Annotated in this window: 39 protein-coding genes; 17 read left to right on the forward strand and 22 right to left on the reverse strand. The window is 70.7% G+C overall.

Annotated elements, in window-relative coordinates; all coding sequences use genetic code 11:
* Window positions 1-1356, reverse strand: a 1356-nt coding sequence (locus ITX44_RS29370) for an MFS transporter (protein ID WP_205360777.1), incomplete at its 3' end; no start/stop codon positions are given.
* Between the two features lie 216 nt (window positions 1357-1572).
* Here ITX44_RS29370 and ITX44_RS29375 point away from each other — a divergent pair.
* Together ITX44_RS29375 and ITX44_RS29380 are read left to right on the forward strand one after the other, a co-directional pair.
* A complete protein-coding gene (locus ITX44_RS29375) occupies window positions 1573-2553 on the forward strand; it encodes a DUF1702 family protein (RefSeq protein WP_205360778.1) in 981 nt (326 codons plus the stop codon).
* On the forward strand, window positions 2550-3926 hold the full coding sequence (locus ITX44_RS29380) for a cytochrome P450 (RefSeq protein WP_205360779.1): 1377 nt from the start codon (window positions 2550-2552) through the stop codon (window positions 3924-3926). Before ITX44_RS29375 ends, ITX44_RS29380 begins: the two co-directional genes overlap by 4 nt.
* A gap of 581 nt (window positions 3927-4507) precedes the next feature.
* Here the strand turns inward: ITX44_RS29380 and ITX44_RS29385 are convergent.
* Window positions 4508-5611, reverse strand: coding sequence for a sigma-70 family RNA polymerase sigma factor (locus ITX44_RS29385; protein ID WP_307795540.1), 1104 nt, complete (start codon window positions 5609-5611; stop codon window positions 4508-4510).
* Window positions 5612-6161: 550 nt separating this feature from the next.
* On the opposite strand from ITX44_RS29385, the gene ITX44_RS29390 reads away from it, so the two are divergent.
* The 5 genes from ITX44_RS29390 to ITX44_RS29410 all read left to right on the forward strand — a co-directional run bounded on the left by ITX44_RS29390 (window position 6162) and on the right by ITX44_RS29410 (window position 10938).
* Window positions 6162-7706, forward strand: a complete 1545-nt coding sequence (locus tag ITX44_RS29390; RefSeq protein ID WP_205360780.1) for a GMC family oxidoreductase — start codon at window positions 6162-6164, stop codon at window positions 7704-7706.
* A 46-nt stretch (window positions 7707-7752) separates the two neighbouring features.
* The gene (locus ITX44_RS29395) at window positions 7753-7968 is read left to right on the forward strand and encodes a hypothetical protein (protein ID WP_205360781.1); all 216 of its coding nucleotides are present in this window, start codon (window positions 7753-7755) and stop codon (window positions 7966-7968) included.
* A 282-nt stretch (window positions 7969-8250) separates the two neighbouring features.
* Complete coding sequence (locus tag ITX44_RS29400) at window positions 8251-8871, forward strand: carboxymuconolactone decarboxylase family protein (protein WP_205360783.1); 621 nt, start codon at window positions 8251-8253, stop codon at window positions 8869-8871.
* A complete protein-coding gene (locus ITX44_RS29405) occupies window positions 8871-9746 on the forward strand; it encodes an SDR family NAD(P)-dependent oxidoreductase (RefSeq protein ID WP_236061955.1) in 876 nt (291 codons plus the stop codon). The genes ITX44_RS29400 and ITX44_RS29405 overlap by 1 nt, the downstream gene beginning before the upstream one ends.
* 184 nt (window positions 9747-9930) lie before the next feature.
* On the forward strand, window positions 9931-10938 hold the full coding sequence (locus ITX44_RS29410; RefSeq protein ID WP_307795541.1) for a carboxymuconolactone decarboxylase family protein: 1008 nt from the start codon (window positions 9931-9933) through the stop codon (window positions 10936-10938).
* A gap of 347 nt (window positions 10939-11285) precedes the next feature.
* Here the strand turns inward: ITX44_RS29410 and ITX44_RS29415 are convergent, their stop codons facing one another.
* The 6 genes from ITX44_RS29415 to ITX44_RS29440 all read right to left on the reverse strand — a co-directional run bounded on the left by ITX44_RS29415 (window position 11286) and on the right by ITX44_RS29440 (window position 22126).
* Complete coding sequence (locus tag ITX44_RS29415; protein ID WP_205360796.1) at window positions 11286-11852, reverse strand: flavin reductase family protein; 567 nt, start codon at window positions 11850-11852, stop codon at window positions 11286-11288.
* A 5-nt stretch (window positions 11853-11857) separates the two neighbouring features.
* On the reverse strand, window positions 11858-12355 hold the full coding sequence (locus tag ITX44_RS29420) for an acyl-CoA thioesterase (protein ID WP_205360797.1): 498 nt from the start codon (window positions 12353-12355) through the stop codon (window positions 11858-11860).
* Window positions 12355-18171 (reverse strand): type I polyketide synthase, encoded by a 5817-nt coding sequence (locus ITX44_RS29425; protein WP_205360802.1) that lies wholly within the window; start codon window positions 18169-18171, stop codon window positions 12355-12357. The genes ITX44_RS29420 and ITX44_RS29425 overlap by 1 nt, the downstream gene beginning before the upstream one ends.
* On the reverse strand, window positions 18168-19181 hold the full coding sequence (locus tag ITX44_RS29430) for an enediyne biosynthesis protein (RefSeq protein WP_205360804.1): 1014 nt from the start codon (window positions 19179-19181) through the stop codon (window positions 18168-18170). Before ITX44_RS29430 ends, ITX44_RS29425 begins: the two co-directional genes overlap by 4 nt.
* A complete protein-coding gene (locus ITX44_RS29435; protein ID WP_205360806.1) occupies window positions 19178-21163 on the reverse strand; it encodes an ASPIC/UnbV domain-containing protein in 1986 nt (661 codons plus the stop codon). Before ITX44_RS29435 ends, ITX44_RS29430 begins: the two co-directional genes overlap by 4 nt.
* 165 nt (window positions 21164-21328) lie before the next feature.
* Window positions 21329-22126 (reverse strand): TIGR03084 family metal-binding protein, encoded by a 798-nt coding sequence (locus ITX44_RS29440; RefSeq protein WP_205360808.1) that lies wholly within the window; start codon window positions 22124-22126, stop codon window positions 21329-21331.
* Between the two features lie 1829 nt (window positions 22127-23955).
* Between ITX44_RS29440 and ITX44_RS29445 the strand changes: the two genes are divergently transcribed.
* Window positions 23956-24732 (forward strand): helix-turn-helix transcriptional regulator, encoded by a 777-nt coding sequence (locus tag ITX44_RS29445; protein ID WP_205360810.1) that lies wholly within the window; start codon window positions 23956-23958, stop codon window positions 24730-24732.
* Window positions 24733-25567: 835 nt separating this feature from the next.
* On the opposite strand, the gene ITX44_RS29450 is transcribed toward ITX44_RS29445, so the two are convergent.
* From ITX44_RS29450 to ITX44_RS29480, 7 genes are all read right to left on the reverse strand, one after another.
* The gene (locus ITX44_RS29450; RefSeq protein ID WP_205360812.1) at window positions 25568-26590 is read right to left on the reverse strand and encodes an NAD-dependent epimerase/dehydratase family protein; all 1023 of its coding nucleotides are present in this window, start codon (window positions 26588-26590) and stop codon (window positions 25568-25570) included.
* 413 nt (window positions 26591-27003) lie between these two features.
* Complete coding sequence (locus ITX44_RS29455) at window positions 27004-27828, reverse strand: SDR family NAD(P)-dependent oxidoreductase (protein ID WP_307795542.1); 825 nt, start codon at window positions 27826-27828, stop codon at window positions 27004-27006.
* 306 nt (window positions 27829-28134) lie between these two features.
* On the reverse strand, window positions 28135-29580 hold the full coding sequence (locus ITX44_RS29460; protein WP_307795543.1) for an MFS transporter: 1446 nt from the start codon (window positions 29578-29580) through the stop codon (window positions 28135-28137).
* A gap of 452 nt (window positions 29581-30032) precedes the next feature.
* Window positions 30033-30737 carry a DUF899 domain-containing protein gene (locus ITX44_RS29465; protein WP_205360817.1) on the reverse strand — a complete coding sequence of 235 codons (705 nt, stop codon included), beginning with the start codon at window positions 30735-30737 and terminating at the stop codon, window positions 30033-30035.
* A 217-nt stretch (window positions 30738-30954) separates the two neighbouring features.
* Window positions 30955-32502: an AMP-binding protein gene (locus ITX44_RS29470; RefSeq protein WP_205360819.1), complete on the reverse strand. Its 1548-nt coding sequence runs from the start codon at window positions 32500-32502 to the stop codon at window positions 30955-30957.
* Window positions 32499-33323: a p-hydroxycinnamoyl CoA hydratase/lyase gene (locus tag ITX44_RS29475; RefSeq protein WP_205360821.1), complete on the reverse strand. Its 825-nt coding sequence runs from the start codon at window positions 33321-33323 to the stop codon at window positions 32499-32501. The genes ITX44_RS29470 and ITX44_RS29475 overlap by 4 nt, the downstream gene beginning before the upstream one ends.
* A 333-nt stretch (window positions 33324-33656) precedes the next feature.
* Entirely contained in the window at window positions 33657-35015 is a 1359-nt protein-coding gene (locus ITX44_RS29480; RefSeq protein ID WP_205360823.1) for a carotenoid oxygenase family protein, read from the reverse strand.
* A gap of 78 nt (window positions 35016-35093) precedes the next feature.
* Here ITX44_RS29480 and ITX44_RS29485 point away from each other — a divergent pair, with 78 nt between their 5' ends.
* Window positions 35094-35735 (forward strand): TetR/AcrR family transcriptional regulator, encoded by a 642-nt coding sequence (locus ITX44_RS29485; RefSeq protein ID WP_205360825.1) that lies wholly within the window; start codon window positions 35094-35096, stop codon window positions 35733-35735.
* Window positions 35736-35875: 140 nt separating this feature from the next.
* Here ITX44_RS29485 and ITX44_RS29490 read toward each other — a convergent pair whose 3' ends face one another.
* The 4 genes from ITX44_RS29490 to ITX44_RS29505 form a co-directional block, all read right to left on the reverse strand.
* A complete protein-coding gene (locus ITX44_RS29490; RefSeq protein ID WP_307795544.1) occupies window positions 35876-36844 on the reverse strand; it encodes a hypothetical protein in 969 nt (322 codons plus the stop codon).
* Between the two features lie 183 nt (window positions 36845-37027).
* Window positions 37028-38671: an MFS transporter gene (locus ITX44_RS29495; protein WP_205360827.1), complete on the reverse strand. Its 1644-nt coding sequence runs from the start codon at window positions 38669-38671 to the stop codon at window positions 37028-37030.
* A gap of 201 nt (window positions 38672-38872) precedes the next feature.
* Window positions 38873-39454 carry a PGPGW domain-containing protein gene (locus tag ITX44_RS29500; protein WP_307795545.1) on the reverse strand — a complete coding sequence of 194 codons (582 nt, stop codon included), beginning with the start codon at window positions 39452-39454 and terminating at the stop codon, window positions 38873-38875.
* 119 nt (window positions 39455-39573) lie between these two features.
* On the reverse strand, window positions 39574-42912 hold the full coding sequence (locus tag ITX44_RS29505; RefSeq protein WP_307795546.1) for a lectin: 3339 nt from the start codon (window positions 42910-42912) through the stop codon (window positions 39574-39576).
* Between the two features lie 394 nt (window positions 42913-43306).
* Between ITX44_RS29505 and ITX44_RS29510 the strand changes: the two genes are divergently transcribed.
* The 4 genes from ITX44_RS29510 to ITX44_RS29525 all read left to right on the forward strand — a co-directional run bounded on the left by ITX44_RS29510 (window position 43307) and on the right by ITX44_RS29525 (window position 47939).
* Window positions 43307-43780: an NUDIX hydrolase gene (locus ITX44_RS29510; RefSeq protein WP_205360829.1), complete on the forward strand. Its 474-nt coding sequence runs from the start codon at window positions 43307-43309 to the stop codon at window positions 43778-43780.
* Between the two features lie 52 nt (window positions 43781-43832).
* Window positions 43833-44255, forward strand: coding sequence for a hypothetical protein (locus ITX44_RS29515; protein ID WP_205360831.1), 423 nt, complete (start codon window positions 43833-43835; stop codon window positions 44253-44255).
* 365 nt (window positions 44256-44620) lie between these two features.
* Window positions 44621-47080, forward strand: a complete 2460-nt coding sequence (locus ITX44_RS29520; protein WP_307795547.1) for an N-acetylmuramoyl-L-alanine amidase — start codon at window positions 44621-44623, stop codon at window positions 47078-47080.
* Window positions 47081-47279: 199 nt separating this feature from the next.
* Window positions 47280-47939, forward strand: coding sequence for a polysaccharide deacetylase family protein (locus ITX44_RS29525; RefSeq protein WP_205360833.1), 660 nt, complete (start codon window positions 47280-47282; stop codon window positions 47937-47939).
* A 17-nt stretch (window positions 47940-47956) separates the two neighbouring features.
* Here the strand turns inward: ITX44_RS29525 and ITX44_RS29530 are convergent, their stop codons facing one another.
* Window positions 47957-48973 (reverse strand): LacI family DNA-binding transcriptional regulator, encoded by a 1017-nt coding sequence (locus ITX44_RS29530; RefSeq protein WP_205360835.1) that lies wholly within the window; start codon window positions 48971-48973, stop codon window positions 47957-47959.
* A 142-nt stretch (window positions 48974-49115) separates the two neighbouring features.
* Here ITX44_RS29530 and ITX44_RS29535 point away from each other — a divergent pair, with 142 nt between their 5' ends.
* The 4 genes from ITX44_RS29535 to ITX44_RS29550 are packed head-to-tail and all read left to right on the forward strand — an operon-like array spanning window position 49116 to window position 54565.
* Window positions 49116-50417, forward strand: a complete 1302-nt coding sequence (locus tag ITX44_RS29535; RefSeq protein ID WP_205360843.1) for an ABC transporter substrate-binding protein — start codon at window positions 49116-49118, stop codon at window positions 50415-50417.
* A gap of 16 nt (window positions 50418-50433) precedes the next feature.
* On the forward strand, window positions 50434-51372 hold the full coding sequence (locus tag ITX44_RS29540) for a carbohydrate ABC transporter permease (protein ID WP_205360845.1): 939 nt from the start codon (window positions 50434-50436) through the stop codon (window positions 51370-51372).
* Window positions 51372-52190, forward strand: coding sequence for a carbohydrate ABC transporter permease (locus ITX44_RS29545; protein ID WP_205360847.1), 819 nt, complete (start codon window positions 51372-51374; stop codon window positions 52188-52190). Before ITX44_RS29540 ends, ITX44_RS29545 begins: the two co-directional genes overlap by 1 nt.
* A gap of 56 nt (window positions 52191-52246) precedes the next feature.
* On the forward strand, window positions 52247-54565 hold the full coding sequence (locus ITX44_RS29550; RefSeq protein ID WP_504739965.1) for a beta-xylosidase/alpha-l-arabinosidase: 2319 nt from the start codon (window positions 52247-52249) through the stop codon (window positions 54563-54565).
* A 348-nt stretch (window positions 54566-54913) separates the two neighbouring features.
* Here ITX44_RS29550 and ITX44_RS42845 read toward each other — a convergent pair whose 3' ends face one another.
* Window positions 54914-56677 carry an FG-GAP repeat domain-containing protein gene (locus ITX44_RS42845; protein WP_205360848.1) on the reverse strand — a complete coding sequence of 588 codons (1764 nt, stop codon included), beginning with the start codon at window positions 56675-56677 and terminating at the stop codon, window positions 54914-54916.
* A gap of 250 nt (window positions 56678-56927) precedes the next feature.
* Window positions 56928-57641, reverse strand: a complete 714-nt coding sequence (locus tag ITX44_RS43130; RefSeq protein WP_372441034.1) for a polysaccharide lyase family 7 protein — start codon at window positions 57639-57641, stop codon at window positions 56928-56930.
* Window positions 57642-57671 lie beyond the last annotated feature (30 nt).

Genomic DNA, 57671 nt, shown 5'->3' on the forward strand with positions numbered 1-57671 from the left:
GGGACGGGGGAGGGCCAGGGCGAAGACGCCGGCGAAGATGCCGATGGAGCCGAGGACTTGCCAGCCGTGGTGGTAGGCGGTGACGGCGGCGTGGGTGGTGTGGGGGGTGCCGAGGACGCCGACGAAGACGGCGACGCCGAGGACGGCGCCGATTTGGCGGGCCATGTTGATGATGCCGGAGCCGGTGGCGAAGCGTTGGGGTGGGAGGGCGACGGCGCCGGCAGCGGTGAGGGTGGGGAGGGCGAGGCCGACGCCGATGCCGCCGAGGAGGAAGCCGGGGAGCATGCCGGCGGCGTAGTCGGGGGTGCTGGTGGTGTGCAGGGACCAGGAGCCGACGCCGAGGCCGAAGAGGAGGTTGCCGGCGGCGGCGACGGGGCCGGGGCCGAAGCGGCGGGCGAGGCCGCCGGAGAGGACGGCGAGCGGGGGGACCATGAGGGGGCCGGGGGCCAGGGCGAGGCCGGTGCGCAGGGCGGAGTAGCCCCAGACGTTCTGGCACCACAGGGCCGAGGACAGGATCATGCCGGCGAAGGCCATGGCGAAGACCAGGATGGAGACGTTGGCCACGGTGAAGGGGCCGATGCGCAGCAGGGCCATCTCCACCACAGGGGCCGGGTGGCGACGGGACTGGAGGAGGAAGAGGACCAGCAGGACGGCGGCGGCGATCAGGCTGCCGACGACGCGGCCGCTGCTCCAGCCCCATTCGTTGCCCTTGACCAGGCCGAGGGACAGGGCGCCGATGGAGAAGGTGAGCAGGGCGGTGCCGGTCAGGTCGGGGCCGGGGCCGGAGGTGTCGCGGGGCACGTCGGGCAGCACGCGGGCGCCGACGATCAGGCTGGCCACGCCGACGGGCACGTTGATCAGGAAGACCCAGCGCCAACTGGCCTGCACCAGCAGGCCGCCGAGCACCGGGCCGAGGGCGGCGGCGATGCTGCCGACGGCGCTCCAGACCCGGACCGCGGCGGTGCGGCGCTCGGGCGGGACGATGGCGAGCATCAGGGCGAGCGAGGTGGGCAGCAGGATCGCGGCGCCGACCGCCTGGAGCAGCCGGGCGGCCACCAGGTAGCCGATGTCACCGGCGGCGGCGCACAATGCGGAGCCGGCGGTGAACATGGCGAGGCCGAGCAGGAATCCGGGGCGCTGGCCGTGCCGGTCGGCGAGCCGGCCGGCCGGGACGAGCAGGGCGGCGAACACGATCGCGTACGCGTTCAGTACCCACGACAGCGATCCGAGCGATGTCCCGCCGAAGTCGTGGCCGACGTCGGGAAGGGCCACATTCACCACGAAGAGGTCGACATTGGCGACAAAGACGGCGACGTACACAGTGGCCAGAACGGCCACCGCGCGTGGGGATCGCACTGGCTTCTGATTTCCGCTCTTCGGCATACAACTCAGGCTAGCGCCGGGTGATTTGGAATAACACCCCTTCCCGGCCCGGCCGGCCCGGGAGCATTCGATCACTGGCCGAATTCGGGGCCCCGAAGGGGCAGGCAACGTGGGAGTAGGCCGCCCCGGACCGGAACTGGGACACTCGCAGCGGAATTGCGCCCGTTGGCGGCCGAGAAGGAGGCAACGTTGACCAGTGCGCTGCGATCGCTGAGGCGCCGTATTCTGACGCCGAGTGATTCCGAGACCGAACTCTCCGTTCGAGGATTCCACGAGAAGGACCCGGAGTCCCGGGACCTGCTGGAGACCGTCGGCCGAATGTTCCTGCGTGGGTATGCCTTCGCCGCCGAGTGCAGTGACATCCCCGAGGCCGAGGCCAAGCTGGAGACGCTGCCCACCAGGTTCCGCGGCTTCGCGTACGAGGGCGCCGGGATGGGCTTCGCCGTGCGCGACGGACTGCCCTTCGGCCGGCACGACTTCGTCGACCGGTTCCTGCGGGGCAAGGGCGAGCACCACGTCTACATGATCTACGTCGGCGTCGGCTGGGCGATGGCCCGGCTGCCGCGGTTCCGGTGGCCGGCGGTGAACGTCACGGACCCGCTGCTGCGCTGGCTGGTACTCGACGGGTACGGCTTCCACCAGGCGTACTTCAAGACCGACAAGTACGTCCACCAGCAGTACCAGGAGCCCAACTTCCCCTGGCCGGCCGACGGACCGAAGTGGTACGTGCAGTCGGCCACCGACCAGGGCATCGGGCGGGCGATGTGGTTCATCGGGGGCACCGACCCGGAGCTGGTGGCCACGATGATCGACAAGTTCCCCGAGGAGCGGCGGCCCAGCCTGTACAGCGGCGCGGGGCTCGCGGCGACGTACGCGGGCGGCGTGACCGAGGCGGAGCTGCAGAAGTTCGCCGACCGGGCCGGGAAGCACCTGCCGCAGGTCGCGCAGGCCAGCGCGTTCGCGGCGACCGCCCGGGTGCAGTCGGGGCTGCTGGTGCCGCACACCGACCTGGCCACCCTGGCGTTCTGCGGGGTGCCGGCGATCGAAGCACACGAGATCAGCCAGGAGACCAAGCCCGTCCCGCCGTTCTCCGGTGACATCCCGCCGTACGAGGTGTGGCGGCGCCGGCTGGCGGAGCGGTTCGCCGTCACCGAAGGGAGCGGCCGATGACCGTGGTGCAGGAGCGGCCGGCGCGCACAGTGCGCCGGCCGCCCGGGCCCAGCCGTGCCGAGACGCTGTCCATCCTGCGGCGGATGGTGCGCAACCGGCTGGAAGTGATGCAGGACGTCGCCACGCGGTACGGCGACGTGACCCGGCTCCCGCTGGGGCCGAAGACCATGTACTTCTTCAACCATCCCGAGTCCGCCAAGCACATCCTGGCCGACAACCCGGCGAACTTCCACAAGGGCATCGGCCTCGTGCACGCCCGCCGCGCGCTCGGCGACGGGCTGCTCACCAGCGAGGGCGACCTGTGGAAGAAGCAGCGCAAGACGATCCAGCCGGTGTTCCAGGCCAAGCGGATCAACCGTCAGCTCGGCGCGGTGGCCGAGGAGGCCGACAAGCTGGCCGCGCGGCTGCGGGAGCACGCCGGCGGCGGCGTGGTGGACGTGCGCAAGACGATGACCGAGCTCACCCTCGGCGTCCTCGGCCGCACGCTGCTCGACGCCGACCTGAGTGCCTTCAAGACGATCGGTGAGGACTTCGAGGCGGTCCAGGACCAGGCGATGTTCGAAATGATGTCGCTGAACTCGGTCCCGGGCTGGGTGCCGCTGCCGCAGCAGCGCCGCTTCCGGCGGGCACAGGCGAACCTGGACCGCATCGTCGACCAGCTCGCCGCCGACCGGATCGCCCGGCCGAGCATCGACGGGGACGACGTGGTCTCCCAGCTCATCGAGTCCACGAGCAAGGAGTCCGACCCGGCGGCGGCCAGGATCCGGATGCGCGACGAGCTGGTGACCCTGCTGCTGGCCGGGCACGAGACCACCGCGTCCACCCTGAGCTGGGCGTTCCTGCTGGTCGACCAGCACCCGGAGGTGCGCCGGCGGCTGCACGAGGAGGCCGTGGAGGTGCTCGGCACGGGGCAGCCGCTCACGCTGGCGGACATGCACCGGCTGACGTACACCACGCAGGTCCTCGAAGAGGTCATGCGGCTGTACCCGCCGGTGTGGCTGCTGCCGCGACTGGCCGTGGAGGACGACGAGATCGCCGGCTACCACGTCCCGGCCGGCGCCGACGTGCTCATCTGCCCGTACACCCTGCACCGGCACCCGGACTTCTGGGAGGACCCCGAGCGGTTCGACCCGGAGCGGTTCGCGCCGGGCCGGTCCGACCGGCGGTCGCGGTACGCGTACATCCCCTTCGGCGCCGGTCCGCGGTTCTGCGTGGGGAACAGCCTGGGCATGATGGAGGCCACGATCGTGCTGGCCACTGTCATGCGGGACCTGCGGCTGACGCTCGTGCCGGGCTTCCCGACCGTGCCGGAGCCGCAGCTGACCCTGCGTATCCGCGAAGGCCTGCCGATGGCCGTGCATTCCATCGCCTGATCCCGCGTCCGAAGCCCGTACTCCGTCGTCGAGAAGCGCGTCCGTCGCACGAGACAACCCGCAACTCCCCCGTATCGCCGGTGAATCGGGGCGGCGGCCGGATTCGTCCCCGGCTTTCCGCGTCTTCGCCGGCTTTCCGGGGGGCTGTTCGTCAGAGTTCCGCCGTGATCGCTGCCGGGCCGGTGCCGCACCGGCCCGGCAGTCGGCTGCACACTGAATCCATCCGGTCCGGCCCGGCGCCGATGATTTTCGCGCGTACTCCAGGTCTTTATTCCTGAGACTCATGACGTACGCGGTGTGGGTCGGCCGGCCGCCGGGTCCTCCCCTGCCGCCGGGCCGGCTCCACGGGCCACTGTGGAGACCCGATGGCAGGCACTTGGAGGACGGCCGCTGAACCGGTCGCGGGGGCGACGTCCCCCCGGTCGGCCGGCGCGCCGCGGGTGCCGCGGTACGGGTCGGCGGCGGCCCTGGTGCGGGCAGGGCTGCGCGAAGGTGCCGCGGGCACGGACCCGGGCACGACGGACGGAGCCGGCGGGCCGGCCGCGGTGGGGCCGGTCCGGCCGGCGTGCCGACCGCTTCGGTCAGGCCGAACAGGACGGCACGGTCGGCGCCGGGGGCATGGTGGCGGGCAGCCGCATGGGCAGCCCGAAGGTGCGGAACAGCGACGTGTCGCGGAACGCGTGGATCGCCAGGACCTTGTGGTCGCGCAGCGTCAGCACCTGGAGGGCGTCGGCGTGGTAGGAGCCGTCGGGCTCGCGCCAGTACGTGGCCAGGGTCGGCTGGCCGCCGTTGGCGGTGGTGTGGGTCAGGCGCAGCACGCCGGGCGCGGTGAAGATCCTGTTCCGCACGAAGCGGCCGACGTTCGCCGGGCCGAAGAACCAGTTGCGTTCAGGGGGCATCTCCAGCCGGACCTCGTCGTGCAGCAGCCGCAGCAGCCCGTCGATGTCGGCGTTCTCGAACGCCTTGACGTACTGGTCGAGCAGCACGCGGTGATTGGCGTCCAGCGGGGAGTCGGTGATGTCGTCCTCTTCCGGCGCCGTCTGGGCGAGCTGGGCCCGGGCCCGCTGGAGGGCGCTGTTGACCGCGGCGACGCTGGTGTCGAGGAGTTCGGCCACCTCGGAGGCCCGCCAGGCGAGCACGTCCCGCAGGATCAGCACGGCCCGCTGCTTGGGCGGCAGTTGCTGGAGCGCCACGATCATGGCCAGGCGTACGCTGCCGCGTTCGGCGACGATCGCGGCCGGGTCGTGGGCGATGGAGCCCGACGGGGAGTCGGGCAGCGGCTGCACCCAGGAGACCTCGAGGCCGGCCCGGTTCAACGGGGCGTCCGGGTCGTCGCTGGGCATGCCGAGACCGGCGGGGACGAAGCGGCGGCTCTTGTGCTCGAGTGCGGTCAGGCAGGCCGCCGTCGCGATCCGGTAGAGCCAGAACCGCAGGCTGGAGCGGCCCTCGAAGCTCTGGTAACCGCGCCAGGCGCGCAGGTAGGTCTCCTGGACCAGGTCCTCGGCGTCGTGCACGGAGCCGAGCATGCGGTAGCAGTGCGCCACCAGTTCGGTACGGAAGGGCGCGGCCGCTTGGACGAATTCCTCCCGGTCCGCCCGCTCCTCCTCCGCCGCCAGGTCCGGCTCCGCCACCCCGGCCGGCGGCTGGCTGGGCAAGGTGTTCACCACGACTCCCTCGGTCGACACGAAACTGCACCTGGTGGTAGAGACCCGTGAAGGCCGGAAAACTCATCGCTGGTGTCTTCCCCTCTTCCGGACGAATGACGCGCGGTGTCACGGGGTTGACGACACGCCTGGTGGCGGGCCTGCGGACCGGGCCGGACGCGGGGCGCGGGTGCGCGGTGGCAGGTGCCGCAGGGGTGAGCGGGCTGCGGGCAACGGCGGAGTAGCGGTCCGACCCCGCTCGGCAACATGCTCAATGCTGGAAGTTCGGGGCCGGCGCACGCCCGGCGAATTCCCTTTCTCTCCCCGTGGAATCCCGAAATCAATAGGCGACCCGTGGATCGTGCCCGGGTCGGCCCCCCCACTCTCCTGGCCCGGTTTTCGGGGCGACTCCCCGATGCCCCGAAAACGTTCTTCTCGCACGTTGCTCTTTGCCAATCACAAGGGTCAGGCAACCCGGTCAGGGCAATCGAGGAGAAGACAGGGGAACCTTTCGCACCGAAAATTCAATGACAGCTCGTGACCATCCTGGATTCCGCGCGCGTGGAATCCACGACTCCCCCGAGGATGTTCCATGACGCAATCCTATGACGACATTGTCATCGGGTCCGGCTCGGCCGGCGCCACGCTGGCCGCACGACTGACCCAGGACCCGTCGCGCCGCGTGCTGTTGCTCGAGGCCGGACCCGATTTCCCCAACATCGAAGACATCCCGCACGGCGTTGTCAACGGGGCCGCGATGTCCCTGGCCGACGAGGACTGGAAATTCCGGGCGGAAATCATGGATGGCCGCCGGATCCTTTTCCCGCGCGGCAAGATAACCGGCGGCTCCTCGGCCGTGGGTGCCACCATCGCGCTGCGCGGTGTCCCGGAGAACTTCGAGTCGTGGGCCGCGGAAGGAAACCCGGAGTGGACCTGGGACAAGGTCCTGCCGTTCTACAAGAAGCTCGAGGACGACGCCAACTACGACAACGAGTACCACGGCAAGGGCGGCCCGTACTCGATACGCCGGTGGCGGCAGGACGAGCTGACCCCGGTGGCGAAGGCCTTCGTACAGGCGAGCCTGGCGGCCGGGTTCGCCGAGGTCGAGGACCACAACCACCCGGAGGCGACGGGCGTCGGCCCGATCCCGACCAACCGCTGGGACTGGCGCCGGCTGTCCACCGCGATGGCCTACCTCACCCCGGACGTGCGGGCCCGGGAGAACCTGACGATCCAGGCCAACACCCTGGTCCACAAGGTGCTGTTCGAGGGCAACAAGGCCGTCGGCGTGGAGATCTCCGCCGGGTCGGGAGCCACGGAGCAGGTCCGCGGCACCCGCGTCATCGTCTCCGCGGGTGCGGTCAACTCGCCCACGCTGCTCATGCGTTCGGGCATCGGGCCGGCCGAGGACCTCAAGCGGCTGGGCATCGACGTGATCCTGGACCGGCCGGGCGTCGGCGAGAACCTGGGGGACCACCCGCGCACGGGTGTGTTCATGCGGCCCAGGGCCGGTGTCATCAACACCTCCGACGTGTTCATGCAGACCATCCTGCGGACCACCGCCAAGGGGTCCACCAAGTTCAACGACCTCCAGTACTACATGGTCAGCCACTTCGACCTGGGCCTGTTCCCCGACCTGCACGTGCTGGCCGGCAGCAAGGTCGTCCTCGGCGTCATGGTGGTGGACCAGCAGCCCGAGTCGCGCGGGCGGCTGCGGCTGAACAGCCTCGACCCGGCGGCGGGCCCGGACATCGACCTGAACTTCCTGTCCGCCGAGCGTGACATGGACAAGCTGGTCGACTCCGTGCGCGTGTGCTGGGAGCTGACCCAGCACCCGGACATCGCGTCCAAGGGCGAGGGCACCATCGTGCTCAACGACCAGATCGTCAACGACGACGACATGGTCCGCCAGTACATACGCAGGAGCCTGGACAGCGGCTACCACCCGGTCGGCACCGCCAAGCTCGGCCCGGAGAGCGACGAGATGGCCGTGGTGAGCGAGAAGCTCCAGGTGCACGGCTTCGAGAACCTCTACCTGGCCGACGCCTCGGTGATGCCGAGCATCGTCAGCTGCAACACCAACCTCACCTCGATCATGATCGGCGAGCGGATGGCGCACTACCTCCAGGAGGGCTGACCGCCCACCTGGAAGCAGGGTGCCGGCACGAACCCGGGAGACGTGCATGAAGCTGCCCAGGGCGCGGACGCGGGGGGAAGGGCCGCGCTCCCGCCACTGGATCGCCGAACCCCTCCCGCTCGCCGGAGCGGTGCTGCTCACCGCGGCGGGCGCGGGGATCGGCTGGCGGGTGCACCTCCTGCCGGGCGCGGGCACCGGCGCCGCGATCGGGCTCCTGGTCGCGGTGGCCCTGGCCGTGTTCGTCGGTCACGGATGGCGGTGACGGCCGGCATCCGGTATCCCCAGCAGGGCCGTGTGGTCCCATCGGACGATGGGTCGCACGGCCCTCGTCCGTATTCGTCCGAAGTGCGTCCGAATTCATCGGTACCGCCCGGCACAGGGCAATCTCGAAGATAGCCGGTCATCACCTGTCTGCCAAAATTTCCGGGAAGGCGCGCCAGGAATTTCCGCCGCCAAATCATCCCCGGAATGGACCGGCCGCGTTCTTCGACCGACCTTCGACCGACGCAGCCGTCTGCCGTCCATGGAGAATTGGAGTCAGTTCATGGGAGACCAGCAGAACGTCGTCCCGGGTGTCCGCGTACCGATGATCGGCGAGGAGAACGCGGAAGGCCGCACCGCCGAACTCTACGACCGCATCAAGACCGGTACCAAGCTTCCTTTCGTGCCGGACATGTTCCGCCTCGTGTCCTCCCGGCCGGACCTGATGGAGGTCCTGATCACCGGGTACATGGGCGTCTTCAGCGACGGTGTCCTGCCGCGTGCCACGCGGGAGATGATTTCCGCCTGGAGCTCCAAGGTCAACGGCTGCCCCTACTGCGTGGGCACCCACAACTGGTTCCTCTCCCAGTTCGGCGGCAGCGAGGAGCTGACCCACGCGATCTCGCACGCGAACCACCCCGAGGAACTGCCGCTCGACGAGAAGACCCTCGCGCTGATGAAGCTCGTCACCCAGGTGTCCACCGCGGCGTACAAGATCACCGACGCGGACTGGGAGCGGGTCGAGGCCGCCGGCTGGAGCAACGAGGAGATGGTGGAGGCCGTGTTCACCTCGGCCCTGTTCGCCATGATCAACCGGCTGGTGGACGGCTTCGGCCTGGGCACCACGGTGACCCGCAGCCGGATCTCGCAGCAGGACGACGCCGAAGCAGAATCGGTCGCGTGATGGCGCCGTCCCGGGCCATTCTGCTGACCGGCGCCTCGTCGGGCACCGGCAAGTCCTCGGGCACCGGCCAGGCCGTCGCGCTGCGCCTGCACCGCGCGGGCTGGCCGGTGTACGCGACCGGGCGCAACATGGGCGCGCTGGCGCCCCTGGCCGCCGAGGGCATCCAGACCCTGTACCTGGACGTCACCGACGAGCAGTCGATGATCGACGTCGTGGAGAAGGTCACCGCGGAGCACGGCGCGGTGGGCACGCTCATCAACAACGCGGCCTGGAGCCTCAACGGCACCATCGGGGAGACCCCGATGGACGAGGTGCGCAACCAGTTCGAGACGAACGTCTTCGGGCTGAGCCGGCTCACCCAGCTCGTGCTCCCGGGCATGCGCGCCCAGGGGCAGGGCCGGGTGGTCATGATGTCCTCGATGTTCGCGCACTTCGCCACGCCCGGCCGGGGTTACTACCAGGCCACCAAGCACGCCCTCGGGGCGATCAGCGACTCGCTGCGGCACGAGGTCGCGCGGGACAACATCAAGGTGTCCGTCATCGAGCCGTCCCCCGTCCTCGGCGGTTTCGTGCCGACGACGGTGAGCGACCTCGGCATGACCGGCCAGGAAACGGGCGGCCTGTACGACGACTTCTGGAAGTACTTCGTCGAGTGGCACGGCGCCTACCGCGAGACGGCGCACCCCAAGGGGCGCGGCCGCACCGCGGTACGGGCCGAGGACGTCGCCAAGGTCGTCGAAAAGGCCGTCACCAGCGAGAACCCCAGGATCCGGTACCGGATCGGCTTCCCGGCCCGGGCGGTGGCCCGTATGCGCTGGACCATCGGCGACAAGGGATTCGAGCGATTCGTACGGTTCTTCTTCCCCATTCCGTGAGCCACGTGGGCCGGACGGCCGGGCGGCGGCGTACGCGCCCATGTCGAGAGATTCGGGCGACCTGCGCGCCGCCCGCGCCGCCAGGCCCATTGTCGATCAGGAAATGAGGATGCACGTGCGAAAAAGGCTCACTCAGTCCTCGTTGCGGGGGCTGGGTCTGATTCAGGTCCGCCATGTCACGCCGGTGAGTTTCAATGCCGCGCGTGGCGGGGTGGCGAAGGTCTATCAGGAACTCGAACGGGATTTCGGCATTCTCGCGCCTCCCGTCGCACTGCATTCGCCCGCACCCGAGACGCTCGCCGCGACATGGCTCATCCTCCGGGAGACACTGATCGTGCCCGGACTGGTCCCGCGCGCGAGGAAGGAAGCCGTGGCCTCCGCGGTCTCGGTGGCGAACGAATGCCCTTTCTGCATCGGCATGCATACGTCGACCCTGGGCACTCTGCTGCCCGGCCGTCACAGCCTCGTCCCGGCGGCCGAGGCCGGCACCACCGGCCCGGTCACCGATCCCTCGGTGCGTGACGTGGCGGCCTGGGCCAAGGAGAACTCCGCCCGGGCCACCGCCGGGCGCGGCCCGGTGCCGTTCCCGCCGGAGCAGACGCCCGAACTGGTCGGCACCGCGCTGGCGCTGCACTACCTCAACCGCATGGTGAACATCTTCCTGGGCGAGGTGCCGCTGCCGCCGCACGCGCCCGCCAAGTCGCTGGGCGCGGTCATGCGCGTCCTGACCTGGCTGATCACCTCCTCCGCCAAGCCGTCCATGGCACCTGGCACTTCGCTCGACCTGCTGCCGGCCGCAGAGCTGCCCAAGGACCTGTCCTGGGCGGCGACCACGCCGGCGGTGGCGGAGGCGTTCGCCCGCGGCAGCGCGGCCATGGAGGTGGCCGCCGAGCGGTCCGTGCCCGAGCCCGTACGCGAGCTGGTCCGGGCCGAGCTGGACGCGTGGGACGGACAGTCGCCCGGGATCAGCCGGGCCTGGGTCGAGAAGAGCACGGCCGACCTCGCACCCGAGCATCGCGCGGCGGGCCGGCTCGCGCTGCTCACGGCCATAGCCTCGTACCAGGTCGACGAGAAGGTCATCGCGGCCTTCCGGGAGACCGCGCCCGACGACAGCACCCTGATCGAACTCACCGGCTGGGCGAGCCTGACCGCCGCCCGCCGGGTCGGCGCCTGGCTGAACCCGGCGAGCTGACGCCCCGGCACCTCCCCGCACCATCCAGTACCTCCCCGCACCTCCCCCGCACCACCCGTACGCCCCCGGGCGGCGGCCGCGTCCCGTACGCGACCGCCGCCCTTCGGCGTTCCCGGCCCCCGCAAGGCCCTGGAACGGCCCTGGATCGGCCCGGAACGGCCCCGGGAAATCCCCGGGGGGAAGCCCTGAGAATGCCGCCGTACGCCCGCGTGCGGGCCGCCGGTACACCCCGCGGCTCCCCCGTAGGCAGTGCCCGCCACGGCCGCCGTACGGGCCCGCCCAGGACGTCCGTATCCACCGGCCGCGTACGGCCCCAGGTGCTCCTCGTCACCCTCCTCGCCCCGCGGTCATGCCGCGTCGGGGAACAGGCGCTGGAATCGGCCGTGGTGGAAGAGCAGCGCGTCGTCTCCGGTGCCGCGCCCGAGGTCGAGGACCGAGCCAAGGAAGATGGAGTGGTCACCGCCGTCGTACACGGCGGACAGCTTGCACTCCACCCAGGCCAGTGCCTCGCCCAGGATCGGGGCCCCCGTGCTGGGCCCCGGCACCCAGTCGATCAGCGAGAACTCCTCCTCGCCGCGCGGCCGGCTGTGGTCGGCGAAGTACCGGGCCACCTCCTCCTGGGTGGAGGAGAGGACCGATACCGCGAACTGCTCGTCCTCCATGATCGCGTCGTGCAGGGCGGCGTCGCGCTTGACGCACACCAGCGCGAGCGGCGGGCTGAGCGACACCGAGGTGAACGAGTTGGCGGTCATCCCCAGCGGGATCTCGCTGCTCACCGTCACCACCGTGATGCCGGTGGCGAAGGCGCCGAACACCGAGCGCAGCGCGTCGCGGGTGAGCCGGGCCTCGTGGGGCTGGCTGTCCGCGGCGGCGGCGAGGTTCGCCGCAGAGGAGAACTGGTCGGCGCGAGTCATCGGCGTCAGCTCCGGTTCGGGGCTGCGGCCAGGGACTCGGACCGGCCCGCACGGGCCGCCGCCGGGACGGTGGCGGCACCGAACGGGGTGAGCGCGGCGACCAGGGCCTCGGGGACCTTGGACGGACGGGTGTCGGTGTTGGGACCGCGCATGCACGCGACCCGCTGCCGGCCCCGGGCGACCAGTTCCTCGACGCCGCCCTCGCGCAGCCGCACGTAGTCGAAGGCGAAGGCGATCTGCGTCTGGGTCAGGTCCTCGAGCCGCATCCGGATCGACAGCTCGTCGAAGGCGGCCAGTTCCGAGAGGAACTCGCACTCGACCTTCAGCGTGAACAGCTTCAGGTCGTCGCGGATGTCGTCCAGGACATCGGGGGCCAGGTCGCGGAGGAACATCTCCCGGCAACGTCCCTGCCAGCGCAGGTAGTTGACGTAGTACACGTTGCCGACGAGGTTGGTCTCCTCGAAACCGACCAGGTGCCGGTACTCGTAGTAGGGCGTGGGCATCACTCGCTCCCTTCGGTGCTCAGTGCGAACACCACGGGCTCTGCGGTCCCGCGGACCGTGGTGACGAAAGTGGCAACCGTGGCGCGGCCGGAGCGGAGCAGCACCCAACGGTCGGGCCTGGGGGTGCCTGCGGCGAGCTCGATCCGGGCGTGCCCGGTCTTGCGCAGGCATTCCACCGCTCCCCAGACCCGGGTGGCGGCGGTGTGGAAGTCCTCGGAGTTCTCCTCGGCCAGCAGCTGGGCCAGCGCGAACTGTTCCCCGAGCAGGCCCTGCCAGTCCTCTTCGGACCGTTCCACGACGGTCTCCATGTCGACACCGACCGGCAGGTCGGCGCCCACGGCGATGGTCTGGCCGGCCCCGTGCGAGACGGAGATCCGGGCTTCGTCGGTCTCCGGCTTCCCGTCGGGCCGGTAGCGCACGACCGCGTCGGTGCCGAGCGCGGTGCGCACGGCGACGGCGGCGTACGCGCGGCGGGCGGGGACGCCCTCCGCGGGCCCGTCGGTGTCCGGGTGGACGCCGACCCGCAGCTCGACCGGCAGGATCTCCTCGGTACGGCGCTGGAGGTACGGGCCGAGCAGCGACGGGACCCAGGGCCCGGAGCCGTCCAGCTTGCGCACCGCCTGGAGCCGAAGCCCCGTCCACCGCTCGACGAGCCGGCCGTCCTCGGTGCGGACGTCCAGGTCGTACATGTACGTGTCGCCGTCGCGCCACCGCTCGGCGGCGTGCAGGACGACCTTGTCCAGGCCCCGGCTGACGGTCGGGTCGGCGAGCCGCAGCTCCTCGACGCCGGACGGCAGCAGGGTGGCGTCCGGGACGCAGCACTGCAGCGAGTGCATCATCGCGTCACGGGTGCCGGGGTCGGCCAGCACCAGGTCACCGAAGTGGAAGGTGCCGAACCACGGCGCGGTCGAGGTGTTGGAGATGTCCGCGACAGTGCCCTTGGCCTGGAGCATCTGGTAGCCGACCAGCCGCTGGAAGCGGCCGCCCTGGAACAGCACCGGCCCGTACAGGTCGGTGTGCGGGTCCACCGGCAGGGAGACGACCTCGGCCTCGGCGTCCACCGCGATGACGTCCTCCGGTACCGGGGCGTCGTAGCTGAGGGTGGCCGTGAAGTGGTCCGCCTGGAAGCCGGTGTCGCTGCTGCGGATGACCGCGCGCACGGTGTTCTCGTCATCGGCGAGGACGGCGATCCGTATCGTCGTGCTGCCTCCGATGGGGGCCACGATCGGCCGCAGGAACTCCATGTCGCGCAGCGTCGGCGCCTCCTCCCGGCCGGTGAGGGCCCGGGCGGCCTGCGACATCGCCTCCATGCCCAGCACGGCGGGGAAGAGCAGGTCCCCGTCGAGCAGGTGGTCCGACAGGTACGGGTCGGCGTCCGCGGACAGGTCCGCCTCCACCACCAGTTCCACGCCGGGGTAGTGCACCTGCGGGCGCTCGATGAAGCGCAGCAGCGGCAGTTCCTGCTCGGGCATGGCCAGGGTCGGCAGACCCTCGGCGCGGCCCATCACGACCACCGAGGTGGGCGCGTTCGGGTCGGCGAGGAGCTGGTCGAGCACCGCGATGCCGTGCTCCGGGGAGATCGGCGCGATGCCGTCGCGCATCAGCGACTCCAGCACGCCGAGCCGCTCGCCCATGCCGGCGCCGGACCAGACCGACCACTCCAGTGCCAGGCACTTGGTGTCCGGGTACTGCTCCTGAAGGCGCTCGGTCATGTCGGTGAGCCAGGAGTTGGCGGTGGCGTAGTCGCCCTCGCCGCGCAGACCCGCCCGGCCGATGATGCTGGCGAAGGTGATCAGCAGCTTCAGGTCGGTCGGCTCGGTGGCGGCCAGGACCGCCTCCAGACCGCCGATCTTCGGCGCCAGGGTGCGGCGGAAGGAGGACTCGTCCAGGGCCGCCAGGCCCATCGGCTCGTTGCGCCCGGCGCCGTGCAGCACGGCGGTGATCGGGCCGAGCTGCTCGCGGGCCTGGGAGACCGCGGCCTTGACCTCGTCGGCGTTGGTGACGTCGGCCCGCAGGTAGGCGAAGTTCACGCCGGCGGCCCGGATGCGCTCCAGGTTCATCGCCAGCTCAGGGTCCTTCGCCGCCTCGGAGCGGCCCAGCAGGGCCAGCGAAGCGCCGGAGGTCTGGGCCAGCGACAGGGCGCACTCGGCGGTGATGCCCTTGCCGCCACCGGTGACCAGCAGGACGTCCCCAGGACCGAGCGGGCTCTGCCCGGCGGCCGGCGCCGTCGCGGGCGGCAGTGCCCGCAGCACCGGGACGCTGCGCGCGCCCTCCGAGTCGTAGAAGACCTCGCTGAAGCTGGTCGTGCCGGCCACGTCGGCCGAGATCCGCTTCGCCCACTCCTGCGCCTGCTCGGGCGTGAGGTCGCCCGTCGAGGGCAGGGTGACGATCGTGGTGACCGTCGCGGGCGCCTCCAGGTGGAGGGTCTTGGCGATACCCGCCGGGCCGCGGCGGTAGCCCACCGCGACGAACCGCGCCTGCGGGTTGGCCAGTGCCGCGCGGACCGCGGAGAGCATCAGCGCAGTGTGCTCCTCGTCGGTGTCCTCGGGCAGGGCCAGCAGGACGCCGTCGCCGACCGGGGTGCGCTGCAGCTCGGCCAGCAGTTCCTCGGCGACCGGGTGCCGTTCGGTGGAGAACAGCTCCCAGGTGCCCGTCGCCGACTCCGCGGCCGGGGCCGGCTCGGCGGGCACGTGGTCCACCGCGAACGCGCGCACCCAGGGCCCGACACCGGGCGCGGTGAGCGATGGGGCGGCGTCCGCGGCGGTCTCGGTGGCGGCCAGCTCGTCGAGCATGGCCGCCAGTTCCGCCAGCGTGGAGGTGGCCGTGGCCGAGGTGGCCAGCGGCGCCGACACACCGATCTCGCGCGAGGTCTGCGCGAGGATCTGGCCGACCGTGATGGAGCTCAGGTGCAGCTCGTCGATCGCGTTGCTGTCCGGGCTCACCGCCTCGATGGGCAGTTCGGCCCGTTCGGCGGCCAGCCGCAGCAGGATGCTGAGCGTGCTCTCGCCCGTGCCCGCGGCCGGGAGCGCCGCGGCGGCCGCGGTCTCGGCGGCCGGGAGCGCGACCGACAGGAACTCGCCCTCGGGCGCCTGCTCGGCCGGGCTCTCCAGGAACTTGAACACCTTGTCCAGGCTCAGCGGCTTGACGAACCGCTCGGCGAACAGCTCCTCGGTGCGCACCGGGGCGCCCATGGCGTACGCCGCCGCCACCGTGTGGAGGGTGCCGGCCAGCGAATTGCTGTCCGTCTCCATGGCGACCGCCGGCAGGTCGGGCGCGATCTCCGCGGCCAGGCCGCGCAGGATGTGCCCGGGGCCGACCTCGACGAGCAGGTCCACCTCGTTGGCCAGCTCGGTCAGTGCCTCGGTGAAGCGCACCGGCTGGACCACCTGGCGCTCCAGCAGGTCGCGGACGTCGGTGTCCGCGGCCAGGGCGGTGCCGGTGACGGTGGAGGACACCGTCCGCTCCAGCGGGGTGAACTCCTCGCCGTCCAGGTACGTGCGCAGCTCCGCGGACGCGGGGGCCACGCCCTCGGAGTGGAAGGCGTGCGAGACCGCGATCTGGGAGACCGTCAGGCCCTTGTCGGTCGCCTTGCGGGAGACCCGCGCGACGGCCGCCACCGGACCGGAGATCACCGTCTGCCGGGGGCCGTTGAAGCCGGCGATGACCACCGGCTCGTCGGTCAGCAGCGGCTCGACCTGCTCGGGACCGGCGGCGACGCCGGCCATGGTGCCGCCGCCCTCGCTCGCCGAGCCCATGATCCGGCCCCGCGCCGCGGCGGTGCGCAGCAGCGTGTCCTCGTCCATGGCGCCCGCCCAGTGCAGGGCGGAGATCTCGCCGAGGCTGTGGCCGACGGCGCCGGTGCCCTCGATGCCGAGCCGGCTCAGCACGCGCAGGCCGGCGGCGGAGCCGGTGGCGATGCGCGGCTGGGCGTTGGTGGTGTCCACCATGTCGCCCTCGGGCTGCGGGTGGCTCCGGTACAGCTCCTCGACCTCGGTGAAGCGGCGCCGGATCGCTCCGCCGTCGGCGCTGCGCCCGGCACCCTGACCCGGGAAGAGGAAGCCGATGCGGGGCGCCGCGGCACCGGTGATGCCGAAGTAGACGCCGTTGCGGGTGTCGGCGGCCGAACGGGCGCCGCCGTCGAGCAGGTCGAGCAGCTTGGTGAAGCGCTGGACCGCCTGCTCGGGGCTGCGCGCCACAACCGCGGCGCGCACCCGACCGCCGCCGAGCTCCTTCTGCAGGGTCGCGGCCAGGTCGGTCAGCTCCGCGTAGGAGATCTGCGCGGTGAACTCGGCCAGCGTGGCGGCCTTGCCGCGCAGCTCGTCGATGCTGGCGGCGTCGACGAACAGGACCTCGTTGTCCTGACGACCGCGCACCAGCCGCTGGGTGACCTTGCCGATCTTCTCGCGGCGGGCGCCGTCGGCGTGCTCCACCACGATGTGGGCGTTGATGCCGCCGAAGCCCATGGAGGAGACCGCGGCCCGGATCGGGGCGCCCTCCGGCCACAGCTCGGCCTGGTTCAGCACCCGCAGCGCCGGGCGCTCGCCGGAGAGCACCGGGTGGGTCTCGAAGTGGCCGGTGGCCGGCGGGATGACCTGGTGGCGGACGGCGAGCACGGCCTTGATCAGGCCCGCCACGCCGGCGGCACCCTTGGTGTGGCCGATGTTGCCCTTGATGGTGCTGATCGCCGCCGGGGAGTTGACCTCCGGGTCCACCGAGTTGCGCTCGGCGGTGAAGGCCTTCAGCTCGGTGGCGTCGCCGACCTCGGTACCGGTGCCGTGACCCTCGATGTAGCGGACGGTGTCGAAGCTGAAGCCGGCCCGCTCGTACGCGCGGCGGATGGCCAGCCGGTGACCGTCGGCCTCGGGCCGGGTGATGCCGCCCTTGCCGTCGGAGGAGTAACCCCAGCCGGCGATGGTGGCGTACCGGAACAGGCCCCGCTCGACGGCGTCCTCGTCCCGCATCAGGACGAGCATGCCGCAGCCCTCGCCGGGCCAGAAACCGTTGGAGCCCTTGTCGTAGACCTTCATCTCGCCGGTGGCCAGCGCGCCGGTCTTGGCGAAGCCGATGACCTCGAAGGGGTCGATGCTCAGGTCGACACCGCCGGCGATCGCCGCGTCGATCTGGCCGTTGGCCAGGGCGTTGGACGCGGTGATGACCGACAGCAGGGACGAGGAGCAGGCACCGTCGACGGTGAAGCCGCCGCCCTTGAAGTCGAAGTAGTTGCAGACCCGGCCGGCGATGGTGTTGGCCAGGCCGCCGGCGAGGGTGTCCTCGTCGATGGGCGGGAAGGGGCTCTTGTAGCGCTGCTCCAGCTCGCCGAGGAACAGGCCGAGTTTGTCGTCGTCCCAGCCGGCCTCGCGCAGCGCGGCGCCGACGGTGCGCTTGACGTACGGCCACCGCAGCCGCATCAGGTTGGCGCGGCTGAACTCACCGGTCAGCGTGTTGCCGATGACGACACCGGTCTTCTCGCCGTCCAGGCCCTGGCCCTCGGGGAAGCCGGCGTCGGCCAGCGCCCGCGAGGCGGTCTCCAGGGCGAGCCAGTGGGTCATGTCGGTGGACCGGAAGGTGCTGCCGGCGATCTTGTACTTCACCCGGTCGAACTCGAAGCCCTCCAGGACGGCGGCCTTCTCCGAGTAGAAGCGGTCGGGCGCCGTCGGGTCCGGGTCCCAGTAGTCCTCGCGCCGCATCCGGACATCGGGCAGCCGGCGGAAGGCCCGGCGGCCGGCCAGGGCGTTGCGCCACAGTTCCTCGTGGTCGTTGGCGTCGGGGTACTTGGCCGCGACACCGACGATCGCGATGCGCACGGGCTCGGTCATGCCGCCACCCCCGCGACGCCGGACTCGTCGGTGGCCGTGGCCACCGCTGCCTGGCGCGCCTTCATGCGCTGGTACAGGCCCGCGGCCCACCAGCCCATGCCGCGGATGCCGCAGACGATGGTGGTGGCGAAGAACAGGGTGTAGACCACGTTGAACTCCATGAGCGCCGCGTACACCAGGGCCACCGAGGAGCCGAACATGAACTGGTTCATCGGCTTGGACGGACTGGTGCCCGGGTCGGTGATCATGTAGTTGGTGAACAGCACGAAGGCGACACCGGTGGCGGGGCCGAAGGCGGAGAACAGGGCCACGTGCCAGATGCCGTGCCGGATCAGCGCCTGGATGAAGAACGTGCCGACCCAGCCGACGATCAGCGGGACGCGCTTGGTCAGCACACCGTTGATGACGGTACCGGCGGTGGCGATGATCAGCGGGATCATGACGCGGAACAGGGTGTCCGCCTTCTCCGTGAACTCGTACGGCGGCGCGATGCTGATCCAGGAGCCGAAGCAGACCAGCGACATCGTGATGCCGAAGTTCGACGGGTTCATGAAGTGCCGCCACCGGCCGTTGATCTTGGCCTGCAGCGCGTGCTTGCCGGCCACACCGACGAAGACGCCGAAGATCACCGGGAGGATCTGGTTGTTCGCGTACAGCAGCATGTTCACGGCGAGCGAGGTGATGTGCGACGGGAGCAGGAACTCGTACAGGCCGCGGCCGCCGCGGCCCATGAAGCGCGGCTGGCGCCGCTGGGCCCACGCACTGAGCAACTCGAAGATGATCTCGGTGCTGTAACCGGTGGCCAGGGCGATGAAGGGCCACAGCCAGGGCTGTTCGAAGCCCAGGACGGTGTAACCGAGGATGTTGAAGATGGACATCGAGATGGCGAAGTTGCGCAGCGCCAGGTAGCGCGGGTCGGGCTTCGCCTTGCCCGGGGCGGCGGGCCGAGCGGGGACCGGGGGTCCTGCCGAGGCGCCGCTCGCGGACTGGTGGACGACGGTGTCGGTCATCGGCTCGGAACCTCCTGGGCCTGGTTGGTGAGCTGGATCGTGTGGCTGCCGGGCATGAGCTTCAGCGTCTGCTCGTGCAGGGCGCCGGTCGTGTCGTGCCACTGGATCTTGACGTTGCTCTGGCCCATGTAGTCGCCGAGGCCGAAGCGCACGTCGAAGCTGCGGAAGCCGCCGTGGCCGCCGCCGCCGTCGAGCTCGGCGACCTGGGTGCCCTGCGAGTTGGTGATCGTGGCGGTGGCGCCGTAGACCGGGCTGCCGGTGGCGGCCAGGCCCATGTTCGGGTCGGCTCCCGTGCCGGTGGCCGGACGGTAGAGGCTCAGGTTGATGTAGTCGCCCAGCTTGGGCGCCTTGTTGGCGTAGAAGACCGGCGGACCCCACTGGCGGGCGATGGCCATGTCCAGCGCGCCGGTACCGGTGGTGTCGGCGGTGGCGATGCCGCGGGTCGGGATCGGCACCGCGAGGCCGAGCTGCTTGCTGATGTTGGCGTACTTGCCGTTGGAGGCCTTGGCGTAGAAGGCGAGCTTGTCGTTGCCGGCGACGTCGTCACCGGGGCCGATGTTCGGCCACATGGCCGGGTTGGACAGCAGGTCGTCGTTGGTCATGGCCATCTCCTGCAGCCACGCCCAGCGGTCGATCTTGCCCTTGACGAAGCCGTCGGCCTGGACGATCGCCATGTTGCCGTCGTTCAGGAAGTCGCCCATCTTGACGTCCCAGCACCAGCCGGTCCACGCCACGCCGAGCTGCTGTGCCTCCTGCGAGAAGGGGGCGTCGCCGTTGGCGAGCTTCTTCTGCATGTCGGCGGTGCTCTTCGCCTTGTTGACCCAGACGAAGTTGCTCTCCTCCAGGCCCCACGCGGCGTCGATGTTGCTGACGGTCATGTCGAAGCTGCCGTTGTGGTTGATGTCACCGAAGTCGACACCCATGCCCTTGAAGGAGTCCTTGCCGAGCACGAAGGACTTGGGCGTGGTGGCACCGCGGCTGCCGACCGCCTCCTTGAAGGAGATGTGGCCGGGGGTGGATGTGTTGTAGAGCAGGTGGTCGTGGCCGAAGTCGTTGGCGATGTAGATCTCCGGCTTCCCGTCGCCGGTCATGTCGGCTCCGGAGATCGCCAGGGTCCAGCCGGAGGAGGCCTGGAAGTCGATGGCTTCCTTCTCCTCGACGTAGTTGGCCGTGGGCTGGTCGCCGGACGAGGCGCCGTACCAGCGCAGCACGTGGTCACCGCCGGCGTTCTTCGCGCTGGACAGCGAGTTGTTCATCGACACGTTCGCGAAGGCCTTGGGGTCCAGCACGTCCGAGTCGGGGAAGTAGTTGCCGATGATGATCGACGGGTGGCCGCTGGCGTCCAGGTCGCCCACGTAGGCCGCGTCGGTGTTCCAGCGCGGGCCGTGGTACCTGCCGTCGGGCGAGGCCGTCGGGACGACCTCACGCGGGACGTACGAGGACAGGGCCGGCGTCGTCGCACCGGCCTTGGCCATGAACAGCACCGGGGTGCGGCCCCAGTACGTGATCAGGAAGTCCATCCGGCCGTCGCCGTTGAAGTCACCCGGGGTGCAACCGGTCGGCGCCATACCGGCGTCCATCGGCAGCGGGGCCTCCTTGAGCACGAACGGGGTGAACCGGTCGGCGGCGGGGGCGGTCGGGGTGTACGTCACGACGACGTCGTTGGTGCGGGTGTCGACGATGCACATGCCGTCGGGGCGCCCGTGCCCGGTGACGTCGTTCATCGCGATGCTCGCGCCGACCGACGAGATCCAGCCACGCAGCTTCTGGTAAGCGCGGTTGACCGGACGGATCGTGTTCATCTTCTGGTTGTTGTAGCCGGGCGGAAGCGCGATCGGCATTTCCTGGAAGTTGTAGTTCTTGGCGACCTTGTCGCCGTTCGGGGTGGCAACGGCGCTGTTGACTCCGAAGAACAGGGCGGTGGCGACGAGCAGTGTCGCGACGCCTGGCACCAGCCTGCGGAGGCGTTCACGTAGGTCCATCACGTTCTCCCTCTGACGCGGGTACGGACAGGCTCTGGTGTACGGATTCGTTCCGTCGGGGCTGGGCGACCGGGGAGCGTGCTGGGCCGGTGCCCGGAAGTACCAGGAGTTCGCGTACGGGCCCCGTGACCGTCGCTGCCAACTGTTCCTCCTGGCCGGCGGGACTCACGCGGAGGCGAACTGCGCGGCGGTACGGCCGTTGCCGGCCGGCCCCCCGTACGCCTGCGCGATGTCCAGCCAGCGGTCCGCCTCACTGCCGATGGCGGTCAGGGCGAGGTCGTCGCGGTGCCTGCGCCGCGTGACGAGCAGGCAGAAGTCGACGGCCGGACCGGTGATCCGCTGTTCGGCGTCCTTCGGGCCGAAGGCCCACTGAATGCCGGACGGGGCGGTGAGTTCGAATCGGAACTCCTCGGCCGGGGGCTGCTCGCCCCGGACGAGATAGCCGAAGTCGCGGGTGCGGGTGCCGAAAAAGGCCACATGGCCGATGCGGTCGGTGAAGGTCCGGGTGATGCCCAGGCCGTCGCGGACGTCCTGTCCGTGCGCGAGGGTCTCCATCATCGCGGCGGCGGCCAGCACGCTGGCCGGGATCCACTGGGTCAGCCACGGCACGGTCTCGCCCTTGGGCACGGCCGCCATGGCCTCCGCCGCGCCGGTCCGCTCGTCGCGCCAGCGCTGGAGCAGCTCGGGCACGTCAGCGGCCACGTACTCGGCCAGCTTGGCGTCGACCGAACCCTGGAAGTCCACCTTGGCGGGCGCCGTCTCGGTCTCGAACGCGGCCGCGTCGGTCGCCGAGACCCGGCACAAATGGAGGATGAACGCCAGGTGTGCGATCTGGTGTTTCACCGTCCAACCGGGGGCAGGCGTAGGGGTGTTCCACTGCTCCGGCGTCAGCCCGGCCACGATGGCGTCGAGTTCATCTCCCTCCGCCACCAGGTCGGTGAATACGTCCTGCATTGCGGTCACGTTCCCATTCCTTTCGACGTGCCGGGGCATGCGGGAATTCGACGTGCTCATACGAGATGCATGTATGGGGTCGTCACATGGAATCCTGACGCCTGACACCTGTCATTCGAGATGGTGTGCCGCATTTGCAAATGCGGTCGTGGCGGCACCCCCGGACTGAGCCGATCTGGTCGTTGATTCTCCGGGTGCCTGTTCCAGGTGACTTCTCTGTACTTGCTTTCGTCCCTGGCCCCGGAGGCGATCACAGGGCAACACCCAGAATTTAACGCGCGAGTAATCTGATCTTGCCCGCGCGGCGCCGGCTGCGGCCGCCGGCGCCGACGGATCGTGATCTTGCCTACAAAACCGCAGGTCAGATGGGTACCATCGAGACATCGATTCGGTCATTCGTCGACAAAACCACCGCAGTCCGTCATGGCCGGACCGCTGCCGAAACGATCACAAGTAAACTGAGCAGCCCTGACAAGGGTTTTCCCGTGCGCTGTCCAGAGACCGCAATCTAGAAGATGCGGCGCTTGTCGCACAGCCGAACGATGTCTCTACATGAAGCGCCGACAGTGGATCATTCGACCGGGCCCGGCCACCGCCGGGAAGTCGATGCGGATCATGACCGAAGTGCACCGCGCGACGCAGCAGCGGCGGGCGGGCACCTGGGCCTCATGAGCACCGAAGGCGCGGGGACCGTGCCCGTCGCCTTGCAGCGCCACCCGTGAACGATCGAAGTCGACTCGCAGACGAGGAGAACCTCCGTGCACCGGGACGTTCGGACAGGTGACGAGGCACGAAGCGCGATTGTGGAGGCAGTTGCACACACCGTGACCCCCCGGGCAGCGCTCCCCGGAGGGCCGTCCGGCCCCGCGCGGCCGGCTGTCCGCCGCCATCCGCGCGGCGCGGCCCGGCACACTGCCGCATCGGCCGCACGGCGCGACGAGGCCCCTGCCGCGCGGCCCGGTCGCCGCACCGCGGCGGCTCGTGCGAACCGCCCGGCCCCGGCCCGCGCGGTCCCGCCACGGACCCGCGCCGGCCTGCGGAACGCCCCCGCCCGAGCCCCCCGGTCCACCCGCTCCCGGCAACGGATCGCCGGCGCAAGGTCCCTCCCGCACCGGCCGGTTCTCGCCGGTCCCGCCGCACCCCGGCACTTCGGCCCCAGGGCCGCCCGCACGACGCCGTCCGCGCCCACCGGCGCACCGACCGGCCGTCAGTTCGCCCTCCGGCGCTCGCCCTTGTCGGCCCACCGGCCGGCCGCGTACGCGCACGGCGCAACGATCCGCCACCTCGCCGCGGTTGCCCCGCGGGCACCTCGACCCGCCGCGCAGGCCCTCGCGCCGCGCGGCCGCCAGGAGGTGCCGGGCAGCGCACCGCGGCCGCAACGGCGGTCCCGCCGCTCGCACCGAACCCCGGCGAGGTGACCGCGATCCAGGTGGTGCTCACGAAGCCGCTGGTGGAGCCCGGTTCGCTCGGGTCTCGGAAAAAAGAGGCCGCGACAGCGATGACTTTCCGGGCCGAGATGAGTCCTTGTTCTGTGATGACGCACGTGCCGACACGTGGTCGCACCGACCGTGAGGCCAGAGCGTCGGACGCAGGCGGCCAGGAGCCACCCGCCGCCGGCGCCACGACCAGGGCCCGCGCCGATCAGACCACTGTGCCCGCCACTTCGTTGCGAATCAGCAAGTGAGCCGCCGGGGTGATCCGACGGATCGACCGCCCCGTTCCACGAAGAACAGGTACGGCCTTGTACCCGAAACAGTCCGATCGGGAAATTTTTGATGGGCCATTCCGTTCCGCGCACACGTCACGCACTCGCCACATCCACGGTTGGGGGAAGCCGGATGCCTGTTGCAGCAGAGGTAGCGATCGAGCGGACAATCAACATCATGTGGAACCGCCACGCCGAACCGCTCTCGCTGGAGGAGCTGGCGGAGGAGGCCATATTCAGCAAGTTCTACTACTCGCGGGTCTTCCGTGACATCACCGGCACGTCACCGGGGCGGTTCCTGAGCGCGATCAGGCTCTTCATGGCCAAGCGGCACCTGCTGGAGACCGCCTCCAGCGTCACCGACATCTCCTACCGGGTGGGCTACAACAGCCTGGGCACGTTCACCAGCCGGTTCACCCGCAGCGTCGGCATCTCGCCGGCCAAGTACCGCTTCCTGGCCCGCTGCGGCATGCCGCAGCTGACCCTGCCGGCGGCCTGTACGGACCAGAAGACCTCCACGGTGACCGGCAGGATCCACATCCCGGAGACCGCGGGCCCGGTCCGCGTCTACGTGGCCGCGTTCAACACCCCGATCGTGGAGGGCCTTCCCCAGTCCTGCGACATCCTGGAGGACTCCGGACCGTTTCATCTCACCGTCCCCGACGGGCTGTGGTTCGTCCGGGCCGCGGCCGTCGCCCCGCACGAGGACGAGGATCCCGGGCCGAAGATCCGTATGCCCCGGCTGATCGGCTCGGGCTGGCCGGTGAAGGTCCGCGGCGGGCGCGTGTACACCTCGGACGTGCAATTGCGTGCGGTCACTCCGTTCGATCTCCCGATCCTGCTTGCGCTCCCGGAACTGGACGGCCCGCGGGCGGTGGACGAGGATGCCCCGCTTGCCGTCGCCAAGTAGGACGGCCGGCCGGCGGGTGCTGCCCGCGACCGACGAGGTCACACCGCGGGGACCGGCCATGACGTGGCGGAACCCCGGTGGACGAGGACGACGGGGGGCCAGGGCGTACGGTCCTGGCTCCGCGCGGGTACGGCGGTCCGGCCGGTGCGACAGCGCCCGGCCGGCGATCGCGGCATGTCGTACCACGGCCCGCCGACGGCCACCGGCGGGCCGTTTCCGGCTGTCCGGCGTCGTCCCTGCGCCGCGGGGGCCGGCGGTGGCATGCCGTGGCCGCGCGGCGGTTCCGCGAAGCCGGACGTCCTCGTGTGTCGCGCCGCCGTACGGCCGGTCGGGCCGTGCGGCGGCGGCAGCGTTCGCGCCCGGCGCGTCGCGGGCGGGTGGACCGGGTGACCCGGGCGACCGGGTACGTCCGTCACCACCAGGACGCCGGCCGGATCGCCGGCCAGGACCTCGGCCACGTCGTCCGCCAGGGCGTCCCGGGCCGCCGGAGCCTCGATGCCGGCCGCGGTGCGGCAGACGCTCAGCAGGCGTGCCACAGCGGTCCGTACGGCCCGTACGGACCGCCCCGGCAGCGCCGGAGCGGACGGTTCCGGACGGCCGTAGAAGGGCTGTTCGGGGCGGTGGAGAGAGTGCGATCCGGAATCGCCCGCAGGAGGCCGCGGAGGGGTCGTTGCGGGGTTACCGGGACGGCCCGGCACCAGCGGCCGGGCCATCGGCTGAAGTGCCGTCAGCGGGCCGCGGGCGGCCGGCCGCGGGGTCCGGCGGGCAAAGGGATGCGGTACGAAGTGCCAGGTGTGTGAGGACACGGGCCCCCCTCGGTGTCTATCCGGGTCCGTCACACGAGGGCGGCCGTGCCGGCCCGCCGCCGCGAGATCTGCCCGCTGGCCTGGAGCCAGCGCACGGTGTCGGCCATGGTCCGGTCGACCGGACGGGCCTCGATGCCGTGAGTGGGCGCGCCGGCGGCGACCGCGGTGGCGTGCACGGTGGTGTAGACGGCGCCGTACTCGGCGGGGATGTGCCAGGGCCAGAACCGCTGCAGGATGTCCGCCATCCGGCCCATCGGCAGCATCGGCCGGGCCGGCATGAACATCGCCGGCAGCCGGCGCCCCGTAGCCTGGCGGACCGCGTCCAGGTACTGACGTGTCGTCAGGTAGCGGCCGGGACCGAAGAACCGGTTCTCGCCCTCCAACGGCCGGGTCAGCACGGACGCGTGCAGCGCGGCGGTGTCGCGGACGTCGCCGACCGGGAAGCCGCCCAGCGGCCAGATCGGCATCAGCCCGCGCAGGGTGTCGCGCAGCCGGGCGGCCTGGTCGCCGGTGTGCGGGTCGAAGGGACCCAGCAGCGCCGGCGGGTAGGTGATCACCACAGGCGCGCCCTCGGTCTGGTGGCGCCGCGCGACCTCCTCGGCGGCCGCCTTGGTCGCCATGTAGGTCTCGCGCGGTCGGCCGACCGGCGAATTCACGTCTATGGTGCGGCCGTTGGCGGGCCACATGGCCGCCACGGTGGAGACGTAGACGGTCCGCTCGACGTCGGCGCGGCGGGCGGCGCCCAGGACGTTCTCGGTGCCCTGGAGGTTCACCCGGCGCATCGCGTCGGCCTTGCGCGCGTCGAAGGAGTACACCGAGGCCGCGTGCAGGACCGCGTCGGCGCCACTGACGAAGGAGGCCACACCCGCCGGGTCCAGCACGTCCCCGACGCGGACCTCGACCTCGTCCGGTTCCACGCCCAGCGGGCCCAGCGCCCGGCCGACCGCGTCCTTGTCGCGGACCAGAAGTCGCACGTGACAGCCGGCTCGCACGAGCGCGGCCACCGAGTGCGAGCCGACAAAGCCGGTCCCGCCCGTTACGGACACCAACATCGCAACTCCCCTCCCCCAGCGACCGCCGGCGGTTCCCGGTCTTGTCACGATTGTCCTGGGCGAGGCCTGCCTTGGGCTTCTCATGGAATGCCCGTTGTTCACTAACCTCTGCCCGGTCGTCACCGGCCACGGAAGTCGCCGTCGGCATCACCGGCATCACCGGCCACTTCGGTGCCGTGCGGCACGGGTGCACCGGGAGGACGGGCGCGACCGTACCTTCCCCTACCCGGATATCGGCCACGGGATGCCCGCGGTGTGCCGGGCCCCGGTGGTGGCGGCGCGGGAGCGGCGTGCCCGGAGCTGCCCGGGTACGGCCGCCGGTGCCGCCGTGCCGCCGTGCCGCCGTAATGCACGAAGCACCGGTGACGGGCCCTCGGCCCGGTCCCGGTGCTCGCGGTGCGGTGCGGTGCGGGTCAGCGCAGCTTCTGCAGCCCGGCGCTGGTCAGCAGGTAGCCGGGGGCCACGGTGTTGGCCTGCGCCCGGACCAGCTCGACCACGGCGGCGCCGGCGGCCTCCGCGGTGAGCGGCTCCCCCATCTGCTTGCTGTACTGCTCCTCGGTGATCCCGCTGCGGGCCGCGTACGCGCGGGACGCCGAGCGGCCCAGCTCGGTCACCGGGGTGATCCGGGGCAGCACCGCGGTGAAGGTGATGTCCAGGCCCGCCAGGTGGGCCTCGTCCTGGGCGTAGCCGGTGATGAAGCGCTGAGTCGCCTTGGAACCGGCGTAGCCGCCGCTCAGCGGCGATCCGGCCAGGGCCGCGCCGCTGCTCACCACGACCACCCGGCTGCCCGGGCGCAGCGGCTTGAGCAGGATCTCGCGCAGCCAGTGGAACGCGATCTTGACGTCGGTGTTCCAGTTGGCCGAGAACGACTCCCAGGTGTGGTGCTGCAGCGGGCGCATCAGCGGGTTTGCGCCGGCCACCACGATCACGTTCGCGGGCTCGTGACGGTCGATCAGGGCGCCGGCCACCGGCGCCTCGCTGGCGTCGGCGATCTCCTGCTGAATGGTTCCTGCACCGTTGGCGGGTTCGCGGAACTCACTCGGGGTGCGGGAGACGGCGATCACCGGGGCGCCGGCCTCCGCGAAGGCGGTGGCGATCCCGTGGCCGAGGCCGCGGCTGGCTCCGACGACGATGGTGGTCCGGCCGGACAGGTCGCTCATGATGTCCTCCAGTTCAAGGAACGGGTCGGGGAGCGGGTGAAGGGGCACGTCGATGGGCTGGTCATGGAGTTCGGTCACGGGGGCGGTCGCAAGGGATGCCCCGGGGGATGTTCCATGACAAACCGGCCGTCCCAGGACGACATACGTCGTCCCGGGTACGACAGTCATGGGGTCGGCCGGCGTTCTCCGCGCTGTCACAGCGCTCGGGGAGCGTCGCCTTGCCGAGAAGAAGGAGCGAGGAGGGGCCAGAAGGACGGGGGCACGGGAGGCACGGAGCCGCTGGGTAGACCGGCTCCGGCCCGGCGCGGGGGACACCAGGCCGGAGCCGATTGCGGCGCAGCCCGTCCGGTGGCTGGCCGAGTGAGGTGGTTCAGCCGGCGAGGATCAGCCGGCTTCCCCAGTGGCCGAAGCGGCGAAGGCCGGCTTCTGCTGGTGGACGGCCGCGCGGGTGACCGCGACGGCCGACTTGGACGGAGCGGCCAGGGCCCAGATCCAGCCGAGCGCGCACATGACGGCGGCGACGTAGATCGCGGGCTTGAAGCCGTGGATGAACGCGGCGTGGCTGGTGTACGCGCCGTGGTTGTGGGCGAACACCGCGGACAGGATGGCGACGCCGAAGACACCGCCGAGCTCGCGCAGCGCGTTGTTGGTACCGGCCGCCACACCCGTGTCCTCGACCGGGACCGCGCTGGTCACGGCGTTGGCCACGGTCGGGAAGCACATGGCGGTACCGACGCCGGACCACACCAGCGGGCCGACCAGGGTCGGGAAGCCGACGCCGGCCTTGGTGACCGCCGCCAGCCAGATCAGGCCGGTGCCCTGCATGAACAGGCCCAGCACCATGAACGGCTTGTTGCCGATCTTGTCGGCGAGCAGACCGGCGGCGGGCGCGATGACCACCGGGGTGCCGGCCCAGACCAGGATGCGGACGCCGGCGCCCAGGGCGCCGTAGCCCATGCCGACCTGGAGGAGCTGGGTGAGCATGAACAGGGTCCCGATCAGGGACATGAACTGGAAGAAGATCACGAAGTTGGCCGTGGTGAACTCACGGATGCGGAAGTAGTGCAGCGGCACCATCGCGTGCGGGGCGCGCCGCTCCCAGGCCAGGAAGGCGCCGACGAAGGCCGCGCCGACCAGGAGGGAGGTGATGACCTCCGCGTTGCCCCAGCCGATGCTCGGCGCACGGACGGGGGCCCAGGTCAGGCCGAACATACCGGCGACGATCAGCACCAGACCGACCAGGTCGAGCTGCGGCCGGGGGCCGTAGCTCTCGCGGACCTTGGACATGGTCAGCGCCGCGACGGCCAGGCCGATCGGCACGTTGATCCAGAAGATCCACTGCCAGGAGGCGCCCTGGATGAGCGCGCCGCCGACGAGCGGGCCGCAGGAGACGCCCATACCGGTCACGCCGCCCCAGATGCCGATCGCGGCACCGCGCTTCTCCACCGGGAAGGCGTCACTGATCAGGGCCAGGGTGAGCGGCAGCACGGCCGCGCCGCCGAGGCCCTCCAGGGCCCGGAAGGTGATCAGCGTGCCGACGTTGCCGGACAGCGCCGCGCCGACCGAGGCCGCGGAGAAGACCACCAGACCGCCGGCGTAGACCCGGCGCCGGCCGAACCGGTCACCGAGGGCCGCGCCGGTCAGCATGAGACAGGCGAAGGCCAGGTTGTAGCCGTTGATGGTCCATTCGAGGTCGGACAGACTGGCGTGCAGGTGCGACTGCAGAGTGGGCAGCGCCGTGGAGACGACGACCACGTCGAGCGCGGCGATGAAGCTTCCGATGGACGCCAGGATGAGGGTCCACGTGGTGTTAGCGGGCTTTTGGGTCACGCTGGCATTGCCGGCCGGGGAGCCCTTCGCCGTGCCCTGGCCTCGGGCCGGCGGCATGGCAGACGCAGCGTCAGCCCTGCCCTTGGCTTGTGACATATCGCGTCTTTCTCCGTTTCTGTTCCGCCCTGACCGGGCATCCGGACGCCGCGCCAAGCCGACGCCTTTGCCACCGACCTGGCGTGGATTGGTTGGCTGCGAGGGGACGGGACATGCTGCTGATGTCCTCCTGCATGTAAAGACCTGGCCCGTTCGGGAAACTCATCGCCCGTGTCGCCATCCGGTTCCCCAGTCGTACGTGACGCGCGTCACACATGGGTGCGGCCGGCGCCTGGAGGGCGCCGGCCGCAGGTCACCGGCGCGGGCTGCGCGCCGGTTGCTTCGATCGGGTTGTGACGAGTGGGTTGTGACCAGTGGTGCCGTGACCTCCCGCCCCCGTGGCGGGAGCGTGGCCGTTACGGCTTGAAGCGGGTGCCGTTCCAGAAGTTGTCCCCGGCCGTGGTGGCCGACGCGTTGTCGTACTCGTCCTTGAACCGCCACCAGTCCCAGGGGTGCTCGAGCTGGTCCTCCTGGCGGCCGAGGCGGGTGATGTCGAGGTAGTTGTAGAAGTTCTTGAAGATCTCGCCACCACGGTCGTAGATCGAGTACGTGTGGAAGACCTCGTCGCCCTCGCGGATGAAGGAGCTCACCCCGGGCGACTCACCGTTCTCGGACGAGACCTCGTAGTCGTAGTTGAAGTCGCTGCCGAAGGACGAGTACCAGGGGTACGTCCAGCCCATGCGGGCCTTGAACGGCTGGTAGTTCTCGTAGGGCGCGCGCGAGACCAGCACGAAGGTGGTGTCCCGGGCCCACATGTGGTGCAGGTCGCCGATGCTGTCGGTCTGCATCGAGCAGCCGACGCAGCCCACTTCGTCGTCCGGGCCGAACATGAAGTGCCGCACGACGAGCTGGCGGCGGCCTTCGAACAGGTCGAGGAGGGAGAGCCGGCTGCCGTCGGGGCCACCGAAGACGTAGTCCTTCTCCACCTTCACCATCGGGAGCTTGCGGCGTTCCTCCGCAATCATGTCCCGTGCGCGGGTGACCTCTTTCTCCTTCTCCAGCAGGGCCTTGCGCGCCTCCAGCCACTCCTGCCTGGAGACAATGTTCGGAAGGTCTTCCATCAGATCTCCTCACGGGGCGTTCGGCGGAGTCGAACCGCCGAGACCCGACATCCTGGATGACGTGTGGTCCCACGCGCTCCCCCGGTCAGGGACCAATCCCAATCAGACTGCCAGAACGGAATGTGGCCTGCTTCTTCCGTATTGACGCTTCCTTGACCGAACGCGACCGCGCCCCGACAACAACGGAACATTGTCGGGGCGCGGTCGCGGAAGGCGGTCAGGCGGCCTGATCGCGCTGTTTCAGGGTGCGGCGCTGAATCTTGCCGACCGGGGTGCGGGGAATCTCGTCGATGAACTCCAGCCGCCGTATCTTCTTGTACGGCGCGACGCGCTCGGCGACGTAGGTGAGGATCTCCTCCACGGTGGCCGGTTCCCTGGCCACCACGAAGCCCTTGGGGATCTCGCTGGCCTCCTCGTCGGGCACGCCGACGACCGCGGCGTCCGCGACCTTCGGGTGCGTCATGAGGACGGCTTCCAGCTCGACCGGGGACACCTGCTGTCCCTTGTACTTGATGAGCTCCTTGATGCGGTCGACGAGGAACAGCTCGCCGCCGTCGTCCACGTAGCCCAGGTCACCGGTGTGCAGGAAGCCGTCGGGCTCCAGCACCTTGCGGGTGGCTTCCTCGGCGTTGAGGTAGCCCTTCATCACGTGCGGGCCACGGATCAGGACCTCGCCGTTCTGGTTGCGGTCGAGTTCCTCGCCGGAGGAGACGTCGATGATCTTGACCTCGATGTTGGGCGTGTTCTGGCCCACCGAGGCCGGCTGCACCGGCGTCTCGAGCTGCATGAAGGACACCAGCGCCTCGGTGAGGCCGTAGCCCTGGGCCACGTTGCAGCCGAGCCGGTCGCGGCACATCTGGGCGATGGCCGGGTCCAGCGCGGCGCCGCCGGAGACGATCATGCGCAGCGTCGACATGTCGAACTGGTCCACCTGCGGGCTGCGGGCCAGCAGGGTGGCGATGGTCGGCACCACCAGCAGGCGGGTGATTTCGTGGTCCTCGACGGCCTTGAGATACGCCCCGGGGTCGAAGCGCGGCATCGTGACCAGCGTCGCGCCCTGCAGCAGGCTGGCGTTCATCACCATGATCAGGCCGAACGCGTGGTGGAAGGGCGGCACTGCCAGCACCTTCTCGTCCTCGGCGGTCGGCGCGCAGGTGCTGGTCTGCAGCACGTTGGCGATCATGTTGCGATGGGTGAGCAGGACGCCCTTGGGGTAGCCGGTACTGCCGCTGGAGTGGAGGATCGCCACCACGTCCTCGTCCGGCTGGATCCCCGGGTCGGCCAGGTCGCCGCCGGCGAGCAGCGAGTCGAAGGACGTGGCACCCTCGGCCTCGCCGAACACGACGATCTCCTCGACCTTGGTCCGCGGCAGCAGCGCCGTGACCTTCTCCATCTCGGACGGCATGGTCACGATCATGCGCGCGCCGGACTCGTTGAGGTGGTTGGCCAGGTCGTCCGCGGTGTCCAGCGGGTTGAGCACCACCGTCGCGGCACCGGCCATGGCGGCGCCGTGGAAGGCGATCGGGTAGGCGGGGACGTTGGGCGCGAGCATGGCCAGCACGTCGCCGCGGCGGAAGCCGCGGGCACTCAGGGAACCGGCCACGGCGCGTACGCCCGCCGCGAGTTCGGCGTAGGTGTACTGCGTGGTACCCGTGACGTCGACGGTCGCCACCTTGTCGCCGTACTCCTGCGCCCGTTCCAGGACGAAGGACGTCAGCGTGGTCTGCGGGATCTCGACCGGCGTACGGGGACTGGTGAAGATCATGACGCCGCTCCGGAGCGGCTGTACGTGCTCAGACCCGGCTGGTAGGCGCGCTTCTCGAACTGCTTGAGGGCGACGTTGATCCACTCGTTGCCGGTCAGCCGGGACAGCTCCCACAGCTTGGCCTGGTCGTAGTCGATCGCCTCGGGCAGGGCGGTGGTCCGGTTGTGCTCGTAGACCTCCTTGGCCAGCCGCAGCGTGGTCGGGTTCTTCCTGACCAGCTTGCGGACGATGCGGTCGGTGGCCTCGTCGAGCTGGTCGGCGGGCACGGTCTTGTTCACGAGCCCGAACTGCTCGGCCTGCGCGCCGGTGAAGGTGTCACCGGTGAGGATGTAATAGAGCGCCTGCTTACGGGGCAGGTTGTGGGCCGTTGCCCAGGTTGCGCCGCCGGCCGGGAAGATGCCGAAGTTGATTTCGGAGAGCCCGAACGTCGCGTCCTCGGAGGCGACCGCAAGGTCGCACAGACCGGTCACCAGCACGCCACCGCCGAAGGCGAAGCCGTTCACCTTGGCCACGGTCACCGCGGGGAAAGCCTTGAGGCGCTTGAACCAGTCCAGCGCCACCAGATTCGTACGGTAGAACTCCATCGGGTTGTCGAACGGCTGGAGGAAGCATTCCTCCAGGTCCATTCCCGCACTGAAGCTGTCGCCGTTGCCGGTCACCACCACGGCACTGACGTCGCCGGCAGCCTCGATGGCGTCCAGGACCTCGTGCATGTCCCGGTGCATCTGCGGGTTCATCGCGTTCTTCTTGTCGGGCCGGTTCAGGTATATCGTGGCCTTGGGCCCGTCTATTTCGAGGTTCAGGGTCTCCAGCGTAATCATGTTCGAGTTTTCCCTTCCTCAGAACGAAGTACACGCTCACCCGGCCATGGCGCATTGTGAGCCGGGGAGTATCGGGCCGCATACGCGGAAGCGTCTTCGCTGGCACCGACCCCCGCGCGTAAGAGCATCACATGAGCGTTATCCGGTTGAATTCTTCGAGCTTGCTCGGCTGATCCGGACCGGTTGCGATGCCCTCGTGTACTCGTCCCGCTGTGCCCACTAATAATCAAACGGACACTCGGATCACACGAACCTCATCCTTGCCGAAGGTGCCCCGGAGCTGGCCCGGAGCCGCCTCGGAGCTGCCCCGCAGGGGCTCCGCGGCCACCGGGGTCAGTTGCCCGCGACCCACAGGGAGTGCAGGCCGTGGGGCACCCGGGCCGGCAGCGGGACGACCGCCACGGGCTCGCCGGTGAAGTCCTCGGTGTCCAGGACGACCAGCTCGCTGCGGTCGGTGGCGCTGTCGTACACCATCGTCATCAGCCACCCGTCGCCCTCGGGGGCGATCGCCGAGCGGGGCACGAACACCGGTTCGCCGGCCTCGCGGCCGGGGCCGAAGGAGTGGACGTCGGTGCGCATGGTCCACAGGTCGTGCCGGATCAGCGCCGGGCCGCCGAGCGCGGCGCCCTGCTCCGGGCGCACGCCCACCGACCAGGTCCAGCGGTGCTCGGCGCCGGCCCAGCGCTCGTCGATCCGCGGGAACTCCTCGACGTCGGTGAACAGCTGCTCCTCGACGACGGTGCCGCTGCGGCGGTCGATGGTCCAGCTCCACATGGTGGGCAGGGACTCGCTCGGGTGCAGCGGGTCGCGGTCGAAGGCCCGCTCGTGGCGCACCACGTGGACCACGATCTCGTGGCCGCGCTCGAAGGCGTTGACCGCGTGGAAGACGTAGCAGGGGTCGATGTCCATCCACAGCACGTCGGCGTCGCCGCCGTCGCGCGGCAGCACGCCGAGGCGCGCGCCGTGGCCCTCGTCCCATACATAGGGGACACGCGAGCCGGAGGCGGCGGCCTGCGGGCTGAACGTCACCGGCAGGTCGAACAGCACGATGTGGCGCTCGGTCAGGGCCATCGAGTGCATCATCGGGGTGCCCTTGACCGAGATCGGCTCGGCCCGGCGCACCCGGCCGAGGGCGTCGAGGGTGAGCAGGGAGACGTGCTCCAGCTCGTGGTAGTACGCGACCGCGTACACCTCGCCGGTGAGCGGGTCGACGGCGGGGCGGGCGGAGAAGCCGTCCGGGAGGGTGCCGTCGAAGTCGATCCGGGCGACCGTCTCGAGGTTCCGGCCGATCTGGTGCGGCAGGACGCCGCCGTCGCCGAGCGCCAGCACCTTCCCGCCGAGCTGCATCAGGCCGGAGTTGGCGTTGTCGGACAGGCCGAACCGCGGCCCGGGGGTGGGCAGTTCGCCGAACGCGGCGGTGACCCGGTCGGTGCGCAGCCACCGGTTGCGGTACCACTCGGCGCGCCCGCCGCGCAGCCGCAGGCCGTGCAGCATCGAGTCGCCGGCGAGCGCGTGGTCGACCGCCGGGTCGTGCTTGCCGAGGGCGTTGGGACCGACCCGCAGGAACCGCCCGTCGAGTTCGGCGGGCAGCTGCCCGACGACGGGGAGGTCGTGGGCCGTGGTCTCTTCGCGGACCGGACGATACGCGCCAGTCAGAAGGTGTGTGGTGGACTGAGCCTGGGGGGAGAACATCGCTGGCCGCCTTCGCATATCGCCGTTATATAACGCTGTTGTTGTACAGATTGCAGGGGCCGTGGAATGATGTCAAGGGTGAGCCCCCGTCAAGTTGACCCGAAACTCAGCGCGAACCTGATCGAGGCCGCCGCGAAGCTCCTCGCCGAAGAGGGGCCGCAGGCGCTGTCGACCCGTCGTCTCGCAGCGGCCGTCGGGACCTCCACCATGGCGGTCTACACGCGTTTCGGCGGCAAGCAGGACCTGATCCGGGCCATGGTCCGGGAGGGCTTCCGGCTGCTGGACCAGCGGATGGGCGCGGTCGGCGAGACCCCCGACCCGGTCGCGGACATCGTGGCGCTCGGCTCGGCGTACCGCTACAACGCGCTGGAGCACCGTCACTTGTACGGGGTGATGTTCAACGGCTCCGGGCTGGTCGGCTTCGCGCTCACCGAAGAGGACCGGCAGCACGGCCGCTACACCCTGACGCACCTGGTGGGAGCGGTGAACCGGTGCATGGAGTCGGGGCGGTTCCAGCCCGGCGACAGCCAGCTGGTGGCCCATCAGATGTGGATCGCCCTGCACGGGCTGGTCACGCTGGAGCTCGGCGGCTACCTGGTCGAGCCGTACGACGCGACCACCGTCTTCGAGGCGCAGGTGTGCGCGATGATCGTGGGCGCCGGCGACGACCCGGACGACGCCTCGATGTCCATGAAGCGGGCACGCGAACGGCGGGACTGACTTCCCGATTCCAGTCCCGCCGCTGGTGCGCCGATACTCCGTGCGCTCCCGTGCGCGGTGCGCTGATGGCTGTTCAGAGGACGCCGCGAAGCCCGGTCCGACCACGCGACGTCAGGGGCGTCAGAGCCGCTGGAGCGGCGTCAGTTGTTCCATGGCGCGGTCGGGAACCACATGTACCCGAGCCGGCCGAGGACCCGCAGCTCCCAGTAGGCCAGCGTGAAGGCGCCGGCGATGAAGAAGGCCGAGGCCGTGACGCTGGCGATCCGGCCCGGGCTGGCGGCGAGCCACCGCTGGACGCGGCCGCCGGTGCCGTAGGACAGCAGGATGAAGAGCAGGCCCATGACAACGATATTGCCGAGGGACTGCAGCGAGAACGCGACCGCGCCGTACGCGGGGTTGTGGGTCTTGGCGGCGTGCCGGAACAGGTCGCGGAACAGCGGGTAGGGGCGGCCGACGAGGAAGCCGCCGATCAGGGCGCCCATGACCATCAGGGGCGCGTTGGGGAACCGGCGCGAGATGCCGGCCAGCGGGTCCTTGATCATCCCGGCCGAGGCCAGGCCGAGCACGACCATGGCCAGGCCCACCAGGCCGAAGGCGATCATCGACTGGGCGGTGCGCGGGGAGATGCCGGAGGTCTGGGCGGTGGAGAACTGCGGCATCCGGGTGCCGACGATGCCGACGATGATGCCGTAGATCGCCGAGACCGGGATCATGCCGGCCGCCACCCAGCCGAGCGGCTTGACGGTGCTGACGAACCGTTCCTTGCGGGTCTGGTGCTGGCCGACCAGCGGGCCGACCGCGCCGAACGCGGCGATGTTGCAGGCGGTGAAGGAGCCCGCCATGCCGGTGACGAAGGCGAACAGGATCCCGGACCCGATGCTGCTGATCTGGGTGGTGTTGGCGTCGTGGCCCAGGATGCCGTTGGCGGTCTTGAAGCCGATCTGGTCGTCGACCAGTTGGGCGGACCACAGGTAGGAGATGACCAGCCCGGCGATCAGGCTGAGCACCAGGAGTGCCACGCGGTGGCGCGGGAAGAAGCCGGTCACGAACAGCGAGGTCTGGCCACGCGTGCTGACCGTGCCGGGTGCTGCCATTTCGATATTGGTCACGCTGAAGTGCCTCCTTGAATCGGCTCGTACTGGGGACTGTTGGTACGTGCTGATCCCGGCCGTGCGGACCTCGGCCGGCGGTACTGCTGGAGGTGCTGAACGTGCTGAGGTGCGGTGGTGCCGGACCTGCTGAGGTGCTGCGTCACCGATGTGCGGTGGTGCCGATGGAGCGGTGGTGCTGTGTCAGCCGACGGCGCCGCTGCCCGTCCGCATGACTTCCTCACCGATGTCCTCGAGCCCTCGGGCTTTCGTCTCCGGGCCGATCCACAGGAAGATCACCGAGGCCAACAGGAGGGGTATGGCGCCCACCACGGCAGTGGTGGTGATGGAGGGGACCGACGCGGCCGCGACGGTCAGTGCCAGGATCAGCACACCGCCGGCCTTGGTCATCCCCGCGGCGAGTCCGGTCCCGCGCGAGCGCACCAGCGTCGGGTAGACCTCGGCCGCGTAGCCCGCGACCACGGCCACCACCGAACTCACGCCGGACAGGGGGACGATCAGCAGAAGGGAGAGCAACGTGTGGTTGTGGGCGAGGGAGTTGCCCGCGACGACGAAGCCGAGCAGGGCCACGCCGGTGATCGCGCTGACCGTGACGAGGGTCTTGCGGCTGCCCCATACCCCGTACATCCAGGCGACCACCACGGTGAGCGGCAGACCCAGCACGGCCGCGTTGCGGATCACGTAGTCGGAGTTGACCGCCGAATAGCCCAGGTGCTGGAGGTTGGTCGGCACCCAGAGCTGGAAGCCGTAGGTCATCAGCCCGACCCCGATGCCCAGGACCGTGATGGCCGTGGTGGTGCCGGTCAACGGGCGGCGCAGCAAGGTGAGGTAGCTGCCGTGCTCGACGGCCTCGCGGACCTCCTCCTCGCCCGGCTCGATCTCCTCGGCGACCGCGCCGTAGCGCTTCATCACCGCCTCGGCGTCCTTGGTGCGGCCGCGGGCCAGCAGGAAGCGCGGGGACTCCGGGATCCAGCGGTTGAGCGCGAGCAGCAGCAGCCCGGTGGGCAGGCCGATCAGCCACAGGATGCGCCAGCTGTAGGTGGGGGTCAGCCGCGCCGCGAGCCAGCTCGTGATGACGTACGCGCCGGCGATGTCCCCGCCGATGAGCACCATCAGCCACCCTCGATGCCGGGACGGAATCGTCTCGGCCACCAGCGTGAAGGTGATCGGCAGCATGCCGCCGGCGCTGATGCCCATCAGGAAGCACATCATCAGGTTCCAGCTGAAGCCCGGCATCGCGCCGCAGATCGACGTGGTCACGAACATCATGCCGGCCAGGATGATCGAGGCCCGGCGGCCGATCCGGTCACCGAGCCAGCCCCACAGCCAGGAGCCGACCACCGTGCCGGCGATACCGGCCAGCGGGAGCCAGGAGACCGGGATGTGGCCGTGCGGGTTGGCCGGCGACTTCAGCCCGTACTCCTTGGCGACGCCCGGCGCCACGAACGACAGCGTGGTGGGCTTCATGACGTCGATGGTCACCGCGAGCGCCATCACCAGCAGCAGCGCCACGTGTTGGGCGTTGATCGGCGCGTCGTCCAGGGTACGGACCCGGATCCGCGTGGTGGCCTGCCGGATGGCCTCACTGCCGCGGGGCACCAGACCGTAGGTGACCATGAGCAGACCCACGACGATCAGGATCATGCCGATGATCATGGGTGCGTCGGGCGTCATGCCCTTGAGGCTGTAGTGCATGTCGCGGGCGCCGATGTACATCGGCAGGTGGAGCAGTACTCCCGCCGTACAGGCCAGCGCTCCCAGCCAGAACACGAGCGGATGCTCGAAGCCCCCGCCCTGGGTCCCGCGCTCTTCCCGTGTCAGTGCCATGGCCGTCCCTCATCTCTTCGTCGCGTCCATGGATGGCACGCCGTGGCCCGGCGCCCGAGCCATGATGAGGCCCCGCGCGGGTCCGGTTACTTCTTCCATATTGCTCAAATCGCAGGCAGAGCAGCACGTCAGCGGCCCTTTGCCCGGTCCGGACCTGTGGTGTCGCGGGCTCCGGGCGCGCATACTTCGCGCCTCGGACCGTCAGCGCCCTTCCCGGTCCGCGCGACCGGTCGCGGGGCGCCGCTTCGCCCTGCCTCCGTGCACCCGGCGGTGGCTCCACACCAGCAGCCCGAGCACGATCAGCCCGGACAGGATCAGGCTCAGTCCGGTGCTCCAGCCGGCGAACGGCAGCCCGTCGACAGCGCGTGCGCCCCAGACCGCACCGGCGCCGATCAGGGCGAGACCGGTCAGCACCGTTCCGGCGATCCGCAGCGCCGATGCCACGCTGGCCTCGGCGGCCTGCGTCGCCCGGGTCCGTACCGGCTCCTCGAACCGGGCGACAGCGGGCACCGCACGCGCCAGCAGCACCGTACCGGCCAGGACCAGCAGGAGGCCGGGTCCGGGCAGCACCAGCAGCAGGACGCCGAGCAGCAGCAACAGGCCGCCGGCGGTGCCCAGGAGGATGCGCTTGGCCGGATGCAGTCGGCGCGCCCGTTCGGCCGCGGAGTCCGCCCGCTCCTCGGAGGACGGCTCGGAGGGCCGGTCGCAGGACGGCTCCCTGCCGTCCGCCGGCTCCCGATCCGGCGGCTGCGGTGGTCCGGACCCCTTCCGTGCTGCGCTCACCCGCTCACCGTAACCGCGGCGCGGCCCAGGAACGGGGAGGAGCCTGTCCCCCGCGCGGTGTGGTCGCGGGGAACAGGCTCCGGTTCAGGCGGGCCGCGGGATCGGTGAGCTCAGCGAGCTCAGTGGCCGTAGCCCAGCGCGAACAGGTGCACGGTGCCGGAGGCACCGGTCACCGGCAGCGCCACGGACGCGACGGTCTTCGTCGGGTCCAGCGGGACCTTCACCGAGAAGACGTACGCCTTCACGGTGTCGCGGCCGCCGCTCCCGGTGTTGCGGTAGGCGGTGGTGACCGCCGTGGTGTTCCCGGCGACGGGCTGGCTGCCGCCGCCGTTGAGGGTCCAGTCGGAGAAGGTGACGGTGGCCGTCGATGTGGTCCCGTCGGTGTACGTCACCGTCAGGTCGCCGGGCACGCCCGAGCCGTCGGTCGGGGCGTTGGTCGCCGCGCCCAGCAGTCCGAGGAAGGCGCCGGAACTGCCCGTCGGCTGCGGCAGGGTCTGGCCGGCCACCTCCAGGTTGTCCGGGTGTCCCGCGGCCGGCGTCGGCCAGGTGTACGTGATGCCGTCCGCGGTGACCGTGCCGCCGCCGGTGACGCCGGCCGCGGTCAGCGCGTTCTGCGAGTACGCCCAGCCGCCGTCGTCGAACCCGCCGCTGAAGTGGGTGCCGTCGGGGTAGATGCCCTCGTTGGTCTCGTACGGCCACAGCTCGCCGGGCTTGGCGACGGCGACCCGCAGGGTGGCGCTGCCCAGGCTCGCGCCGCCGTTGTGGTCGGTGAGCGCGAAGGTGACCGGGTAGGTGCCCTCGGTGTCGCCGGCGGTGACCGGGACCTGGGCCTGGGCGCTGCCCGCGGCCGGCACGGTGACCGAGCCGGAGGCGGTGCCGACGGTCACCCCGGACGGGGCGGTCGCGGCCCAGTCGACGGTGACCGGGGCCGAGCCGAGGTTGGTGAGCTTGAGGACGCCCTGGTCGGTGCCGCCGGGCGCCACGATCAGGCCGTCACTGGTGGGTCCGGTGGCGGCGAGCACCCGGCCGCCGCCGATGGTGTCGGACGGCGGGACCGCGTCGGAACCGGTCGCCCAGGTGGTGTCGGGCGCGGTGCCGAGCGTGAAGTTCATCGTGCCGGCCTTCTCGAGCTGGCCGAAGGTCAGCCAGGAGGAGTTCCACGCCGTGCCGCCGACGGTCAGCGACTGGACGTAGGGCGCGTCCGGAGCGGCCTGCGGGGCACCGATGGTGATCTGCTTGCCGTTGCCGAAGGTCAGCTGCGCGGCCGGGAAAGCAGGGCTGCCGAGCACCAGCGTGTCGGTGCCCGGGGTCTCCGGGTACATGCCCAGCGACGACCACACGTACCAGGAGCTCATCGCCCCCAGGTCGTCGTTGCCGAAGGAGCCCACCGGCGCGTTGAAGTACAGCTTCTGCTGCGCCTGGCGTACGGCGGCCTGCGTCTTCCACGGCTGCCCGGTGTAGTCGTACTCCCACGGGATCTCGACGCTGGGCTCGTTGCTGAGGTCCGCGTTGGTGCCGGACGGGTCGGCGATGTTGCTCAGCAGGCTGTCGAGGTACGAGGAGTACGCCGCGGTGCCGCCGCGGGCCGTGATGAGCTGGGCGAGGTCGAACGGGACCATCGGGGTGTACTGGGCCGAGGTGCCCTCGACGAAGCCGTTGGAGGTGCCGGGCGAGAAGCCGCCGGCGAACTGGCCGTCCTGGTTCTTCGCCTGGAGGTAGCCGGTCTGCGGGTTGAAGACGTTCATCCAGTCCTGGGCGCGGGTGGCGAACTTCTGGTAGTCCGCGGTCTTCCCGAGCGCCTTGGCGAGCGAGGCCAGGGCGTAGTCCGCGGAGTCGTACTCCAGCTGGGTCGACACCGGGCCGTAGAAGTTGCAGCAGCCGTAGCTCTGGTCGAGCGGCAGGTAGCCCTTGGCGTCGCGCACGGCCTCACCGGGGCGGATCTGGTTGGCCGCGGTGGCCTCGTGCTCCATCGCCTCCAGGGCGTGGGCGGCGTCGAAGTTGCGCACCCCGAAGGCGTAGGCGTCGGAGATGATGCCGTCGGCCGGGTCGCCGACCATCACGTAGCTCTCGCCGTTGTTGGACGCCCACTTGGGCAACTGGCCGGTCTGGTCGTAGCCGTTGACCATCGAGGTGACGATGTCGCCGGTCTGCTGCGGCGCGACCATCGCCATGAGCTGGGTCTGCGAGCGGTAGGTGTCCCACCCGGAGTAGTTGGCGTACTGCGCGCGCTGGCCCTTGCTGAGGGTGTGGACCTGGTTGTCCATGCCCATGTACTGGCCGTTGACGTCGGAGAAGGTGTTGGGGTGCAGCAGCGCGTGGTAGAGCGCGGTGTAGAACTGCGCCTGCTGGTCGCTGCTGCCGCCGCCGATCCGCACTCGGCCGAGCAGCTCGTTCCAGGCGTCGTGGTTGGCCTGCCGCATCGCGTTGAAGTCGAAGTTCTTGGCCTCGGCGGCGAGGTTGGCGGTGGCGTTGGCGTCGCTGGTGTACGAGATGGCGACGGCCGCGGTCACGGTGGGGTTCTTCGAGGTGTCGAAGTTCAGGTACATCCCGTTGGCGCCGGTGACCGGGGCGCTCGCGTTCGGCGCCGCGGAGGCGCTCGGGGTCGCGGACGCGCTCGGCGTGGCGGACGGAGCGGGGGACGCCGCGCTCTTGCCGCCGTGCACGGTGGGCGCCGGGCGGGCCGGCACGGTGAAGTGCGGCTCGTGCAGCTCGGTCGACGGGTGCGAGGCCGGGGTCTGCTGCGGCCGGCCCAGGCTCAGCGAGGTGGCGTCCGGGTTGATGGTGCTGCCCACCCAGGTGCCGCTGCCGGTGAAGGACTGGTTGAACTTGATGTCGAAGTGCACGGTGTAGCGGTTGTTGGCGCCGCAGAAGTGGCCGCTGTCCACCGAGCCGCTGACCTCGTGGTCGCTGACGACCTTGACGCGGGTGCCGTCCACCTGGGTGGCGCCGCTGCTGAGCTTGAGCAGCAGGCTGGACTGGGCGCCGGCCGGGAAGGTGAACCGGCCCAGGCCCGCGCGGGTGGTGTCGGTCAGTTCGGTCTTGATGCCGTTCCCGTCGGTGACCGCGTAGTAGCCGACGCCGGTCTGCTCGTCGGTGTGGCTGAACGTGGACGTAACGGACGAGAGGTTGCCGGACAGCGCGCCGGTGACCGGCAGGATCGGTACGTCGCCGGCCACGTCGCAGCCCGGACCCGACAGGTGGGTCAGGCTGTAGCCGGAGATGCTGCTGTCCTTGTACTCGTAACCGCCGCCCTGTGTGCGGTGGGGGGAGGTGTCGGGGCCCCACTGGAGCATGCCGAAGGGCATGTCGGGACCGGGGAAGGTGTTCACCGCGCCGGACGTTCCGATGAGCGGGTTGATCAAGGACGCCGGGTCCTTGACCAGTTCGGGCCCGGACGCCGCGTGGGCGGTGCCCAGCGACGAGAGCGGCAGGGCCGCGACCCCGAGCACGGACAGCACCGCGAGGCGCCGTCGGAATCTGCCGCTGGAATCGCCTGTACCCGAACGCCGTTGTCTGACCACAGATTGCCTCCGCAGTTCGTGCCTTGCGCATGGCGTCGCCAGGGGGCGGATGGCGCCCCCGATCGACAACGTTGTCGGGGCAGTGGTCGTTGACAACGTTGCCAACCCGCACGAGCGTTGAGTAGAACGCGGGGGGTGAGGGTGTGTCAATGAGGCGGGCGGGGAAGCGCGTTGACTTCACTCCCCCGGCCCGCACGTTTCAGGCGAGGCTGCCCGCAATCGCCCCGGCCTGTCGGCAAAAGCTCCCCGGCGGGGCCCTCGTACGGGCCGCCGCACGTACGGCAGCGCGGCGGAAGCGGGCCGCACGGGCCCGGCGGGGCACACTGGGGGCGTGGCGGAGAAACGGAGTGCCGGGATCCTGTTGTACCGGCGGCGGGAGGGCGCGGAGCCGGAGGTGCTGCTCGGGCACATGGGCGGGCCGTTCTGGGCGCGGCGGGACCAGCGGGCGTGGAGCGTGGTCAAGGGCGAGTACGAGGCGGACGAGGCGCCGCAGGACGCCGCGCGCCGCGAGTTCCGTGAGGAGTTGGGGCTGCCGGTGCCGCCCGGCGACCTCGTGCCGCTGGGCGAGGCCCGCCAGGGCAGCGGCAAGATCGTCACCGTGTGGGCGCTGGAGGGCGACCTCGACCCGGACCGGGTGGTGCCCGGCACCTTCACCATGGAGTGGCCCCCGCGCTCCGGCCGCACCCAGGAGTTCCCCGAGATCGACCGCGCGGCCTGGCTCCCGCTGGCCGACGCCCGCGAGCGAATCGTGGCCGGCCAGCGCGTCTTCCTGGACCGCCTCGCGGCCCGTACGGACGCCGGCTGAGGCGGGCGGCAGCGGCGCGTGGCCGGAGCGCTCCCCGTGGACTCGGGAGGCGGTGGCCGCGGTGCCGCGGCGCGGCTTCGCGCCGGCCTGCCTGTGGCACTGGGACGGCCACGCCTACCGGCCCGTCGACCGTGAAGCGGAACCCGATCGGTGGGCGACCGAGGTGTACGGCGGCCCGGACGATCCGGCCGTCACCCAGGTCGCCGACGGCTTGCCGACCTCCAGCCTGTCCGCCCAGGCCGTGCACCGCCGCGTCCCTGCGCCCGTACGTCCGGCGCACCTCCCGCAGTTCCACCGCGAACCGCGCCCCGCGCTCGTCCCCCGCCTGTGCGCCCGGCTCCTTCTTCCCGCTGCGTGCCACGGCCGTCCTCTCTGCTCGCCGACGTCTGCGCCGACGTCCCTCGCCGACGTCCGCGCCGGCGTCCTCGATGTCCCTTCCTCGAAGCTACGGAGCGCCCGCCCCCGCGAACCATGACGTCATCCGGCGTCTTGGGGTGGGGTTGTCCCCATCGTGCCCGGCAGGGCGGCACGGAGACCGGCCGCACCCCGACCCCGACCCCACCGCTGATCGGGACACAACGGACAAACGACCAGGCGTACGGTGTCCCACCCGTGCGGTTACGTCCCCGGCGGCCCGCATGCCCCGTCTGTCCGGGAACGGGCGGCGATTGGAACGGCGGGCCCCGCGCTCCTTATGATCCGGGGTCCCGGACCGGTCAGTGGTCCGCGCACGCAACCGTGCACGACAAGGAGCGCACGGGATGTGGCGTGCGGAAGGCAAAGGGGAGGGTCATGAGGGTGGGGCGGAACACCGCGGCGGCGCACCGGAGGAAACCCGGGGTGCGGACGTGGGTCGCGGCGGGGGCCGTGGTGGCGGCGGCGACCGGCGCGATCGTGGTGCTGTCGGGTACGCAGTCCGGGGTGGTCGCGGACGGCCTGGTCCCGACGTCGGTGCGGTCACTGGACCTGTCGGGGTCGGGCAGCCAGCGGGTGCTGCCCGAGCGCACCACCAAGCCGTTCAGCATGGTGGGGGTGACCTGGACCAACGCCCGCTCGGCGCTGCACGGCAGCGTGCAGGTGCGGACCCGGTCGGCGGCCACTGGCACCTGGACCGGCTGGGAGGCGATGGCGCCGTCCGACGAGATACCCGACCCGGCCGAGCGCGACCGGCACGGGGTGCGCGGCGGCATGTCGCCCATGTGGACCGGGCCGTCCGACGGCGTGCAGGTCCGCGTGGTGGCCGCACACGGCACGGCGGTGCTGCCGGCCGGCCTGACCGTCGACCTGGTGGACCCGGGCAAGCCGCGCGCCGCCGCGCCCGGTTCGGGCGTGGCCCTGGCCGGTTACGCGATGGACGCCACCGTTTCGCCCTCGCCGAGCGACACGCCGACCGACACCGGCGCCCCGACGGGTACGCCCACCGCGACCGACGGCGCCACCCCCACGGACACCGCGACCGCGACGCCCACCGACACCGGTACGGCGACCACCGCGCCCCCGACCACGACGCCGAGCGCGACCCCCACCGCCACACCGACCGGCACGGTCACGCCGACCGCCACGCCGACCACGACCACCCCCACGCCTACGCCCACCACGCCGTCGCCGACGAGCACCCCGTGGCCGTCCCAACTGCCCACGCTGGCACAGGCGTACCCGTCCTGCCCGGGCAGCACCGCCTCGCCCTCCCCGACCCCCGAGCCGCCGTCCCCGATGCCGGCCGCGACGACCGCGAAGATCGCGCCGCCGTCCGTGGTCACCCGGGCCGGCTGGGCCCAGGGGACCAACGTCGAGTGCCAGCGCGAGTCCGGCTACCCGGACTACGGCACCGCGGTGAAGGTGGTGTTCGTCCACCACACCGACACCACCAACAACTACTCCTGCGCCGATTCCCCGGCGATCGTGCGCAGCATCCTGCTGGAGCACCTGCGTGAGAGCTGGCGGGACATCGGCTACAACTTCCTGGTCGACAAGTGCGGCACGATCTTCGAGGGCCGGTTCGGCGGCATGGCGCTGCCGGTGATCGGCGCGCAGACGTACGGCTTCAACACCAACAGCATGGGCATCGCGGCGATCGGCACGTACACCGACCTGTCCGGTGGCGACTCGACCGCGAGCACCTTCACGGGCGCGGCGCCCACCAAGGCGATGGAGGGCGCGATCGCCCGGCTGGCCGCCTGGAAGCTGAGCATGAACGGCGAGAGCCCCACCGGCAGCGCCGTGCTCACCGAGGGCGCCAGTGACTCCCCTCCGTGGAAGTTCAACACCGCCTACACGCTCAACACGATCTCCGGGCACCGCAACGGCTTCGCCACCGACTGCCCGGGCAACCAGCTCTACAACGCGCTGCCGACCATTCGCTCCTACGCCGCCGGTCCGGTCACCGGGCTCGCGGTCACGAGTGTGACCGGCCCGTACGGCGCGCTGAAGTCGGGGACGTCCTACGCCACCGGCACCTCGGCGACCGTCCACTGGAGCACGACCACCCCGGCCGCGGTGATCTCCGGCTTCGACGTGATGGTGGACGGCAAGGCGGTCGCGCACGCGTCCGGCACCGCCACCTCGGCGACCGTGACCCTGGCCGGCGGCACCCACCAGGTGCAGGTGCGGGCCACCCACATCACCGGTTCCACCACGCTGTCGGCGGCCGTGACCGACATCGCCGACATCACCAAGCCGACCTTCCCGGGCGCGCCGAACCTCGGGGTGCGCACCGGCGGCACGCTCAGCAGCACCGCGGTGCCGGTCACGATGACCTTCCGGGCCGCCGACAACACCGGCGTGCACGCGCTGGCGGCCACCTCGCCGGCCGCGGCGACGCTGTCCGCGACCGCCACGTCCTGGGCCACCAACGCCAAGCCGGCCACGACGCAGGTGTTCACGGTCAAGGCCACGGACCTCGCGGGCAACACGGCGACCGCCTCGGCCACCCGGACCACGAGCATCGTCCAGGAGACCTCCACCACCCGCACCGGCACCTGGACCCGCCGGGCGAGCAGCAGTTACCTGGGCGGCTACTCCTACAGTTCCGCGACCAAGAACGCGTCGATCACCTGGACCTTCACCGGCCGCTCGGTCGGCTGGATCGTCTCGCGCGCGTCCACCTCGGGCCAGGCGTACGTGTACCTGGACGGCACCAAGGTGTCCACGGTGGACCTGAAGTCGTCGAGCACCCTGTACCGGCAGGCGATCTGGACCCACACCTGGTCCACCTCGGCCAAGCACACGCTGAAGATCGTGGTGGTCGGCACATCCGGCCGGCCCACGATCACCACGGACGGCATCGCCGTGCTCAACTGACGACCGCCCAGGGCCCTTTCGGGGGCCGCCCGGCGCGCGCGACGGCCGCGGTCCCGGCCCCTGACCGGAGGGGGTACGGGGCCGCGGCCGTCGCGTCTTGACGGGGTGCCGGGTGCCGCTTAGGGTCCGTCCGTCCCGCCGATCGGAAAGTGCCGCGAAACCCCGCGGCGGCCGGGTGGGCCGGGTCGGGAGGTACGGCGTGACGACGGCGGCCGGTGGGGCGGCGGCGGACGCGAGCGGCGGGACCGGGCTCGGATCAGGGGGCGCGCGGGTGCTGGACCGGACCCGGCACGAGGGCCGCCGGCTGGCGCTGACCTTCGACGACGGGCCCAACCCGGTGGACACCCCGCGGCTGCTGGCGGTGCTGCGCGAGCACCGGGTGCCGGCGGTGTTCTTCCTGTGGGGCGACCACGTGCGCGCCCACCCGGAGATCGTGCGCGCGATCGTGGCCGACGGGCACACCCTGGGCAATCACTCGATGCAGCACGACGACATGAGCGACTGGCCGGCGGAGCGGATCCGCGCCGACCTGGCCGCGACCAACGAGGTGATCCGGGCGGCCGTCCCGGACGTACCGATCCCGTACTTCCGCGCCCCTTACGGCGGGTGGGGCCGCTCGCCGCAGGTGGCCGCGGAGCTGGGCATGCGGTCGCTCGGCTGGCAACTGGCGGTCACCGACTGGGAGCCGCCGGGCACGCCGGAACTCGTGCGCCGGCTCGCGGAGGGCGCGCGGCCGGGCGCGGTGGTGCTGCTGCACGACGGCGGCGGCGACCGCAGTCAGACGGTGGCCGCCGTCGAGCGTTTCGTCCCGGACTTCGCCGCGCGCGGCTGGTCCTTCGACGAGCCGGAGCGCGGCTGATTCACAAGGGAAGTCCCTCACGCGGGCGGCGGCGCGGTGCTCTTGCGCAGCACCAGGCTGATGGCCAGTTCCATCCGCGTGGTGGTGTTCACCCCGGCGTGCAGCCGCAGCAGCATCTCCGAGGCCGCCTCCGCCATTTTGCGCAGCGGCTGGTGGACGGTCGTCAGGGCCGGGCGGGACCATTTGGCCACGGCGACGTCGTCGTAACCGACCACCGACAGGTCGTGCGGGGTGCGCAGGCCGAGTGCGCTCGCCGCCTCCAGCACGCCGATGGCCTGAAGGTCGCTGCCGGCGAAGACGGCAGTGGGCCGGTCGGAGCGGCTCAGCATGCTCATCGCCCGCTCGTAGCCGCCCTCGACGTGGAAGTCGCCGTACGCCACGAGCGTCGGGTCGGTCTCCAGCCCGGCGGTGGCCATGGCGGAGCGGAAGCCGTCCAGCCGGGCGAGCGAGCACATCATGTCCTCGGGGCCGGTGATGATGCCGATCCGGCGGTGGCCGCACTCGATGAGGTGCCGGGTGGCGGCCAGTCCGCCGGACCAGTTGGCCGAGCCGACCGAGGGCACGTCCGGCTCGGGGTCACCGGCCGGATCGATGATCACGAACGGGATGGACCGCGATCTGAGCTGCTGCTTGTACTCCTTGGGCAGCGTGGAGAACACCAGGATCACGCCCAGCGGCCGGCGGCGCAGCACGCCCTCGATCCACTCCGGGCCGGGGGCGTGCCGGGTGCCGCTCTGGGTGAGCACCACGCCGGCGCCGTGGTCCTTGGCGATCTTCTCCACGCCGAGGATGAGTTCCATGGCCCAGATCGCGTCGAGTTCGTGGAAGACGATCTCGATCAGCGGGGCCTCGGGCGCCGATCGCGCGGTACGGCGGTAGCCGTGGGCCTCCAGCAGCCGTTCGACCTTGCGCCGGGTGGGGGCCGATACGTCCTGTCGGCCGTTGAGCACCTTCGAAACTGTCGGCACTGAGACACCAGCAGTTTCGGCGATCTGCGCCAGGGTCACCTTGCCCGGTCGTTCCTCAGCATCCATGAGCCCGCAGCGTACGGCACATCTCCAGGTAACGCTTCAATAACCCGGGACCCGAGGGTTGACCGCTCACCGGGCGCAGCCTAGCGTCACAGCGCGCAGCAAATTTCGGCGACGTTGCCGAAACTTTTCGAAAGGCTGGACGATGAAGAAGCGCGCAATGCTCTCTCGCGCCGCGGCCGGCGGTGTGACGCTCGCACTCGGGCTGACGCTGGCCGCCTGCGGTGGCAGCTCCTCCGGCGGCAACGGCTCCGGTACGTTCCACGTTCTCGTCTACGGGGACGCGACCAACAAGGTGGAGAAGCAGATCGTCGACACCTTCAACAAGACCTCGAAGGTGAAGGCAGTCCTGGACACCATCCCCGGTGCGGACTACCAGCAGAAGCTGCAGACGATCATCAACACCAAGCAGGCCCCGGACGTCTTCTTCAACTGGGGCGGCGGCAGCATCCAGCCCTTCGTGAAGGCCGGGCTGCTCCAGCCGCTGGACGGCATGATCGCCAAGGACCCCGCGCTGAAGAGCGACTTCCTGCCCTCGGTGTTCAACGGGGCGGTCATCGACGGCAAGCCCTACGGCGTGCCGATGCGCGGCACCCAGCCGGTGCTGCTGTTCAACAACGCACAGGTCCTCAAGGACGCCGGCCTGACCCCGCCCAAGACCTGGGACGACCTGCTCAGCGACGTCAAGGTGCTCAAGGACAAGGGCAAGACCCCGATCGCGCTGGGCGGCGGCGACCAGTGGCCGACCCTGATGTGGTTCGAGTACCTCTACGACCGCATCGCCGGCCCGGACCTGTTCCAGAAGGCCATGAGCGGCGACAAGAGCGCCTGGGACAGCCCCGACAGCCGCAAGGCGCTGTCGATGCTCAAGCAGCTCGTCGACGCCGGCGCCTTCGGCAAGAACTTCGACTCGGTGAAGTACACCGACGGCGGCTCGGTGGCCCTGGTCGCCACGGGCAAGGCCGGCTTCGAGCTGATGGGCTCCTGGTACTACTCGCAGCAGCAGCAGGACCACCCCGACTTCGCCAAGTCGGGCCTGGGCTACAGCACCTTCCCGACCGTCGACGGCGGCAAGGGCGACCCGCAGGACATCGCCGGCAACACCAACAACTACTACTCGGTGATGAAGAAGGCGAAGAACCAGGACGCGATCGCGCAGTTCCTGAAGCTGATGTACAGCGACGAGTTCGTCAAGGCGCAGATGGCGATCGGGAACCTGCCGACCACCACCAACACCGAGCAGTTCCTGAGCACTTCGGCCAGCCCCGCGTACTCGCAGTTCCAGTACAACCTGGTCAAGTCCGCGCCGTCGTTCCAGCTCTCGTGGGACCAGGCGTACCCGCCCTCGGCGATCACCCCCATCCACCAGGCCGTCCAGGAGTTCTTCGACGGCCAGCTCGACGCCGACGGCTTCATCAAGGCCATGCAGGCCCTGCCGACGTCCTGACCCGGGAATCCCACACATGACCACCACCACCCAGAGGGTGGCCGGGCGCTGGACGGTCAACCGGTCCGCCGGCCGGTCCAGCGCCGCGGTGATCCGCCCAGGCTTCGCCTGGGCGGTTCCCGCCACCTTGTTCTTCGTCCTGTTCGCCGTCGTCCCGCTGGTCCTGGTCGCGGTCCTGTCCTTCACGTCGTGGAACGGCCTGGGATCGCCGCAGTGGACCGGCATGGCCAACTGGAACGCCCTGATCCACGACCACACGATGATCCAGAGCCTGTGGCTCAGCCTGCTGATCACCGTGCTCGGCGTGGTGGTCCAGACGCCGCTGAGCCTGCTGCTGGGCGTGTGGGCGGCCGGGCGCCAGCGCAACCGCGCGGTGCTCTCGGCGGTCTACTTCATCCCGCTGCTGCTGTCGGCGACCGCGATCTCCGTGCTGTGGCGGGCGCTGCTCGACCCGAACTTCGGGGTGCCCGCGCAGGCCCACTGGCTGTTCGGCAACGGCAACCTGCTGGGCATGCAGTCCGGCGCGATCGGCGTCCTGGTCTTCGTCGGCGCCTGGCAGTACACCCCGTTCCACACCCTGATCTACCAGGGCGCCGCCCGCGCCATCCCGCAGGTGCTCTACCAGGCCGCGGAGATGGACGGCGCCGGCACCATCCGGCAGTTCTGGCACATCACCCTGCCGCAGCTGCGCAACACCATGATCACCTCGATGATCCTGATGGTGGTCGGCGGCCTGACCACGTTCGACACCGTGCTGATCCTGACCCAGGGCGGCCCGGGCACCGACACCACCATCAGCGCGTACTACATGTACCAAAAGGCGTTCAAGGGCTTCGACTTCGGCGGCGGTTCGGCCATCGCCCTGGTGCTGGTGGTCATCGCCACGATCATCTCGCTGATCGTCGTGCGCGTGTCGGGCTACGACAAGATGCGCAGCTCCGCGGAAGGCCTGTGATGAAGCGCCGTCCCAATTACCTGGCCGGGTTCGCCTCCCTCGTCTGGCTGTTCCTCATCGGCCTGCCGCTGTACGTGATGCTGGCCGCCACGCTGCGCACCCGCACCGACTACTCGGACGGCGGCCCGCTGTCCTTCCCCAAGCACTGGACGCTGAAGAACTACACCCAGGACTTCTCCAACGGTTTCGGGCAGTACTTCCTCAACACGATGTGGGTCACCCTCGCGGTGGTCGTCATCGTGCTGCTGCTGGTGCCGCCGCTGTCGTACGCGATCGTGCGCAGCAAGGGCCGGCTGACCTCCGGCGTCTTCCGGCTGTTCCTGATCGGCCTGGCCATCCCCGCGCAGGCGGTGATCGTGCCGATGTTCTACGTCATCAGCAAGGCCGGCCTGTACGACAACCTCATCGGCGTGATCCTGCCGACCGCGGCGTTCTCGCTGCCGGTGTGCACGCTGATCCTGTCCGGCGTGATGCGCGACATCACCAGCGACCTCTACGAGGCCATGGCGATGGACGGCGCGCCGCCGTGGCGGGTGTTCTTCCAGCTGGTGCTCCCGCTGTCCAGGGGCGGCCTGTCCACGATCATGGTCTTCTCCGCCCTCCAGGCGTGGAACGGCTTCCTCTTCCCGCTGGTGCTGACCCAGTCGGACTCCTCCAAGGTCATCACCTTGGGCCTCTACAACTTCCAGACCGAGCACGGCGTCGACATCCCGGGCCTGCTGGCCGCGGTGGTGCTGTCGATGCTGCCCATCTTCATCGTCTACCTGTTCGCCCGCCGGGCCCTGGTCCAGGGGCTCATGGGCGTCGGAGGAAAGTGACCGACACCGTGGTCGAAGAATCAGATCCCGCTGCCGCCGCCTGGCGCGACCGCTCGCTGCGGCCCGAGGCCCGGGCCGACGCCCTGATCGCCGAGATGACCCTGCCGGAGAAGGTCGCCCAGCTCTTCGGAGTGTGGGTGGGGGCCTCCGCCGACGGCGGCGAAGTCGCTCCTTACCAGCACGAGATGGAGGAGGCCGTCTCCCTGGAGGCCCTGCTGCCGCAGGGACTCGGCCAGCTCACGAGATCCTTCGGCACCGCGCCCGTGGACCCGGCCCTCGGGGCCCTGTCACTGCTGCGCACCCAGCGCCGGATCGCCGCGGCGAACCGTTTCGGCATCCCGGCCGTCGCCCACGAGGAGTGCCTGGCCGGCTTCGCCGCCTGGGGCGCGACCGCCTATCCGGTCCCGCTGTCGTGGGGGGCCACCTTCAACCCCCGCCTGATCCGCGACATGGCCGAACGGATCGGCCGGGACATGCGCTCGGTCGGCGTCCACCAGGGCCTGGCCCCGGTGCTCGACGTGGTGCGCGACGCCCGCTGGGGACGGGTGGAGGAGACCATCGGCGAGGACCCGTACCTGGTCGGCACGGTCGCCACCGCCTATGTGCAGGGGCTGGAGTCGGCGGGCGTCGTCGCCACCCTCAAGCACTTCGCCGGCTACTCCGCCTCCCGCACCGGCCGCAACCTCGCGCCGGTCGGCATGGGCGCCCGCGAGCGGGCCGACGTGATTCTGCTGCCGTTCGAGATGGCGGTACGCGAGAGCGGCGTGCGCTCGGTCATGCACGCCTACACCGACACCGACGGGGTGCCCTCGGCCGCCGACGAGGACTTGCTCACCGGACTGCTGCGGGAGAACTGGGGCTTCAAGGGCACGGTCGTCGCGGACTACTTCGGCATCTCGTTCCTCAAGCTCCTGCACGGGGTGGCCGGCACTCTCGGCGAGGCGGCCGGGGCGGCGCTCCAGGCCGGCGTGGACGTGGAACTGCCCACCGTGAAGGCCTTCGGCGAACCGCTGCTCAAGGCCATCGCCGACGGGCAGGTGCCCGAGGAACTGGTGGACCGGGCGCTGCGCCGGGTGCTGGCGCAGAAGGCACAGCTCGGCCTGCTCGACGCGGACTGGGACCCGGTGCCCGAGGCGCTGGCCGGCGCCGACGAGAACGACCCCGCGGCGCTGCGCGGCAGCGTGAACCTGGACCCGGCGGCCAACCGGGCGACCGCCCGCCGGGTCGCCGAGCAGAGCGTGGTGCTGCTGCGCAACAACGGCACACTGCCGCTGTCCCGGCCGCGCCGGATCGCGCTCATCGGCCCCAACGCCGAGACCCCGACCGCGGTCCTCGGCTGCTACGCCTTCCCGGTGCACGTCGGGGTACAGCACCCGCAGATCCCGGTCGGCATCGAACTGCCCACCCTGCGCGAGGCGTTGACCGCCGAGTTCCCCGGCACCGAGATCGTCGTCGCGCAGGGCGCGAGCGTGGACGGCACCGAGACGTCCGGCTTCGCCGAGGCGGTGGCGCTGGCGAAGGACGCCGACGTGGTGGTGCTCGCGCTGGGCGACCGGGCCGGGCTGTTCGGCCGCGGCACCAGCGGCGAGGGCTGCGACGCCGAATCGCTGGTGCTGCCCGGGGTGCAGCAGGAGTTGCTGGACACCCTGCTGGACGCCGGGACCCCGGTGGTGGTCACGCTGCTGGCCGGCCGGCCGTACGCGCTGGGCCGCGGCGCCGGCGAGGCCGCCGCCGTGGTGCAGTCGTTCTTCCCCGGCGAGGAGGGCACCACCGCGATCGCCGGTGTGTTGGCCGGGCGGGTCAACCCCTCGGGCCGGCTGCCGGTCAGCGTGCCGCGGCGGCCGGGCGTGCAGCCGTCCACGTACCTGTCGGCGAAGCTGGGCCAGGTCAACGAGGTCTCCAGCATCGACCCGACGCCGGCGTTCGCCTTCGGGCACGGCCTGTCGTACACGACCTTCCACTGGACCGCGCTGGACGTGGAGTCGCTGCAGACCGGGACGGCCGGGGAGATCCGGCTGTCCTTCACCGTCCGCAATACCGGCGAGCGGGAGGGCACCGAGGTGGTGCAGCTGTACCTGCACGACCCGGTCGCGTCGGTGGTGCAGCCGGTGCAGCGGCTGATCGGCTACCGGCGGCTGTCGCTGGCCCCGGGCGAGGCGGTACGGGTGAAGGTGACCGTCCCGGCCGACCTGGCGTCCTTCACCGGGCGCGACGGCCGCCGCGTCGTCGAGCCGGGCGACCTGGAACTGCGGCTGGGCGCCTCCTCGGCCGACCTGCGGCTGACCGTGAGCTGCACCCTCACCGGGCCGGTGCGCCGGGTGGACCACACCCGCCGGATGCACGCCACGTTCGTCACCGGGCCGCTGCGCGGCTGACCGACTCTCCGGATGCGCCCCGGAGATTCCCCGGAGGGCCCGCCCGTCCCAGGACGCGCGGGCCCTCCAGCATGGGGGAAGGTGGTGCGGGTGGGACGCAGACGAGTGTGGGCCTGAGGACGCGTTCACGTCAACGAAGAATTTCCGAAACTTCTTCGAAATTTATAGGCCCTCATTAGGGAAGGAAGGGCACGGTCAGCGCGGGTACTTCCGGACGCGGCGTGGCGCCGAAGGACAAAGAAGCCCCTCGACGCCACGCACTGCGCGACCACAATTCCCGAATCTCTGCGGAAAGCTTTACGAAATATTTCGGATCATTCCGGCCCCCCGCAGCGGCCGGGCCCTTGCTCAGAACAGCGCGCTGTAGGAGTTCCAGCCCGAAGTGCCGATCTGCGCCCGCGCCTTGAAGGTGGCGGTGCCGGTGCGGCCGCTGCCGCTGTAGCGGTAGAGCAGGCCGCCCGACGTGACGGCGACGATGTCGGCGCGGCCGTCACCGTCGAGGTCGCCGGGGGCGGCCAGCCTGGTGTACGCGTTCCAGCCGCCGCCGATGTCGACGCGGGCCTTGAACGGCGCGCTCCCGCTGCCGGTGCCGAGGTACAGGTACAGGTGCCCGTTCGCGCCGTTGCGGGCCACGATGTCGGGGTAACCGTCCCCGTTGATGTCGCCCGCGCCGGTGATCTGGTTGTAGCCGTTCCAGCCGGCGCCGATCTTCGAGCGGCCGTAGAACGTGCCGTTGCCCTTGCCGGTCAGCAGCCACAGCACCCCGGAGGTGTCGCGGGCCAGCAGGTCCGAACGGCCGTCGCCGCTCAGGTCGCCCGGCCCGAACACCAGGTTGTAGCTGCCCCAGCCGCTGCTGGAGACGTTGGTGAAGCCGGGGGTGTCGTTGTAGAGCACGCCCTGGTAGAGCTCGAGCAGCGGCTCCTCGTCCTGGTCGGACAGCGACACCGAGGTCAGCAGCCGGGCGCCCTTCCAGTCGCCGTCGACCAGGGAGCGGGAGCTGAGGCCGCCGGTGTTGTAGCCGTAGTAGAAGTACAGGGCGCCGCCCGCGGTCTGGCCGAACAGGTCGTTCTTGCCCCACAGCGGGGTGTGGCCCTGGCCGGAGAGCAGTTCGTCGTTCCACTGGTGGCCGACCAGGTCCCGCGCGGTGAGGTTGCCGGTGCCGGTGCCGTCGCCCTGGTAGTAGTAGAGGTCGCCGTTGGGCAGCCGGCCGAGGATGCCGCCGACCGCGTCGGCGTCGTCGCCGAAGCCGACGATCTGGTTGTAGCCCTGCCAGCCGTAGCCGATCTTCACCCGGCCGGACAGCGGGCCGGCCGCGGTGCCGTTGAAGACGTACATCCACAGGTCGCCGTTCAGGTCCCGGCCCACCAGCGTCTGGTGTCCGCTGCCGGTGAGGTCGCCGGCGCCGATGAGCTGGTCGTAGATGCCGTATCCGTAGCCGACCTTGACGCGCGCGGCGAAGGGCGCGGTGGCGCTTCCGGTGCCGCGGTACAGGTACACGTCGCCGGACGGGGTACGGGCCAGCAGGTCGCCCCAGCCGTCGCCGTTGGTGTCGCCGACGGCGATGACCTGGTTGTAGATCTGCCAGCCGGTGCCGGTCCACAGCGCGCTGCCGTCGGTCAGGCCGGTGGTGGTGAACATGCTCAGGCGCCCGGACTGGGTCAGGCCCAGCACCTCGTCGCCGGCGTACGCCGACGTGAGGTCCCCGGGGGTGAGGATGTCCCGGTAGCGGACGGTGCTGGTGCCGAGCGTCACCCACTTCTGCTGGGTGCTGCTGAGCACGCCGATAGTGCCGTCGATCTCCTGGGTGAGCAGGTCGCCGCGGCCGTCGCCGTCGTAGTCGTACCGGGGCGTGGTGGTCGCCGCGGCGCCGGCCGCGGCGGTGAAGGCGCGCCGCTGGGCTGGCCGGGCGAGGACCTCGTGACCGCCTGTGTGCGGGACGGCGAGGGTCTTGATGTGCGGTGCGGCGCCGGCGGACGGGCCCGCGGCCTGTGCGAGACCGGCCGGGCCGAGCACGAGCGCGCCGGCGGCCAGTGCTCCGGCGGTGCAGGCGGCCAGCAGCAGCCGGCCGCGTCGGCGCGCGACGGTGCGCGCCGCGGAAATGGACGAGAACACAACCCCCCCTTGGGATGCGAAACCGCGCGCCCTGGGCGCACGGGTGAGGTGGACGCCCCGGTGAACGCTGCTGAGCAGGCACTCTCCAGGGGCCAGGTGAGTTTAGCCCCTGGCAACGACAGCGATACGCACAGGGCATCTCCACGACACCTGATGGACATGTACGCGAGCGGCGGCGGTCCGGGGACATGCGTACGGCCCCCCGGCCGGCGGGCGGTCGGGGGGCCGTACGGGAGGGACCTGTGTGCGCCTAGCTGTGCGCGACGGTGAGCGCGTAGAAGGCCACGCGCGCGCCGTTGGTGGTGCTGTCGGAGGAGGACTGGTTGTAGGAACCGGCCTTGAAGTACTGGTGGTACGGGAAGAAGGACGACGCGATGGCGTAGTGCGTGGTGCTGCCGTTCACCGTCAGGTCGATGGTGTTCCCGCCCGAGACGCCGATGGTGTAGCTCCACTTGGTGCCGACCGCGACGTGGCCGACGGGGTACGTGGTCTGGCCGCCGGAGGGCGAGTCCTCCACGCCGGCCACGATGTCGCCGTTCGAGTGGTAGTACAGCTCGATCAGCGGCTTGGTGGACGTGCCTCCGGAACCGAGGTGGATCTGGCCCACGCACACGTTGGACGTCACCGACCCCACCCGCAGGGTGGCGTTCAGCCGGTGCGTGCCGCTGAGCGCCCAGTCCGCGGCACTGCCGTTGGTGTTCATCTCGCGCAGCTCGGAGCGGGCGTAGTTGGAGTTGGGCGTGGTGACGCCCTTCTCCGGCGCCCAGAAGGTCATCGCGCCGTCGGATCCGTCGGTGTAGAAGTACGAGTCCTGGAAGCCGCCGGCGCCCTGGAGCTGCGAGGAGGGGATGGTGGTCGGCGAGCCGGGCGAGCCCACCGGCTCCTGGAGCTCCCACACCGACAGGTTGAAGTTCCCGCCGGGCGCGACCGAGGGGTTCAGGCCGGAGGAGGGCGCGCCGGGCAGCGTCCACTGCTGGTTGGAGGTGCCGGTGCA

Origin of the sequence: Actinacidiphila acididurans (assembly GCF_016918855.1) — a bacterium.
In the GTDB taxonomy this organism is placed as follows: domain Bacteria; phylum Actinomycetota; class Actinomycetes; order Streptomycetales; family Streptomycetaceae; genus Actinacidiphila; species Actinacidiphila acididurans.

What these genes read in the sequence shown, in the direction of transcription:
- ITX44_RS29380 (WP_205360779.1), top strand. Translation starts at nt 2,550, where the DNA reads ATGACCGTGGTGCAGGAGCGGCCGGCGCGCACAGTGCGCCGGCCGCCC.
- ITX44_RS29390 (WP_205360780.1), top strand. Translation starts at nt 6,162, where the DNA reads ATGACGCAATCCTATGACGACATTGTCATCGGGTCCGGCTCGGCCGGC.
- ITX44_RS29395 (WP_205360781.1), top strand. Translation starts at nt 7,753, where the DNA reads ATGAAGCTGCCCAGGGCGCGGACGCGGGGGGAAGGGCCGCGCTCCCGC.
- ITX44_RS29400 (WP_205360783.1), top strand. Translation starts at nt 8,251, where the DNA reads ATGGGAGACCAGCAGAACGTCGTCCCGGGTGTCCGCGTACCGATGATC.
- ITX44_RS29405 (WP_236061955.1), top strand. Translation starts at nt 8,871, where the DNA reads ATGGCGCCGTCCCGGGCCATTCTGCTGACCGGCGCCTCGTCGGGCACC.
- ITX44_RS29415 (WP_205360796.1), bottom strand. Translation starts at nt 11,852, where the DNA reads ATGACTCGCGCCGACCAGTTCTCCTCTGCGGCGAACCTCGCCGCCGCC.
- ITX44_RS29420 (WP_205360797.1), bottom strand. Translation starts at nt 12,355, where the DNA reads ATGCCCACGCCCTACTACGAGTACCGGCACCTGGTCGGTTTCGAGGAG.
- ITX44_RS29425 (WP_205360802.1), bottom strand. Translation starts at nt 18,171, where the DNA reads ATGACCGAGCCCGTGCGCATCGCGATCGTCGGTGTCGCGGCCAAGTAC.
- ITX44_RS29430 (WP_205360804.1), bottom strand. Translation starts at nt 19,181, where the DNA reads ATGACCGACACCGTCGTCCACCAGTCCGCGAGCGGCGCCTCGGCAGGA.
- ITX44_RS29435 (WP_205360806.1), bottom strand. Translation starts at nt 21,163, where the DNA reads ATGGACCTACGTGAACGCCTCCGCAGGCTGGTGCCAGGCGTCGCGACA.
- ITX44_RS29445 (WP_205360810.1), top strand. Translation starts at nt 23,956, where the DNA reads ATGCCTGTTGCAGCAGAGGTAGCGATCGAGCGGACAATCAACATCATG.
- ITX44_RS29450 (WP_205360812.1), bottom strand. Translation starts at nt 26,590, where the DNA reads ATGTTGGTGTCCGTAACGGGCGGGACCGGCTTTGTCGGCTCGCACTCG.
- ITX44_RS29465 (WP_205360817.1), bottom strand. Translation starts at nt 30,737, where the DNA reads ATGGAAGACCTTCCGAACATTGTCTCCAGGCAGGAGTGGCTGGAGGCG.
- ITX44_RS29470 (WP_205360819.1), bottom strand. Translation starts at nt 32,502, where the DNA reads ATGATCTTCACCAGTCCCCGTACGCCGGTCGAGATCCCGCAGACCACG.
- ITX44_RS29475 (WP_205360821.1), bottom strand. Translation starts at nt 33,323, where the DNA reads ATGATTACGCTGGAGACCCTGAACCTCGAAATAGACGGGCCCAAGGCC.
- ITX44_RS29480 (WP_205360823.1), bottom strand. Translation starts at nt 35,015, where the DNA reads ATGTTCTCCCCCCAGGCTCAGTCCACCACACACCTTCTGACTGGCGCG.
- ITX44_RS29495 (WP_205360827.1), bottom strand. Translation starts at nt 38,671, where the DNA reads ATGGCACTGACACGGGAAGAGCGCGGGACCCAGGGCGGGGGCTTCGAG.
- ITX44_RS29530 (WP_205360835.1), bottom strand. Translation starts at nt 48,973, where the DNA reads ATGGATGCTGAGGAACGACCGGGCAAGGTGACCCTGGCGCAGATCGCC.
- ITX44_RS29535 (WP_205360843.1), top strand. Translation starts at nt 49,116, where the DNA reads ATGAAGAAGCGCGCAATGCTCTCTCGCGCCGCGGCCGGCGGTGTGACG.
- ITX44_RS29540 (WP_205360845.1), top strand. Translation starts at nt 50,434, where the DNA reads ATGACCACCACCACCCAGAGGGTGGCCGGGCGCTGGACGGTCAACCGG.
- ITX44_RS29545 (WP_205360847.1), top strand. Translation starts at nt 51,372, where the DNA reads ATGAAGCGCCGTCCCAATTACCTGGCCGGGTTCGCCTCCCTCGTCTGG.